Origin of the sequence: Gordonia sp. QH-12, assembly GCF_001578675.1 — a bacterium.
In the GTDB taxonomy this organism is placed as follows: domain Bacteria; phylum Actinomycetota; class Actinomycetes; order Mycobacteriales; family Mycobacteriaceae; genus Gordonia; species Gordonia sihwensis.
The window spans coordinates 363,822-420,099 of the sequence record NZ_KQ969282.1 but is presented as its reverse complement, the minus strand read 5'-3'; the positions used below and the strand labels follow the sequence as shown (position 1 = coordinate 420,099).

Annotated in this window: 57 protein-coding genes and 1 riboswitch (1 of these 58 running past the window's edge); of the genes, 42 read left to right on the top strand and 15 right to left on the bottom strand. The window is 68.2% G+C overall.

All coding sequences use genetic code 11. The features are described 5' to 3' along the window. Together Y710_RS01925 and Y710_RS01920 are read left to right on the top strand one after the other, a co-directional pair. On the top strand, positions 1 to 46 hold the final stretch of the coding sequence (locus Y710_RS01925; protein WP_006896154.1) for a rhodanese-like domain-containing protein. 368 nt of this gene lie to the left of the window's left edge; 46 of the gene's 414 nt are visible here — the last part of the coding sequence; its start codon lies off the left edge, out of view; it ends in the stop codon at positions 44 to 46. A 13-nt stretch (positions 47 to 59) separates the two neighbouring features. After that, positions 60 to 1,259 (top strand): O-succinylhomoserine sulfhydrylase, encoded by a 1,200-nt coding sequence (locus tag Y710_RS01920; RefSeq protein ID WP_062366091.1) that lies wholly within the window; start codon positions 60 to 62, stop codon positions 1,257 to 1,259. 2 nt (positions 1,260 to 1,261) lie between these two features. On the opposite strand, the gene Y710_RS01915 is transcribed toward Y710_RS01920, so the two are convergent. Both Y710_RS01915 and Y710_RS01910 read right to left on the bottom strand, forming a co-directional pair. Continuing rightward, a complete protein-coding gene (locus Y710_RS01915) occupies positions 1,262 to 2,368 on the bottom strand; it encodes an isochorismate synthase (RefSeq protein ID WP_062366088.1) in 1,107 nt (368 codons plus the stop codon). 22 nt (positions 2,369 to 2,390) lie between these two features. Further along, positions 2,391 to 2,966, bottom strand: a complete 576-nt coding sequence (locus tag Y710_RS01910) for a hypothetical protein (RefSeq protein ID WP_231650172.1) — start codon at positions 2,964 to 2,966, stop codon at positions 2,391 to 2,393. A gap of 298 nt (positions 2,967 to 3,264) precedes the next feature. Beyond that, positions 3,265 to 3,378, top strand: a riboswitch (SAM riboswitch). A 17-nt stretch (positions 3,379 to 3,395) separates the two neighbouring features. Between Y710_RS01910 and Y710_RS01905 the strand changes: the two genes are divergently transcribed. The 3 genes from Y710_RS01905 (at position 3,396) to Y710_RS01895 (ending at position 6,954) form a co-directional block, all read left to right on the top strand. Beyond that, positions 3,396 to 4,631 carry an aminotransferase class V-fold PLP-dependent enzyme gene (locus Y710_RS01905; protein ID WP_062366138.1) on the top strand — a complete coding sequence of 412 codons (1,236 nt, stop codon included), beginning with the start codon at positions 3,396 to 3,398 and terminating at the stop codon, positions 4,629 to 4,631. A gap of 152 nt (positions 4,632 to 4,783) precedes the next feature. Further along, positions 4,784 to 5,260, top strand: coding sequence for a MarR family winged helix-turn-helix transcriptional regulator (locus Y710_RS01900; RefSeq protein WP_062366082.1), 477 nt, complete (start codon positions 4,784 to 4,786; stop codon positions 5,258 to 5,260). Continuing rightward, entirely contained in the window at positions 5,260 to 6,954 is a 1,695-nt protein-coding gene (locus Y710_RS01895) for an MDR family MFS transporter (protein ID WP_006896161.1), read from the top strand. The genes Y710_RS01900 and Y710_RS01895 overlap by 1 nt, the downstream gene beginning before the upstream one ends. A gap of 716 nt (positions 6,955 to 7,670) precedes the next feature. Here Y710_RS01895 and Y710_RS01885 read toward each other — a convergent pair. After that, a complete protein-coding gene (locus Y710_RS01885) occupies positions 7,671 to 8,150 on the bottom strand; it encodes an inorganic diphosphatase (RefSeq protein ID WP_006896164.1) in 480 nt (159 codons plus the stop codon). A 176-nt stretch (positions 8,151 to 8,326) separates the two neighbouring features. Between Y710_RS01885 and dacB the strand changes: the two genes are divergently transcribed. From dacB to tilS, 3 genes are read left to right on the top strand one after another with little or no spacing between them, the layout of a single operon-like run. Continuing rightward, positions 8,327 to 9,640 (top strand): D-alanyl-D-alanine carboxypeptidase/D-alanyl-D-alanine endopeptidase, encoded by a 1,314-nt coding sequence (gene dacB / locus Y710_RS01880; RefSeq protein ID WP_231875655.1) that lies wholly within the window; start codon positions 8,327 to 8,329, stop codon positions 9,638 to 9,640. A gap of 19 nt (positions 9,641 to 9,659) precedes the next feature. Continuing rightward, positions 9,660 to 10,754, top strand: coding sequence for a zinc-dependent metalloprotease (locus Y710_RS01875; protein ID WP_062366076.1), 1,095 nt, complete (start codon positions 9,660 to 9,662; stop codon positions 10,752 to 10,754). Positions 10,755 to 10,759: 5 nt separating this feature from the next. Next, the gene (gene tilS, locus Y710_RS01870) at positions 10,760 to 11,713 is read left to right on the top strand and encodes a tRNA lysidine(34) synthetase TilS (protein ID WP_062366074.1); all 954 of its coding nucleotides are present in this window, start codon (positions 10,760 to 10,762) and stop codon (positions 11,711 to 11,713) included. 1 nt (position 11,714) lies between these two features. Here the strand turns inward: tilS and Y710_RS01865 are convergent, their stop codons facing one another. Then, on the bottom strand, positions 11,715 to 12,377 hold the full coding sequence (locus Y710_RS01865) for a DUF8020 domain-containing protein (protein WP_062366073.1): 663 nt from the start codon (positions 12,375 to 12,377) through the stop codon (positions 11,715 to 11,717). 263 nt (positions 12,378 to 12,640) lie between these two features. After that, positions 12,641 to 13,384 (bottom strand): DUF8020 domain-containing protein, encoded by a 744-nt coding sequence (locus tag Y710_RS01860; RefSeq protein ID WP_062366070.1) that lies wholly within the window; start codon positions 13,382 to 13,384, stop codon positions 12,641 to 12,643. 250 nt (positions 13,385 to 13,634) lie between these two features. On the opposite strand from Y710_RS01860, the gene hpt reads away from it, so the two are divergent. The 13 genes from hpt (at position 13,635) to Y710_RS01795 (ending at position 24,469) form a co-directional block, all read left to right on the top strand. After that, positions 13,635 to 14,198, top strand: a complete 564-nt coding sequence (hpt, locus tag Y710_RS01855) for a hypoxanthine phosphoribosyltransferase (protein WP_006896170.1) — start codon at positions 13,635 to 13,637, stop codon at positions 14,196 to 14,198. A 217-nt stretch (positions 14,199 to 14,415) separates the two neighbouring features. Beyond that, positions 14,416 to 16,743: an ATP-dependent zinc metalloprotease FtsH gene (gene ftsH, locus Y710_RS01850; RefSeq protein ID WP_062366068.1), complete on the top strand. Its 2,328-nt coding sequence runs from the start codon at positions 14,416 to 14,418 to the stop codon at positions 16,741 to 16,743. A gap of 50 nt (positions 16,744 to 16,793) precedes the next feature. After that, on the top strand, positions 16,794 to 17,444 hold the full coding sequence (folE, locus tag Y710_RS01845; protein WP_231650312.1) for a GTP cyclohydrolase I FolE: 651 nt from the start codon (positions 16,794 to 16,796) through the stop codon (positions 17,442 to 17,444). Between the two features lie 53 nt (positions 17,445 to 17,497). Beyond that, positions 17,498 to 18,343: a dihydropteroate synthase gene (gene folP / locus Y710_RS01840; RefSeq protein WP_045539927.1), complete on the top strand. Its 846-nt coding sequence runs from the start codon at positions 17,498 to 17,500 to the stop codon at positions 18,341 to 18,343. Continuing rightward, entirely contained in the window at positions 18,336 to 18,734 is a 399-nt protein-coding gene (gene folB / locus Y710_RS01835) for a dihydroneopterin aldolase (protein WP_006896174.1), read from the top strand. The genes folP and folB overlap by 8 nt, the downstream gene beginning before the upstream one ends. Continuing rightward, positions 18,731 to 19,240 (top strand): 2-amino-4-hydroxy-6-hydroxymethyldihydropteridine diphosphokinase, encoded by a 510-nt coding sequence (gene folK / locus Y710_RS01830; protein WP_062366066.1) that lies wholly within the window; start codon positions 18,731 to 18,733, stop codon positions 19,238 to 19,240. The genes folB and folK overlap by 4 nt, the downstream gene beginning before the upstream one ends. Further along, positions 19,237 to 19,797: a DUF3180 domain-containing protein gene (locus tag Y710_RS01825; RefSeq protein ID WP_062366064.1), complete on the top strand. Its 561-nt coding sequence runs from the start codon at positions 19,237 to 19,239 to the stop codon at positions 19,795 to 19,797. Before folK ends, Y710_RS01825 begins: the two co-directional genes overlap by 4 nt. 62 nt (positions 19,798 to 19,859) lie before the next feature. Then, positions 19,860 to 20,795: a DUF6779 domain-containing protein gene (locus tag Y710_RS01820; RefSeq protein WP_062366062.1), complete on the top strand. Its 936-nt coding sequence runs from the start codon at positions 19,860 to 19,862 to the stop codon at positions 20,793 to 20,795. A 142-nt stretch (positions 20,796 to 20,937) separates the two neighbouring features. After that, positions 20,938 to 21,855, top strand: coding sequence for a Rossmann-like and DUF2520 domain-containing protein (locus Y710_RS01815; protein WP_231875652.1), 918 nt, complete (start codon positions 20,938 to 20,940; stop codon positions 21,853 to 21,855). Further along, on the top strand, positions 21,852 to 22,745 hold the full coding sequence (gene panC / locus Y710_RS01810; protein WP_045537706.1) for a pantoate--beta-alanine ligase: 894 nt from the start codon (positions 21,852 to 21,854) through the stop codon (positions 22,743 to 22,745). The genes Y710_RS01815 and panC overlap by 4 nt, the downstream gene beginning before the upstream one ends. Before the next feature lie 7 nt (positions 22,746 to 22,752). Then, on the top strand, positions 22,753 to 23,178 hold the full coding sequence (panD, locus tag Y710_RS01805; protein WP_006896180.1) for an aspartate 1-decarboxylase: 426 nt from the start codon (positions 22,753 to 22,755) through the stop codon (positions 23,176 to 23,178). A 14-nt stretch (positions 23,179 to 23,192) separates the two neighbouring features. Beyond that, positions 23,193 to 23,999: a type III pantothenate kinase gene (locus Y710_RS01800; protein WP_006896181.1), complete on the top strand. Its 807-nt coding sequence runs from the start codon at positions 23,193 to 23,195 to the stop codon at positions 23,997 to 23,999. Next, positions 23,996 to 24,469 carry a MaoC/PaaZ C-terminal domain-containing protein gene (locus tag Y710_RS01795; RefSeq protein ID WP_006896182.1) on the top strand — a complete coding sequence of 158 codons (474 nt, stop codon included), beginning with the start codon at positions 23,996 to 23,998 and terminating at the stop codon, positions 24,467 to 24,469. Before Y710_RS01800 ends, Y710_RS01795 begins: the two co-directional genes overlap by 4 nt. A gap of 26 nt (positions 24,470 to 24,495) precedes the next feature. Here Y710_RS01795 and Y710_RS01790 read toward each other — a convergent pair whose 3' ends face one another. The 4 genes from Y710_RS01790 to Y710_RS01775 form a co-directional block, all read right to left on the bottom strand. After that, complete coding sequence (locus Y710_RS01790) at positions 24,496 to 25,083, bottom strand: TetR/AcrR family transcriptional regulator (RefSeq protein ID WP_006896183.1); 588 nt, start codon at positions 25,081 to 25,083, stop codon at positions 24,496 to 24,498. 112 nt (positions 25,084 to 25,195) lie between these two features. Then, entirely contained in the window at positions 25,196 to 25,651 is a 456-nt protein-coding gene (locus tag Y710_RS01785; RefSeq protein ID WP_062366056.1) for a CocE/NonD family hydrolase, read from the bottom strand. After that, complete coding sequence (locus Y710_RS01780; protein WP_231875651.1) at positions 25,626 to 26,624, bottom strand: cytochrome c oxidase assembly protein; 999 nt, start codon at positions 26,622 to 26,624, stop codon at positions 25,626 to 25,628. The genes Y710_RS01785 and Y710_RS01780 overlap by 26 nt, the downstream gene beginning before the upstream one ends. Further along, entirely contained in the window at positions 26,621 to 28,405 is a 1,785-nt protein-coding gene (locus Y710_RS01775) for a chloride channel protein (RefSeq protein WP_231875650.1), read from the bottom strand. Before Y710_RS01775 ends, Y710_RS01780 begins: the two co-directional genes overlap by 4 nt. 56 nt (positions 28,406 to 28,461) lie before the next feature. Between Y710_RS01775 and Y710_RS01770 the strand changes: the two genes are divergently transcribed. From Y710_RS01770 to Y710_RS01750, 5 genes are all read left to right on the top strand, one after another. Then, positions 28,462 to 28,959, top strand: a complete 498-nt coding sequence (locus tag Y710_RS01770) for a MarR family transcriptional regulator (protein ID WP_006896191.1) — start codon at positions 28,462 to 28,464, stop codon at positions 28,957 to 28,959. A 337-nt stretch (positions 28,960 to 29,296) separates the two neighbouring features. After that, positions 29,297 to 30,475, top strand: coding sequence for a thiolase family protein (locus tag Y710_RS01765; protein WP_045537714.1), 1,179 nt, complete (start codon positions 29,297 to 29,299; stop codon positions 30,473 to 30,475). Position 30,476: 1 nt separating this feature from the next. Beyond that, positions 30,477 to 32,141 (top strand): long-chain-fatty-acid--CoA ligase, encoded by a 1,665-nt coding sequence (locus Y710_RS01760; protein WP_062366050.1) that lies wholly within the window; start codon positions 30,477 to 30,479, stop codon positions 32,139 to 32,141. Beyond that, positions 32,138 to 32,920, top strand: a complete 783-nt coding sequence (locus Y710_RS01755) for an enoyl-CoA hydratase/isomerase family protein (RefSeq protein WP_045537718.1) — start codon at positions 32,138 to 32,140, stop codon at positions 32,918 to 32,920. Before Y710_RS01760 ends, Y710_RS01755 begins: the two co-directional genes overlap by 4 nt. Positions 32,921 to 32,925: 5 nt before the next feature. Beyond that, positions 32,926 to 34,086 carry an acyl-CoA dehydrogenase family protein gene (locus Y710_RS01750; protein WP_045537737.1) on the top strand — a complete coding sequence of 387 codons (1,161 nt, stop codon included), beginning with the start codon at positions 32,926 to 32,928 and terminating at the stop codon, positions 34,084 to 34,086. A 29-nt stretch (positions 34,087 to 34,115) separates the two neighbouring features. Here the strand turns inward: Y710_RS01750 and Y710_RS01745 are convergent, their stop codons facing one another. Then, entirely contained in the window at positions 34,116 to 35,786 is a 1,671-nt protein-coding gene (locus Y710_RS01745) for a TIGR03767 family metallophosphoesterase (RefSeq protein WP_062366048.1), read from the bottom strand. 713 nt (positions 35,787 to 36,499) lie between these two features. Between Y710_RS01745 and Y710_RS19020 the strand changes: the two genes are divergently transcribed. The 3 genes from Y710_RS19020 to lysS all read left to right on the top strand — a co-directional run bounded on the left by Y710_RS19020 (position 36,500) and on the right by lysS (position 39,029). Then, positions 36,500 to 36,808: a hypothetical protein gene (locus Y710_RS19020; RefSeq protein WP_231875649.1), complete on the top strand. Its 309-nt coding sequence runs from the start codon at positions 36,500 to 36,502 to the stop codon at positions 36,806 to 36,808. 225 nt (positions 36,809 to 37,033) lie between these two features. After that, positions 37,034 to 37,447: a hypothetical protein gene (locus Y710_RS01735; RefSeq protein WP_062366046.1), complete on the top strand. Its 414-nt coding sequence runs from the start codon at positions 37,034 to 37,036 to the stop codon at positions 37,445 to 37,447. A 49-nt stretch (positions 37,448 to 37,496) separates the two neighbouring features. Then, a complete protein-coding gene (gene lysS / locus Y710_RS01730; protein WP_006896196.1) occupies positions 37,497 to 39,029 on the top strand; it encodes a lysine--tRNA ligase in 1,533 nt (510 codons plus the stop codon). Between the two features lie 57 nt (positions 39,030 to 39,086). Here the strand turns inward: lysS and Y710_RS01725 are convergent, their stop codons facing one another. Then, positions 39,087 to 39,485, bottom strand: a complete 399-nt coding sequence (locus tag Y710_RS01725) for a hypothetical protein (RefSeq protein ID WP_101841655.1) — start codon at positions 39,483 to 39,485, stop codon at positions 39,087 to 39,089. 183 nt (positions 39,486 to 39,668) lie between these two features. Continuing rightward, complete coding sequence (locus Y710_RS01720; RefSeq protein WP_006896198.1) at positions 39,669 to 40,541, bottom strand: LuxR C-terminal-related transcriptional regulator; 873 nt, start codon at positions 40,539 to 40,541, stop codon at positions 39,669 to 39,671. A 47-nt stretch (positions 40,542 to 40,588) separates the two neighbouring features. Here Y710_RS01720 and Y710_RS01715 point away from each other — a divergent pair, with 47 nt between their 5' ends. Both Y710_RS01715 and Y710_RS01710 read left to right on the top strand, forming a co-directional pair. Beyond that, positions 40,589 to 42,124 carry an AMP-binding protein gene (locus Y710_RS01715; RefSeq protein WP_006896199.1) on the top strand — a complete coding sequence of 512 codons (1,536 nt, stop codon included), beginning with the start codon at positions 40,589 to 40,591 and terminating at the stop codon, positions 42,122 to 42,124. Between the two features lie 60 nt (positions 42,125 to 42,184). Then, a complete protein-coding gene (locus Y710_RS01710; protein ID WP_231650100.1) occupies positions 42,185 to 42,538 on the top strand; it encodes a hypothetical protein in 354 nt (117 codons plus the stop codon). A gap of 19 nt (positions 42,539 to 42,557) precedes the next feature. Here Y710_RS01710 and Y710_RS01705 read toward each other — a convergent pair whose 3' ends face one another. Then, on the bottom strand, positions 42,558 to 44,102 hold the full coding sequence (locus tag Y710_RS01705; protein ID WP_006896201.1) for a FadD3 family acyl-CoA ligase: 1,545 nt from the start codon (positions 44,100 to 44,102) through the stop codon (positions 42,558 to 42,560). A 42-nt stretch (positions 44,103 to 44,144) separates the two neighbouring features. Between Y710_RS01705 and Y710_RS01700 the strand changes: the two genes are divergently transcribed. The 5 genes from Y710_RS01700 to Y710_RS01680 all read left to right on the top strand — a co-directional run bounded on the left by Y710_RS01700 (position 44,145) and on the right by Y710_RS01680 (position 49,812). Further along, positions 44,145 to 45,413 (top strand): acyl-CoA dehydrogenase family protein, encoded by a 1,269-nt coding sequence (locus Y710_RS01700; RefSeq protein WP_006896202.1) that lies wholly within the window; start codon positions 44,145 to 44,147, stop codon positions 45,411 to 45,413. Next, positions 45,410 to 46,252, top strand: coding sequence for an SDR family oxidoreductase (locus tag Y710_RS01695; protein ID WP_006896203.1), 843 nt, complete (start codon positions 45,410 to 45,412; stop codon positions 46,250 to 46,252). Before Y710_RS01700 ends, Y710_RS01695 begins: the two co-directional genes overlap by 4 nt. 31 nt (positions 46,253 to 46,283) lie before the next feature. Further along, a complete protein-coding gene (locus Y710_RS01690; protein ID WP_006896204.1) occupies positions 46,284 to 47,438 on the top strand; it encodes an acetyl-CoA C-acetyltransferase in 1,155 nt (384 codons plus the stop codon). Between the two features lie 156 nt (positions 47,439 to 47,594). Further along, positions 47,595 to 49,106 carry an aldehyde dehydrogenase family protein gene (locus tag Y710_RS01685; protein WP_006896205.1) on the top strand — a complete coding sequence of 504 codons (1,512 nt, stop codon included), beginning with the start codon at positions 47,595 to 47,597 and terminating at the stop codon, positions 49,104 to 49,106. A gap of 106 nt (positions 49,107 to 49,212) precedes the next feature. Further along, positions 49,213 to 49,812, top strand: coding sequence for a TetR/AcrR family transcriptional regulator (locus Y710_RS01680; protein ID WP_006896206.1), 600 nt, complete (start codon positions 49,213 to 49,215; stop codon positions 49,810 to 49,812). 10 nt (positions 49,813 to 49,822) lie between these two features. Here the strand turns inward: Y710_RS01680 and Y710_RS01675 are convergent, their stop codons facing one another. Then, positions 49,823 to 50,947, bottom strand: coding sequence for a class I SAM-dependent methyltransferase (locus Y710_RS01675; protein WP_006896207.1), 1,125 nt, complete (start codon positions 50,945 to 50,947; stop codon positions 49,823 to 49,825). 141 nt (positions 50,948 to 51,088) lie between these two features. Here Y710_RS01675 and Y710_RS01670 point away from each other — a divergent pair, with 141 nt between their 5' ends. Further along, positions 51,089 to 52,240 carry a multidrug effflux MFS transporter gene (locus Y710_RS01670; protein ID WP_062366135.1) on the top strand — a complete coding sequence of 384 codons (1,152 nt, stop codon included), beginning with the start codon at positions 51,089 to 51,091 and terminating at the stop codon, positions 52,238 to 52,240. A gap of 15 nt (positions 52,241 to 52,255) precedes the next feature. Here Y710_RS01670 and Y710_RS01665 read toward each other — a convergent pair whose 3' ends face one another. Further along, positions 52,256 to 53,134: a LysR family transcriptional regulator gene (locus Y710_RS01665; RefSeq protein WP_062366044.1), complete on the bottom strand. Its 879-nt coding sequence runs from the start codon at positions 53,132 to 53,134 to the stop codon at positions 52,256 to 52,258. A 71-nt stretch (positions 53,135 to 53,205) separates the two neighbouring features. On the opposite strand from Y710_RS01665, the gene Y710_RS01660 reads away from it, so the two are divergent. The 5 genes from Y710_RS01660 to Y710_RS01640 all read left to right on the top strand — a co-directional run. After that, positions 53,206 to 53,580: a nuclear transport factor 2 family protein gene (locus Y710_RS01660; protein ID WP_062366133.1), complete on the top strand. Its 375-nt coding sequence runs from the start codon at positions 53,206 to 53,208 to the stop codon at positions 53,578 to 53,580. A 4-nt stretch (positions 53,581 to 53,584) separates the two neighbouring features. After that, the gene (locus Y710_RS01655) at positions 53,585 to 54,115 is read left to right on the top strand and encodes an MOSC domain-containing protein (protein WP_006896211.1); all 531 of its coding nucleotides are present in this window, start codon (positions 53,585 to 53,587) and stop codon (positions 54,113 to 54,115) included. A gap of 109 nt (positions 54,116 to 54,224) precedes the next feature. Then, on the top strand, positions 54,225 to 54,665 hold the full coding sequence (locus tag Y710_RS01650; protein WP_006896212.1) for a VOC family protein: 441 nt from the start codon (positions 54,225 to 54,227) through the stop codon (positions 54,663 to 54,665). A gap of 51 nt (positions 54,666 to 54,716) precedes the next feature. Next, positions 54,717 to 55,688: a sigma-70 family RNA polymerase sigma factor gene (locus Y710_RS01645; protein ID WP_062366042.1), complete on the top strand. Its 972-nt coding sequence runs from the start codon at positions 54,717 to 54,719 to the stop codon at positions 55,686 to 55,688. A 136-nt stretch (positions 55,689 to 55,824) separates the two neighbouring features. Beyond that, positions 55,825 to 56,278 (top strand): DUF222 domain-containing protein (locus Y710_RS01640; RefSeq protein WP_156479390.1); only part of this gene is annotated, 454 nt, incomplete at its 3' end.

Genomic DNA, 56,278 nt, shown 5'->3' with positions numbered 1-56,278 from the left:
CGGGGCCGGTTGGCGCGCCGCGTCGCTGCCCTGGCGACAGTCATGAAGGAGTCTGTGAAATGAGCCGAGAGCTGCCCGACTGGGTTTCTCCAGAGACCGTCGCCGTGCGCGGTGGGATCCTTCGCTCCGGCTTCTTCGAGACCTCCGAAGCGCTCTACCTCAACAGCGGATACGTCTACGAGTCGGCCGAGGCGGCCGAACGCGCCTTCACCGGCGAAGAACAGCGTTTCGTCTACACCCGCTACGGGAATCCGACCGTCGCGATGTTCCAGGAGCGGCTCCGCCAGATCGAGGGGACGCAGGCCTGCTTCGCCACGGCGAGCGGCATGGCCGCGGTCTTCGTGGCACTGGGTGCGCTGCTGAAGAAGGGCAGCCGCCTCGTCGCGGCGCGCAGCCTCTTCGGTTCCTGCTTCGTGATCTGCAACGAGATCCTCCCGTCCTGGGGCGTCGAGACGGTCTTCGTCGACGGAGAAGACCTCGACCCGTGGGAGCGGGCCCTCGCCGAGCCGACGGACGCGGTGTTCTTCGAGACGCCGTCGAATCCGATGCAGACGCTGGTCGATGTCCGCAAGGTGTCGGAGATGGCGCACGCGGCCGGCGCGACGGTGGTGCTCGACAACGTATTCGCGACCCCGCTGCTGCAACGCGGTCTGGACATGGGCGCCGACGTCATCGTGTATTCGGGGACCAAGCACATCGACGGCCAGGGCCGGGTGATGGGCGGTGCGGTGCTCGGCACGCAGGAGTTCATCGACGGCCCGGTGCGGGAACTGATGCGTCACACCGGTCCGGCTCTCAGTCCGTTCAACGCGTGGGTGATGCTCAAGGGCCTCGAGACGATGAAGCTGCGGCTCGACCAGTCGGTCGCCACCGCGCTGCGAGTCGCCGAATTCCTCGACGCCGATCCCCGGGTGGCCAAGGCGATCTATCCCTTCCTGTCGTCGCACCCGCAGTACGAGCTGGCGCGCTCGCAGATGTCCGGCGGGGGAACGGTCATCACGTTCGAACTCGCCGACCGGCCGGGTCTTTCCGGCAAGGAGCGGGCCTTCGAAGTGCTCAACGGACTGCAGATCATCGACATCTCCAACAACCTCGGTGACGCCAAGAGCCTCATCACGCATCCGGCCACCACCACCCACCGGGCGATGGGGCCCGACGGCCGTGCGGCGATCGGTCTCACCGACTCGATGGTCCGGCTGTCGGTGGGTCTGGAGAGCGCGGACGATCTGCTGCGCGATCTGGACGCGGCGCTGGGCTGAGCTCAGGCGTCGGCACGCACCGGGCGGTCCGCGTCGGCCAGTGCACTGAGCACCGTCTGGAACTTCGCCGTGGTCTCGGCCACCTCGGCGTCGGGGTCGGAGCCGGCGACGATGCCGCCTCCGGCCCAGGCGCTGACCTTCGTGCGTGACGAGTCGAGCTCGAGACACCGGATCGAGACCACCCATTCCCCGTCGCCGGCGGCGTCGCACCAGCCGACGGTTCCGGCGTAGAACTCCCGCGGTCCTTCGACCTCCTCGATGATCCGCGCCGCGGCTTCGGTCGGTGTCCCGCAGACGGCGGGTGTGGGGGAGAGCAGCGCCGCCAGTTCCAGCGCCGTGATCGTCGGATCGGCCAGCTCTCCGGTGATCGGCGTCGCCAGATGCCAGACGTGGTTGGTGGAGATGGTCTGCGGCCGGTCGGGGATGGCGATACGGCTGCACAGCGGTTGGAGCAGGTCGCGCAGATAGTCGACGACGTACGCGTGCTCGCGCAAGTCCTTCGCCGAACGGCTGAGTTCCTCGGCGGCGTTCGGAACGGGACGGCCTGCGGCGTCGAACTTCGGGGCCGACCCCGCGTAGGGAACGCATTGGAGGATGGAACCGCGTTTGCGGAGCAGGAGTTCCGGACTCGCGCCGATCAGCCAGTTGCCGTCGTGTCCCGGCGCAGCGCTCAGATCGGCGGCGAACACCGTCGACCCGCCGGCAGTGGCCGTGAATCGGCCGATCAGTTCGGCCGGCTCGACGGCCCGGGTGAGCGACGCGTCCAGGCTGCGAGCCACGACCACCTTCTCGGCGGCGCCCGACGCGATGGCGTCGAGTGCGCGGACGACTCGCTCGCGGTGCACCGAGTCCGGGGTCACCGAGACCTCCGCGACCACCGAGCCGTCGACCGTCGCGGGAGTGGCTGCGGGGGAGAAGTCGACCCGTTCGGGGGTGATCAATGATGCGGGACCGCCGGTGTCGAAGCCGAGGGCGCCGCCGACGAAGTCGACGGTGCCGGCGGCGAGGGCCTCTCGCGCCTGCGCCACGGAGCCGAACGCGGCGCGCACTCCGAATCCGCGGGCGTTGAGATCGGTGTTCGACAGCAGAAACGACAGACCGGCAGGCACCTGGCCAGGTTACCCGCGAGAGCTAGACGGACTTCGTCGCTGTGATGCGCTTCTCCCTGATCAACCGCTTGAGGAGGTCGCGGCCCGCGGATCCGGCGGAGACGGGGTCGGCGCCCGCGTCGGCACCCGACATGTTGACGCAGGTGCGACCGTCGACGCTCGAGGTCGCGTACAGCCACTGCTCGGTGTGGCCGTTCGCGGAGTCGTCACGGCTCTTGGTCTTCCACTCGCCGACCGAGGCGGTTCCGGAGCAACTGTCGGCGAACACCACCACCGTGTGCACCGGGGTGCCCGAGCCGGATTCGCCGAGCGAGGTGAGGTCGTCGGACATCTGCGACAGCACCCGGTCGTCGTCGGCGGCCCGCAGCACCACGACGGGCGCGCCGTCGTTGGTGTCGGTGACGGCGGTCCAGCCGGCGGGCACCCGGACCTCCACGGACGTCCCGCCCTTGAGCGCGAACGTCCGCGTGGTCTCCGGCGCCGCACCGGTGTCGCGGTCGGAGTCCCAGGGGGCGAGGATCAGCAGCGTCGTCAGTCCGGCGACCACCAGTGCGGTCACCGCCACGATGCCGAAGAACATCGGCTTCGGACCCTTCACCGGCGGCTGCTGCGGCCACGGGCCGGGCGGGAAGGGGTTCGGTGCGTACGGCGGCTGCGCGGGTCCGTACCGGTGGGGCGGCCCGTACGACGACGGCTGTGGCGGTTGTGGCAGGGGCGGTTGTGGCAGGGGCCGGCCGGGAGCGCCGCTCGGATACTGCGGGTCGGACGGATGAACCACGGGAGGCCTTTCTGAACAGGGATGTTGAAACCACGCTAACTGCGGATCCGCCGGTGATTACACCCGCCGTGGTTTTAATGCTTTCCGCGAATGACGCGTACCGGCATCCTTGACGGCGGGTCACGAGAACCGGTGCGAAGCCCTGGCTGGCCGGTCGGCAACCCTCCACCGCGGTGGGGTGCTCCAGGTGACGACCCGGCCGGCGTCGACCGACGTCCGGCAAGTGCGGAGATCTACTGGAGTCGTGTCATGACCGCAATCCTCGACCGGGCCGTGTGCCCGGCACCCATTCGTCCCCTCGCGCCGGTGGTCGGTGCCGACACCACGGTGCCGACCACCGCAGGGGGCGAGACCGTCTACGCGAACCTCGACTACGCGGCATCGGCCCCGGCTCTCGTGTCTGTCGCGGAACGGCTCTCCGGCGCGTTGACCGAGTATGCGAGCGTGCATCGGGGCGCGGGCCATCTCTCTCAGGTCACGACAGCGCGATACGAGCAGGCTCGGGAGACTGTCCGGCGGTTCGTCGGCGGTCGAAGCGACGACACGGTGGTGTTCACGCGCAACACCACCGACGCCGTCAATCTCGCCGCGCACGTCACCCCCGGCGACGTGGTGGTGCTCGACATCGAGCACCACGCCAACCTGCTGCCCTGGACCCGGACCGGCCGTGCTCGCGTGGTGCCGGCGGCCCGCACCGTCGAAGAGACGGTGGGGCGGCTCGAAGCAGAACTCGCTGCCGCGCCCGCCGCGTTGCTCGCGATCACCGGTGCGTCGAACGTGACCGGCGAGGTGCTGCCGATCGGACGGCTGGCCGCGGCGGCGCATCGGCACGGCGCGCGCATTCTGGTGGACGCCGCGCAACTGGTCCCGCACCGCGCCGTCTCGATCGCGTCCTGGGGCATCGACTACCTCGTCTTCTCCGGCCACAAGCTGTACGCGCCGTTCGGTGCGGGCGCGCTGGTGGGCCGCGGCGACTGGCTCGATGCGGCGGAACCGTACCTGGCCGGCGGCGGCGCCACCGCCGACGTCGACCTCGACGGCCGGGTCGCGTGGCACACCGGTGCCGCTCGTCACGAAGCCGGATCTCCCAACACGCTGGGGGTGGTGGCGCTCGCAGCGGCGGCGCAGGCCCTGCAGGACATCGGTTTCGAGGAGATCGCCTATCACGAGCACCGGTTGCAGCAGCGTCTCGACGAGGGGTTGGCGCTGCTGCCCGGCGTGCATCCGCTGCGGGTCTTCGACGATGCGGCCGACCGCGTCGGCATCGCCGGCTTCACCGTGGAGAACCATTCCCCGCGCAGTGTCGCCGAATATCTGTCGGTGACGCGGGGGATCGGCGTGCGCGACGGCAAGTTCTGCGCGCATCCGCTGCTGCGGAAGCTGGGTTACCCCGACGGTGCGGTCCGGGCCAGCTTCGGTCTCGGGACGTCGTCGGACTATGTCGATCGTCTGCTGGCAGCGCTGTCGGATCTGGTGCGGCGGTAGATTTCTCGTCGCTTTCACAGCGGGTGCGGTGGGGTTCGCCGGGCGCGGGACGTACGTCCATTTATGCCGAAATTTCTCAGTTGCGGCCGGGAGTCGGCACCTCTCATACTTGCAGAGCGCAATTAGTTGATTGCAGACTGCAACGAAGAGGGATGAGAGTGAAAGCGACGCCCGAACAGCTCGACGAGATGTTCGTCGCCCTCAGCCGATACACGCGGCTCAGGGATCGGGCGCTGCACACCGGAATCTGGAACGGACGCAATGGCTCACTCGAGACCGCCGCGTACCGAGCGCTCTTCGTCCTGCGGAACGGCCCGATGCGCTCGCGCGACCTCGCCGATCGGCTGGTGACAGACCCCTCGACCACCAGTCGGCACGTCGCGCAGTTGGTGAAGGAAGGATTCGTCCGGCGCGAGGCGCACCCCGAAGACGGGCGTGCGTCGCAGCTGGTCCTCACCGACGACGGCCGGGAGAAGGTCTGCGAGATCGCCGAGTCGAGACGACGACTCGTCGGCGAAACCGTGGAGGACTGGTCCGCGGAGGAGTTCGAGATATTCGTCCGCCTCCTCGGCCGGTTCGTCGACGCGGTCGAAACCCGAATCTTCCCCTGCACCACGAAAGCTGATTGATGAGTTCACCAACTGCCGCCGCCGACTTCCCCGGCCGGAACCTGACGCATCGTCAGGTCCTCACGATCATGAGCGGACTTATGATCGGCATGTTCCTCGCCGCGCTCGACCAGACGATCGTGTCGACGGCGATCCGCACCATCGCCGACGACCTGCACGGATACGACCTGCAGGCGTGGGTCACCACCGCTTACCTGGTGACCTCGACGATCGTGACGCCGCTCTACGGCAAGCTGTCGGACATCTACGGACGCAAGCAGTTCTTCCTGCTCGCGATCACGATCTTCATCATCGGGTCGCTCCTGTGCAGCATGTCGACGTCGATGTACGAGCTGGCCGGCTTCCGTGCGCTCCAGGGTCTCGGCGCGGGCGGTCTGTTCACACTGGCGATCACCACGATCGCCGATATCGTCGCACCGCTGGAACGCGCCAAGTACCAGGGTTACTTCCTGGCGGTCTTCGGCACGTCCAGCGTGCTCGGCCCGGTGCTCGGCGGTTTCCTCGCCGGCGCGAACTCGATCCTGGGCGTCTCCGGTTGGCGCTGGGTGTTCCTGGTGAACGTGCCGATCGGCCTCATCGCGCTGGTGGTGGTCTACAAGGTGCTGAACTACCCGCAGCAGAAGCTGACCGGACACCGCACCGACTACTGGGGCGCTACCGCTGTCGCGGTGGCCGTCGCGCCGCTGCTGATCGTCGCCGAACAGGGCCGTGACTGGGGCTGGACGTCGCTGAACAGCGTCATCTGTTACCTGATCGGCGCCGCGGGTATCGCCGCGTTCATTGTGATCGAGAACAAGATGGGCGACGAGGCGATCATCCCGCTCCGCGTCTTCAAGAACCGGGTCTTCGCACAGGGCATCCTCGTCTCCCTCATCGTCGGTGCGGTCATGTTCGGCGGTATCTCGATGCTGCCCCAGTACTTCCAGGTGCTCCGTGGCTCGAGCCCGATGGTCGCCGGTCTGCAGATGCTGCCGATGGTGGCCGGCATGATGATCGGTTCCATCATGGCCGGCCAGCTGATCTCGCGTACCGGGCGATACAAGGTGTTTCCGATCATCGGCTCCATCCTGATCACGACGATGTCGTTCCTGCTGCACTTCGTCGACACGCAGACCCAGCTGTACCTCGTGATGCTGGCGGCAGCCGGACTCGGTTTCGGCCTCGGCAACCTGATGCAGCCGCTCATGCTGGCGATGCAGAGCATCCTGCCGGTCCGCGACACCGGTATGGCGACCGGCACCGCGACCTTCTTCCGGCAGATCGGCGGCACGCTCGGCGTCGCGGTCTTCTTCTCGCTGCTGTTCTCGACGATGGGCCCCAACATCGCCGATCAGCTCAAAGACGCGTCGGGCACTCCTGAGTTCACCGCGGCCGTCCAGCAGGCGGCTACCAGCCATGATCCGCAGGTGGCGGCCTTCGGTCACTCGTTGATCACCGCGGCGGAGGACCCCGGTGCCGGCGGCGGCGCCGGGGCGACGATGAAGGACACCTCCGTCATCGAGAAGCTCCCGAAGGAGTTGTCGGAGCCGATCAAGCGCGGCTTCGCGGACTCGATGGACAAGGTGTTCCTGTCGGTCTCGATCCTGTCGATCCTGTCGATCATCGGCACGGTGACGTGGTCGGAGGTCTCGCTCCGCCGTCCGCCGTCGCCCGAGAGCAAGAGCGACGACCCGAAGCCGGTCGCGGCCGACTGACCGGAGCGAGTCGCTGCGTGTTGCTGGGTCTCGATGCGCGTGCTCGCTGCGCTCGCTCGCTTACTCGATGAGCCTGGGGCTGGGTGGCTGTTCGCGGGCTTGTTGAGCGAGTGTTCTCACCAGGCTTGTTGAGCGAGCGCAGCGAGTCGAAACGGTGCTTTGTCTCGATGCGCGTGCTCGCTGCGCTCGCTCGCTTACTCGATGAGCCTGGGGGCTGGGTGGCTTTTCTCAGGCTTGTTGAGCGAGTGTTCTCACCAGGTTTGTTGAGCGAGCGGAGCGAGTCGAAACTGTGTGAGGTCTCGATGCGCGTGCTCGCTGCGCTCGCTCGCTTACTCGATGAGCCTGGGGCTGGGTGGCTGTTCGCGGGCTTGTTGAGCGAGTGTTCTCACCAGGCTTGTTGAGCGAGCGCAGCGAGTCGAAACGGTGCTTTGTCTCGATGCGCGTGCTCGCTGCGCTCGCTCGCTTACTCGATGAGCCTGGGGGCTGGGTGGCTTTTCTCAGGCTTGTTGAGCGAGCGGAGCGAGTCGAAACGGTGTGGGGTCTCGATGCGCGTGCTCGCTGCGCTCGCTGGCTTACTCGATGAGCCCGGGGGGCTGGGTGGCTTTTCCCAGGCTTGTTGAGCGAGCGCAGCGAGTCGAAACGGGGGACGAGCCGCAGACGGAAGAGGAGCAGGGCGCGGGTGCGCTCTGCTCCTCTTCGGTCTGTGCGGGGAGGGATCAGCCCTGGTAGCGGTCGACAGCCGCCTGGGCCACCTTGGCCGCCTCGGCCTTGCCGACCCAGCCGCCGGGGGTCACTTCCTTGCCCGGCTCGAGATCCTTGTAGTGCTCGAAGAAGTGCGAGATGGCGTTGAGTTCGAACTCACTGACATCGTCGATGTCCTGGATGTGGTCCCAGCGCGGGTCGCCGGCCGGAACGGCGAGCAGCTTGTCGTCGCCGCCGGCCTCGTCGGTCATCGTGTACATGCCGACGATCCGCGCCTTCACGATGACACCCGGGAACACCGACTCCGTGAGCAGCACCATCGCGTCCAGCGGATCGCCGTCCTCGCCCAGGGTGTGGTCGATGTAGCCGTAGTCGGCCGGGTAGCCCATCGGCGTGTACAGGTAGCGGTCGAGGTAGACCTTGCCCGTCTCGTGATCGACCTCGTACTTGTTGCGGCCACCCTTGGGGATCTCGACGGTGACTTCGAACTCCATGCTGCCTCCTGGCGTTGCTGACGGACTGTCCGGAAATTGCTTCAACGGCTGTCAAGGATACTGTTAACACCGTCGAACGCAGACCGCAGACCGGAGGATACGTGGCCCAGCCGACAAGTCCCGCCGCCCGGCGGCCGCGCAGAGTGCTGCGCTGGATCCTGATCGTCGTGCTGGTGATGGTGCCGGTGGCGGGCGCGGGCGTCGGTTGGTGGCTCTACCAGAACCGGGCCGATCCGGTTCCTCCCGGAACCCCGGCTCGTCCGGCTGCGGCATCGCTGGACCCGGCCATCGTCCCGGTGTCGCCGAACGCGCCGGTCCCGACGGCCGCGGGAGTCGCGAAGCAACTGGCGAAGCCTTTGAAGGATCCGGCACTGGGCAAACTGACCGGGCAGGTGTCCGACCCGCTGACCGGCAAAGTGCTGTGGTCGCAGGGAGCCGACGAACCACGTGTGCCCGCCTCCAACGCCAAGATCCTCACCGCATCGGCCGTGCTGCTGGCCCTGCCGCACGATTCGCGCGTCACCACCGAAGTGGTCTTCGGCGCGAACGGTGAAGCGATCCTGGTGGGAGCGGGCGATCCGACTCTGACGTCGACGCCCGCGGGCGAGCCGTCGTTCTACTCCTCGCCCGGCCGGATCTCCGATCTGGCCGAGCAGATCAAGCGGAGCGGCAGGCACGTCACGTCCATCGCCGTCGACACCTCGCTGTTCACCGGCCCGACGATGCAGAAGACCTGGGACCGTCGGGACATCGAGGGCGGCGACATCACGCCGATCGAGTCGCTGATGGTCGACGGCGGCCGACTCAAGCCGAACGACGAGTACTCGCCGCGCACCGACCAGCCGGCGCTCGCCGCCGGCCGCGCACTCGCCGAGGCGCTCGGACTCAACAGCCCGGTCGCCGAGACCACGGCCCCGTCGGGTGCGCCGGTGATCGCCTCGGTGAAGTCGGCACCGTTGACGGTCCGGGTCGGCGACATGATGCGGTACAGCGACAACGTTCTCGCCGAGTCGCTCGGCATCGAGCTGGCGGAGGCGACCGGCGGTGAGCCGAGCATCTCGGGCGGAGCGCAGGCGGTCTTGAAGACCCTCCGCACCAACGGTTTCGATGTGGGGGATGCGACGCTGGTGGATTCCTCGGGCCTCTCGTACTCCGATCGCGTGCCCGCGTCGCTGCTCGACGAACTGATGTCGGCGGCCGCCGGGGACGGGCGGCCGAAGCTGCGCTCGCTGCTCGACTCGCTGCCCGTCGCTCACGGCACCGGAACCCTGGCCGACCGGTTCTTCCCGGCGTCGACCGACGGGGCGGGATGGGTTCGCGGCAAGACCGGAACACTGACCGGCGTCAGTTCGTTGACCGGAACAGTGCAGACGGTCGACGGCAGAGTCCTGGCGTTCGCGATGATCTCCGGCGGGACCTCACCGGCCGACGCGCGTCCGGCCGTGGACGCGGTGGTCGGGGCGCTCCGCGACTGCGGCTGCCGCGGCTGACCGACCGGAAGGAAGATCAATGAACGTTCCCGAGCACTCGGCTTCCGACGAGTCCTCCGCCACGCCGGTTGAGAACATCGACTGGGGCCTGGCCGCCACGGTGGGTAAGCGAGTCGCCCGGCCCGGCCCGCGGATCACGCGCTACACCTCCGACCAGGCGTACGCCGAACTGTCGGACGCGGCGGTGCGTGCGGAGGGCCCGGTACGGGAGGTCACGGGGCTGGCCGACGGACTCGCCGTCCCCGCCGCGCAGATCCTGGACCGATCGGGGTGGATCGACGCCGCCGCGCGCTCGATGCCGGCGATGCTCGGTCCGGACGATGCGGCCACGCGGCAACCGGAGGTCCGCCCGCACCGGCCCGGTTTCACCGGACGGATCGCGGGAGTGCAGGCCGGAGGTCTGCTGGCCTTCCTCTCGAGCGCGATTCTGGGTCAGTACGACCCATTCAGCCTCGATCCGCAGACCGGGGAACCGGGCGTGCTGATGCTGGTGGCTCCGAACATCATCGCGGTGGAACGTCAGCTCCGCGTGGACCCGTCCGACTTCCGGTTGTGGGTCTGCCTGCATGAGGTGACCCACCGGGTGCAGTTCTCGGCGAACCCGTGGCTCGCCGACTACATGAGGACCAACGTCGGAGCGCTCACCGGCGAGGGGGACGAGTCGGTGGCCGAGCTCGTCACCCGCATCACCGAGTCGGTCCGCAGCGGCAAGCCGCGCGAGAAGGGCGTGATCGGCCTCATGCAACTGCTGCAATCGCCCGAACAGTACGCGGCGTTCGAGCGGGTGCTGGTCCTCGGGACGCTGCTCGAAGGGCACGCCGATCACGTCATGGACGCTGTCGGCCCGGCGCAGGTGCCGACGGTGGCGACCATCCGCGCGGCCTTCGACCAGCGTCGCAAGGCGCCCCGGAATCCGCTGCAGCGGCTCATCCGCGCGCTGATCGGGATGGACGCGAAGATGGCGCAGTACGTGCGGGGCAAGGCTTTCGTGGACCATGTGGTCGACCGCGTCGGAATGGACCGGTTCAACACCGTCTGGTCGTCGCCCGAGACGATGCCGCTGATGTCGGAGATCGACGCGCCGGACGATTGGATCGAGCGGGTGCTCGGCTAGCGGCGATGACCAGGCGAGCGCAGCAGACGCTGATCGGCGCGGTCCGCGGCTTCGCCGATCGGCACCTGGACGACGACGCGGTGTGCGTCGCGCTGTCCGGCGGTGCGGACTCACTCGCTCTGACGGCCGCCGCGATCCGGGCCGGCCTCACCGTGCACGCGGTGGTGATCGACCACCGGCTGCAGACCGACTCGGCCGCCGTGGCCGCGCGAGCCGCCGAGACGGCCCGCGAACTGGGGGCCTCGGCCGAGGTCCGCGAGGTGACCGTGGAGGGTGCGGGTGGACTCGAGGCGGCCGCGCGCCGCGCACGGTACGCGGCGCTCGGCGAGGCCCGCGGCGCCCGGCCCGTACTGCTGGGCCACACGCTCGACGATCAGGCCGAGACCGTCCTGCTCGGGCTGGCCCGAGGTTCCGGGGCCCGGTCGATCGCCGGAATGCGGGAGTGGTCCGCGCCCTGGGGACGGCCGCTGCTCGGAGTGCGGCGTGCGGACACCCGCGAGGCCTGCGCCGGGTGGCGACTCCCGGTCTGGGACGATCCGCACAACGATGATCCCCGGTTCACCAGGGTGCGGATCCGCAAGGAGGTGCTGCCTCTGCTCGACGAGGTCATCGGAGGCGGTGCCGCCGAGTCACTCGCGCGCACCGCGTCGCAGCTGCAGGACGATGCCGACGCACTGGACCCACCGGCCACCGAACTGCTCGAAGAGTGTGCCTACGGCCGGGTGCTGGACGTGGAACCGCTGCGCTCGGCCCCGGCCGCGCTGCGGACCCGAGTGCTCCGCGGGTGGCTCCGATCGGTGGGGGCGAACGACCCCGTCTACCGGGTGGTCCGTGCCGTGGACGCGCTCATCACGGACTGGCGCGGACAGGGGCCGGTCGCGGTGGGCGGCGACGAGCGAGCCCGCCTCGTCGTAACGAGGCGGGCTCAAGAGCTCACGGTGAAGCGAGTACCGAGGTGAGTCAGATGTTGCACACCTTGGGCTTGAACGGGCTGTTGATGGTCTTGAAGTAGCGGGCGAACGTGCCGTTGATGGCGGCACCCGCGACTGCGCCGCCTGCACCGAGCAGTGCGCCGATCGGCGAGGCGATGAGCGCCAGAGGGCCGCCGCTGCCCAGGATTCCGATGATCGCACCGATGATCGCGCCCGCGATGCCGCCGATGGTGGCCGCGGTGGCGAGCTCGGAATTCATCTGGTCCAGCGCTTCCTTATCGCGCTGCTTGCGGGTCTGCGGTCCGCAGATGACCCGCTGAGCCGGCTTCTTACCCGCTTCCAGGACGCTCGCCGGTGTGGTCGTCGACCGCGCCGCGTCCTTCGACGGCACCAGCGTGGCGACGTCGCCCTTGACCGTCGCGTCGATCGGGTACGTGCGGGCGTCCTTGCCGACATAAGTCAGCGGAACCACGTCGAGCGCTTTGCCGGACGCGTTACGGAACACCAGGTTGCCGCCCTCCACGGCGACCGTTGCCCCGAAGACTTTGACGGTGACGTCGTCAGCGTTGCGCTGGACCTGTGCGCGTGGCTGCTGCGGTGCGGCATGCGCGGGCGACGCCAGGAACGGCAAGGCCGTGGCGAGCGCGAGTAAGGCGATGAAGACGCTGCGTAGTGATGTGCGAAGAGACATGACTCCCTCTCATGTGACTGGCTGTGAGCCCGGAACCCCCGATCGTGACCCCGGCACCGGAAGTGACGGTCTCGACGCCGGATCGCAATGAGCTGAGAGAAAACTAAGACTTCCCCGACAAATATGTGCCAGAACGGCACACACTGTGACTTATGTGACGGGGGATACGCCAAAAGGGTTCCTTCGGACGACGCGGAGCGGCCCGCCCGGATAGCCGGGCGGGCCGCGGTCGGCTCGGCGGTCGCCGAGTCAGTGCTGACGGATCAGTGTTTGGAGGGAGTGGCCGACGACGCGCGTGCCGTTGTGGAGGGCGACGTGGACGTCGGCGGCGTGAGGTCCTTGAAGGGCCGGTTGACGGTGTCGAAGTAGTGGAGCACGGCCGCCCCGGCGACGCCGCCCGAGATGATCACACCGAGACCGGCGCCGGCGGTCGCGCCGAGCGGCACTCCGGCGAAGAAGCACCCGAGCGGTCCCGCCGCGAGACCGAACAGGCAGCCGGCCGCACCTCCGAGGACTGCGCCCAAGGCGGCGCCGATCACGGTCGAGACGGTGGCGCCGGTGGTCACTTCGCGGCTCAGGCGCGACAAAGCGGCGTCGTCGCGTTCGTCCTTGCTCTTGTAGCCGTTGGCGTCGGCGACGCGGACCTTCTCCAGAAGCGCCGCGTCGGTCCGCGACGACCGCGCGAGGTCCCTGGACGGGGTCAGTCGCACGGTGCGTCCGGAGACATCGGCGTCGATGGGGTACGTGCGGTCATCGGGCGCGATGAACGTGAGGGGGAACCGTTCGAGCACCCGTCCGGAACGGTCTCGAAGCACAAGGGTGTGGTCCTCGCGGCTGACCGAGGCGTTGGCGACTGTGACGATGACGTGGTCGCGGCTCGACTGCACTCGGGCGTGCGGCCGAGGCTCGTTCGGCGCCGCGTCCGCGGGCGCGGCGAGGAAGGGGAGTACCGCGGCGACGGCAGCGATGACCGCGATGATCGCCCGCGGTGCGTTTCGGACAGACATGCTCGTACTTCTTTCCAGGTGGTTCGATGACGTCGCCGCCACGAGGCTCAGTCGCGACAACGTTCCACTACTAAGGGCGCGAACAGGGCGATCCGGACCAGGTATGCGCAGAATGCGTGAGAAACGCGTCACTTGTGTCACAGAATCGCCGCTGCGGACGCGCTCCGGACCTCCTCCCACCCTCACTTCCACAGTTCGCTCATCGAGAACCCGGACTCACCGGCGCCGCGGGCCGTGCGAAGCTATAGGGGTGGAGCGCGACGACAGCTATGGCGACGACATCGAAGAAGTCCTGATCACCCAGGAACAGATCCGTGCTCGAACGGTGGAGATGGCCCGTGCGGTGGGCGACCGGTATCGGAACGCTCCGGACGATCTGGTCTTGATCGGAGTCCTCAAGGGCGCCGTGATGTTCATGACCGACTTCGCCCGCGCCCTGCCGATCCCGTCGCAGCTCGAGTTCATGGCCGTCTCGAGTTACGGTTCGTCGACCTCCTCGTCCGGGGTGGTGCGCATCCTCAAGGACCTGGACCGCGACATCACCGACCGGGATGTGCTGATCGTCGAAGACATCATCGACTCGGGCCTCACGCTCTCGTGGCTCATCAAGAACCTCGCGACGCGTTCGCCGCGTTCGCTAGAGGTGGTGACGCTGCTCCGCAAGCCCGACGCGGTGCGGGCCACGCTCGACGTGGCCGACGTCGGCTTCGACATCCCCAACGAGTTCGTCGTCGGATACGGACTCGACTACGCCGAGCGCTACCGCGACCTGCCGTACGTCGGCAGGCTCCATCCGTCGGTCTACTCGTCCTGATCGGGTGGCCGCGGCACGGTCGGCGGAACAACCGGACCACCTGCGACGTTGAGTCTTCAGCCGGCAACCCGGGCCGGGGCTCGACGGAGCAGGCCGTACGGCGGCGACGATCCGGCCCTCTACAGGTAGCCTCGTATTTCGAGCCGACGGGAAGGACAAATGGGCACGGCGGCGTGGTGAACACCGAACACAACGACCCGCGCCCACGCGTACACGCATGAATCGCAAGACACTGTTCCGGAATCTGGCCATCGTGGCCGTCATTCTGTTCGCCATCTGGGGCTTCAGCATGATGCGGAATTCCGATCGCGAGTACACCGATGTCGACACGTCGGTCGCAATGGCCCAGCTGGACAAGAAGAACACCAAGTCGATCCAGATCGATGACCGGGAGCAGCGGCTCCGCATCGAACTGAAGGATCCGATCAAGGTCGGGGACTCCGAGGCCAGCAAGATCTCGACCCAGTACCCGGCCGGCGTCACCAGCCGGATCTTCAACGCCGTGGTCGACACCGGGTCCGAGTACCAGACGAACGTCACCAAGGACTCCGGGATCTGGCAGTCGATCCTGATCTTCGTCCTGCCGATGGTGATCCTCTTCGGGCTCTTCTTCTTCGTGATGAGCCGGATGCAGGGTGGACGCGGCGGGGTGATGGGCTTCGGGAAGTCGAAGGCCAAACAGCTCAGCAAGGACATGCCGAAGACCACCTTCGCCGATGTGGCGGGTGCGGACGAGGCCGTCGAGGAACTCGACGAGATCCGCGACTTCCTGCAGAACCCGGCTCGATACCAGGCACTCGGCGCCAAGATCCCGAAGGGTGTGCTGCTGTACGGTCCGCCCGGCACCGGTAAGACGCTGCTCGCGCGCGCCGTGGCCGGCGAGGCCGGCGTGCCCTTCTTCACGATCTCCGGCTCGGACTTCGTGGAGATGTTCGTCGGTGTCGGCGCCTCGCGTGTGCGTGACCTGTTCGAACAGGCCAAGCAGAACAGCCCGTGCATCATCTTCGTAGACGAGATCGACGCGGTGGGCCGACAGCGCGGCGCCGGGCTCGGCGGCGGGCACGACGAGCGCGAGCAGACGCTGAACCAGCTGCTCGTCGAGATGGACGGTTTCGGTGACCGTTCCGGCGTCATCGTCATGGCCGCGACCAACCGGCCCGACATCCTCGACCCGGCGCTGCTGCGTCCCGGCCGCTTCGACCGCCAGATCCCGGTCGGCAACCCCGACATCGCCGGGCGCAAGGCGATCCTCGCCGTGCACGCGAAGGGCAAGCCGATCGCGCCGGACGCCGACCTCGACGGGCTCGCCAAGCGCACCCCGGGCATGTCCGGTGCCGATCTCGCGAACGTCATCAACGAGTCGGCGCTGTTGACGGCGCGCGAGAACAAGACGGTCATCACCGGCGAGGCGCTGGAGGAGGCCGTCGACCGCGTGATCGGCGGCCCGCGCCGCAAGAGCCGGATCATCAGCGAGCACGAGAAGAAGGTCGTCGCCTACCACGAGAGCGGTCACACGCTCGCCGCGTGGGCGATGCCCGACCTCGATCCGATCTACAAGGTCACCATCCTGGCCCGCGGACGCACCGGCGGACACGCCCTGGCCGTTCCGGAGCAGGACAAGGACCTGATGACCCGATCGGAGATGATCGCCCGGCTGGTGATGGCCATGGGCGGTCGTGCCGCCGAGGAGCTCGTCTTCCACGAGCCCACCACTGGAGCCAGCTCCGACATCGACCAGGCCACCAAGATCGCGCGGGCGATGGTCACCGAGTACGGCATGAGCGCCAAGCTCGGCGCCGTCCGCTACGGCCAGGAGCAGGGCGATCCGTTCCTCGGCCGCGGCATGGGGTCGACACCGGACTACTCGGTGGGCGTCGCCGCGGAGATCGACGACGAGGTACGGAATCTGATCGAGGCCGCGCACACCGAGGCGTGGTCGATCCTGAACCAGTACCGCGACGTGCTGGACGTGCTGGCCGGCGCTCTGCTGGAGAAGGAGACCCTGGTCCGCAAGGATCTCGAGGCGATCCTCGGGGAGGTGGGCAAGCGCCCGCGCATCACCAAATTCGACATCTTCGGTGAGCGGATCCCGAGCACCAAGCCGCCGATCAAGACTCCCGGCGAGTTGGCGGCCGAGCGCGGCGAGCCGTGGCCGCCGGTGGAGGAGCCGGTACCGGTTCCCGCCCGCCAGGCCGATCCGGCGGCGCCCGCTTTCGGTCAGCCGGTGCAGTACGGTGCTCCGCCTCACGCGCAGGCACCGCAGTACGGCACGCCCTACGGTCAGCAGCCGTCCGGGCCGCCGGAACCGAACGCGCCGCACCAGAACGGGACACCCCAGAACGGCGGAACCCAGAACGGCGGACCCCACTACGGGGCGCCGCAGTACGGGGCACCGCACGACGGACCGCGCCAGTACGGGACGCCCGGCGCCGATCAGCAGCCCGGGCAGGGGCACGGCCACGGTACTCGGCCGGATTACGGCGCTCCCCGCGACTGGTCGGCACCCGGTTGGCCGCCGGCAGATGATTCGCGCGACGGTCAGTGAAGGAGACGCGAGTTGAACGCCGGAGTCCAGTGAACGGAGAGCAGGGGGAGATGACCACCAGCAGCATCGATCACGACGGTGATCTGAACGAGCACGCCGTCGACGCGCTGGGCGTACCGGCGGCGGCCGGCGAGCGGGTCTTCGATCAGGCCCGCGCCGAGGCCGCGGTTCGGGAACTGCTGCTCGCCGTCGGCGAGGACCCGGACCGCGAGGGGCTCAAGCGGACGCCGACGCGTGTGGCGAACGCCTACCGCGAGATGTTCGCGGGCCTCTACACCGATCCCGACGAGGTGCTCGCGACGGTCTTCGACGAAGACCACGAGGAGCTGGTTCTGGTCAAGGACATCCCGATGTACTCGACGTGCGAGCATCACCTGGTCTCCTTCCACGGTGTGGCGCACGTCGGCTACATCCCGGGCGAGACCGGTCAGGTGACGGGGTTGTCGAAGCTGGCACGCGTCGTCGACCTGTACGCCAAGCGCCCTCAGGTGCAGGAACGGCTCACCAGTCAGATCGCCGACGCCCTGGTCCGCAAGCTGAACCCGCGCGGCGTCATCGTGGTGATCGAAGCGGAACATCTGTGCATGGCGATGCGCGGCATCCGCAAGCCGGGCGCCCGGACCACCACGTCGGCCGTGCGCGGCCTGTTCAAGACCAGTGCGGTCTCCCGCGGCGAAGCACTCGACCTCATAACGCGGTGAGCCCGCAGCGTCCGGTGAGTTCGGAGACCGACGAGCTCGATCGCACCCTCGTCATGGGGGTGCTGAACGTGACCGCCGATTCGTTCTCCGACGGCGGCCGCTATCTGCAGCGAGACCGGGCCGTGGCGCACGGTGTGGCTCTGCTCGAGGCGGGCGCGGACATCATCGACGTCGGTGGCGAATCGACCAGGCCGGGAGCGGTTCGCGTCGATCCGGCCACCGAGTCGGCCCGCGTCGTACCCGTGATCCGCGAGCTGGTCGCGGCCGGTGCGCGGGTGTCGGTCGACACGATGCGCGCGGCAGTCGCCGCCGATGCGCTCGAAGCCGGTGCGGCGATCATCAATGACGTCTCCGGCGGTCGCGCCGACCCGGACATGGGCGCGGTGCTGGCCGAGGCGGGCGTGCCCTGGATTCTCATGCACTGGCGCCCGGCCGACGACGCACCCGGCGACGATCGCCACTTCACGCATCGGGTGGACGAGGCCGGCGGATACCGCGATGTGGTCGCGGAGGTCTCCGGCGAATTGTTGGGCCAGGTGGACGCGGCGGTCGCGGCGGGCGTCGATCCCGATCAGATCGTCCTCGACCCCGGACTCGGTTTCGCCAAGACCGCCGATCACAACTGGGCGCTGCTGCACGCGCTGCCGACGCTGGTGGGACTCGGCTTCCCCGTCCTGATCGGCGCCTCCCGCAAACGTTTCCTCGGTTCCCTTCTCCGGCGCGACGGCGTCGACCGTCCGCCGAGCGGCCGCGAGGTGGCCACCGCGGCGATCTCGGCGCTGTCCGCCGCGGGCGGGGCGTGGGGAGTCCGGGTGCACGACGTCGCCTCCAGCCGCGACGCCATCGAAGTGGCCCTCGCCTGGCGGGGCGGCGGCCGGAGAGGCAGGGACCATGGCTGATCGCATCGAATTGCGCGGACTGCGTGTGCGCGGCAACCACGGGGTCTTCGACCATGAGCGCCGCGACGGTCAGGAGTTCGTCATCGACGTGACGCTCTGGCTCGATCTGCAGGCGGCCGCGGCCAGCGACGACCTCGCCGACACCGTCGACTACGGTGCGCTGGCGCAGTTGGCGCACGACATCGTCGCCGGCCCGCCTCGGGATCTCATCGAGACCGTCGGCGCGGAGATCGCCGACGCCGTCATGAAGGATGGGCGCATATCGGCGTGCGAGGTGACGGTGCACAAGCCGTGCGCGCCGATTCCCCTGGCCTTCGACGATGTCGCCGTCGTGACGCGCCGGTCGGTGAAGACTCGATCGGTGGCCGCCGCGAGACAGGGGACGTCGTGACCTCGCGCGCGGTTCTGTCGGCCGGATCCAACATCGGTGATCGCCACGCGCACCTGCGGAGTGTGATCGAGGTGCTCGGTGCCGATCTGCGCGGCGTGTCGGGGGTGTACCTGACTCCGCCGTGGGGCGGCGTGGAGCAGGACGATTTCGCGAACATCACCGTGGTGGCGGAGGGCGCCCGCACCCCGCGGGAGTGGCTGGAGCTGTGCCGACGGCTCGAAGAGTCCGCGCAGCGGGTGCGCGAGGTGCGCTGGGGGCCGCGCACGCTCGACGTGGACGTCGTCTCGGTGGACGTGGACGGAGAAACGGTCGTCTCCGACGACCCGGAGTTGACGCTGCCGCATCCGCGGGCGGCCGACCGCGCGTTCGTGCTCGTGCCGTGGCTGGAGGTGGAGCCGCAGGCGCGGCTGTGGACCTCCGACGGTGTGCGGGCGGTGGCCGATCTGGTCTCCGCGCTCGATCCTGCCGAGGTCGCGGGGGTTCGGCGAGCGGGAGATCTCGGATGACGCTGCCGACCCCCCTCGGACCCGATCCGTCCCACAGCGACGACGACGGCGAGCGTCACAAGCTCGGCTTCACTCGGATCCGCGATCTGGTGCTGGTCGCCGTGGTCGCCGGAGTGGCCCTCTGGATCCTCATCCACTACAACTACGGAGCCTTCCCGAGCCTGCCGTGGCCGTCGGGCATCTCGTTGTACGTGCTGGCGGCGCTCGAAGGTGTGATCGGTTTCGTCGTCCGCAAACGGGTGGCGGAGAAGGAGGTCGGCCCGGCCAAGGGGCAGTTGCATCCGATCAACGCCGCGCGTCTCGTAGCGCTGGCGAAGGCGTCGGCGATCCTCGGCGCCGTCGCCACCGGCGGTTGGACCGGAATCCTGGTATTCCTCCTGCAGAACGGGATCCTGGAAGCGGCGCGCGCCGATCGGGTCGGAGCCATCGTCGGGCTGGTCGGGGGCGTGGTTCTGGTAGCCGCGGCACTGTGGCTGGAACACTGCTGCCGAGCGCCGGACGACCCGTCCGCCGACAATGCCGAGACCACACCCGACAGTCCGCCCGCACCGGCCTGATTCTCCGACACGGGCCACCCGGTGACGGCTGTCGGCGTGTCAAGGGCGGTAAGTTTGCCTTCATGACCACTAAGGAACGATCCGAAGAGGCCGCCAAGAGACGACCGTCGTCGGCCGGACAATGGCTCATCGGTTTGTTCGTCGTGCTGGCGCTGGTCGCCAGCCTGCTGATGGTGATCGGCGACAATTTCTCCGTTCCCGCCACGTTGGCCGTGATCGCGGCGCTGTGGGCCGCGGTGATCGGCGCCGTGCTGGTGACGAAGTACCGGCGGCAGGCCGACGTCGCCGAGTCGCGCAGCCGGGACCTGCGCCTGGTCTACGAGCTTCAGTTGGAGCGCGAGATCGCGGCGCGCCGCCAGTACGAGTCGGATGTGGAGACCGCGATCCGCCAGGAGATCGCGGCCGAGTCGAACGTCGAACTGGAAGAACTCAAGGCGCAGGTGCTCGCACTGCGCGCGAGCCTCGAACAACTGCTCGGCACCCCGCTGCCCGACATGCGTGCGGCGATCGGCCTGGAGCGCCCGCGTGAACTGGGATCGGGACTCGCCGGAGCGGGCTACGCGGCGGCTTCGGCCGACGATCGCGTGGCCGCTGAGCGCGACTTCGCGACCACCGCGCCGCCGTCGGACCCGGGCAGGCATGTGCCGGAGGAGCCGCAGGACGTCGAAGAGGTCGATCCCGGCGAGCTCACCGAGATCATCCCGGTGGTCACCGACGATCCGGGCGACGCGGCCTCACCCGAGCCGCAGACCGAGACCGGACCCATCGAGCGGGTCGCCTACGGCGCCCAGGCCTACGAGCCGCCGGCAGTCCCGCCGACGGCGCCGCAGCAGCCCGCCGCACCCGAGCCGGAACCGCAGCCGCAGGGCCGCCGTGCGGCACCGTCGAGCGACGACGGTGCGCACTCGGCGGGACGTCCGGCCAGTGAACTGCTGAGCCAGCTCCGCGCGAGTTCGGCGGAGAACCGCGGTCGCGGGGGCCGACGCCGCCGCGACTGAACTTCACAGCCGGCGCCGATCCGGTGAAAGTTGTCACACCGCGTAGCCTCGACCGTCGTGGCGCGCCTATCGTTGTGGCGAACGTCTGGTACCCGAGGCTCCGAGATCACGAGCCGGGACTGGAACGAATGGAGGAACGGCGGTGAGTTCACCGATGGCCCCGGCGCGCCTGCGCGTCGGAATCATTTCGGCCGGTCGTGTCGGCACCGCACTCGGCGAAGCCCTCGCCTCCGCGGGCCACGATGTCGCCTCGCTGACCGCACGGTCTCCCCAGTCGCGCGATCGCGCTGCGCTCCGCCTGCCGCGAGCCCGCGTGCTCGATCTCCCCGGCGTCGTCGCCGGTTCACAGCTTCTGATTCTGGCGGTTCCGGACACGGAACTGCCCGGCGTCGTCGACGCCGTCGCCGCCGCCGGTCCGCGGCCGGGCACCATCGTCGCGCACACCGCGGGGGCGCACGGAGTGGCGATCCTCGAACCGCTCGCCCGCCTCGGTCTGGTCACCGTCGCGCTGCACCCCGCCATGACCTTCGTCGGCACGTCCGACGACACCGCCCGGCTGGCGTCGGCGTGTTTCGGAATCACCTCTGCCGACGAGATCGGCGACGCCATCGCCGCATCGCTGGTGCTCGAGATGGGTGGCACTCCCGTCCGCATCGCCGAGGCCGACCGAACCCTGTACCACGCCGCTCTCGCGCACGGAGCGAACAATCTGATCGCGTTGGTCACCGATGCGTTGACCGCACTCACCGCGGCCATCACCGGGCCGGCGGGGGAGCGGAGCGCCACCGCCACCGTCGACGGGCCCGACTCCGGGATCGCGCAGCGAGTGCTCGGGCCGCTGGTCCGCGCCTCGCTCGAGAACGTGCTCGAGATGGGCGGCGACGCGCTCACCGGTCCCGTGGCGCGTGACGACACCGAGGCGGTCCGTCGCCATCTCGCCGCGTTGGCGGCACTGCCCGACCGTCATCTGGTGGACGGCTACCGTGCGCTCTCGGCGCGGGCCGCCGCTCAGAGCGGCGCGAGCCGCGAACTGCACGAGCTCCTGGAGGAATACGCGTGACCGCATCCGATCTCTACGCTCCCGGCCGGACGACGGTGCATCGCGACCCGGCCGAGTTGCACCGCGTCACGAAGGCGCTGCGCGCCGCGGGCAAGCGTGTCGCGCTGGTGCCGACGATGGGGGCGCTGCACGAGGGGCACCTCCAGCTGGTGAAGACCGCGAAGCTGCGGTGCGACGTCGTCGTCGTCTCGATCTTCGTCAATCCGCTGCAGTTCGGTGCCGGCGAGGACCTCGACGCGTATCCGCGCACCTTCGACGCCGACTGCGCCCTGCTGGAACCGCTCGGAGTGGAACTCGTCTTCGCGCCCACGGCGTCGTCGATGTACCCGACCGGCCCGCGCACCACGGTGCAGCCCGGCGAGACGGGGGCGATCCTCGAGGGTGCGTCGCGACCCACGCATTTCGCCGGCATGCTCACCGTCGTCAACAAACTGCTCAACATCGTCGCACCGCACGCCGCGTACTTCGGAGAGAAGGACTACCAGCAGTTGGTGCTGATCAACCAGATGGTCAACGACCTGAACATGGACGTGGAGATCATCGGGGTGCCCACCGTGCGCGAGGCCGACGGCCTCGCTCTCTCGTCGCGCAATCGCTACCTGTCGGCAGAGGAGCGCGAACTCGCGACCGTGCTGTCGGCGGCACTGCTGGCGGGAACGCACGCGGCCGAGGGCGGCCGCGAAGCGATCCTCGCCGCGGCACACGCAGTCTTGGCCACCGCCCCGCAGATCGAGGTCGACTACCTCGAACTGCGTGGGCGGGGTCTGGAAGAACCGCCGGAGGAGGGTGACGGCCGACTTCTGGTCGCCGCCCGCGTCGGACCGGCACGACTCATCGACAACGTCGGCGTCGCCATCGGCACCGGCTTCACGCAGCGAGAAGAAGGGTAAGGACACTATGTTCCGCACCATGATGAAGTCGAAGATCCATCGCGCGACCGTCACCCAGGCCGACCTGCACTACGTCGGCTCGGTGACCATCGACGCCGATCTGCTCGACGCCGCGGACCTGATGGAGGGCGAGCAGGTGTGCATCGTCGACATCGACAACGGCAACCGGCTCGAGACCTATGTGATCGCCGGCGAGCGCGGCAGCGGTGTCATCGGGATCAACGGTGCCGCGGCGCACCTGGTCCACCCCGGTGACCTGGTGATCATCATCGCCTACGGCATCATGAACGAAGCCGAGCTCGCCGAGTACGCGCCGCACGTGGTCTTCGTCGACGCCGACAACCGCCCGGTCACCTTGGGCGACGATCCCGCCGACGTTCCGGAGGGCTCCGGGCTGAAGGACCCGCGCCGGCTCGCGACTGCCGCGGTCTGAGGTCGGCGGACCCCGTGCTCCTCACCGTCACCGTCGGGAACACGAACATCCATCTCGGGGTGTTCGCGGGTTCCGGCGACCACGCGGAACTGATCCGCGACTGGCGGATCCACACGCAGCCGCACATGACTGCCGACGAGTTCGCCTTGCAGCTGCGCGGGCTCCTCGGGCCCGACATCGAGCAGGTGACGGGCGTGGCCGGTCTGTCGACCGTGCCGTCGCTGCTGCGTGAGATGCGGGAGATGCTGCCGCGATACTTCGGGCGCGGTCCGCATGTGCTGCTCGAACCGGGGGTCCGCACCGGTGTGCCGCTGCTGGTCGACAACCCGAAGGAGGTCGGGACCGACCGCGTGGCCCACAGTCTGGCCGCGCACGAGAACTATCCGGGCGGACCGTGCATCGTGGTCGCCTTCGGCACCGCGACCGTGGTGGACGCGGTCTCGGCCAAGGGCGAGTTCCTCGGCGGGGTCATCGCCCCGGGCGTCGACCTCTCCGTCGAAGCGCTCAGCGAGCACACCGTCACCGTCCGCAAAGTAGAGCTGATGCCGCCGCGCAGCGTCATCGGGAAGAACACCGTCGAGGCGTTGCAGTCGGGCATCATCTACGGCTTCGCGGGTCAGGTCGACGGTCTGGTGGAACGCATCCGGCGCGACGTGCCGGGTTTCGACGGCCCCGACGTGACCGTTGTGGCGACCGGATTCATGGCGCCGCTGATGGTGGGCGAGTGTCGCACCATCGCCGAACATCACCCGTACCTCGCGCTCGACGGACTGCGGCGCGTCCACGAGCGCAGCCGCCGCATCGGAAGGGGGCGGGCATGACCGCTGAGACCGGCAGCCGGACCGTCGCGTACGGTCGCGACATCGAGGTCGGGCGGGTCTATCGGCTCGGGGAGTACACCCTCACCGCCGACGACCTGGTCGACTTCGCGCAGCGCTGGGATCCCCAGGGATTTCATGTGGACGAGGACATCGCCGCCTCGAGCCCCTACGGCGGCCTGATCGCCAGCGGTGTGCAGAGTTTCGCGATCATGCAGCGCCTGAGTGTCCTGGCCGTCTACGACCACTGGGCGGTGATCGCGGGCAAGGAGATCCGCGACGTCGCCTTTCTCCGGCCCGTGCGTCCCGGCGACGTGCTGACCGGGACACTCACCGTCACCGGCGTCACCTTCGACGACCGCGACCGGGCATTGGTCGAGGTCGACACCGAGCTGACGGTGGAGGGGAAGCCGGTCCTGCGCACGCACTCGGCGTCCTATCTGCACGCGCGTCCGCCGGCACCCGCCGACTGAACCCTCCGCCGCCCGGCGTACGCGCCTCAGTTTCGGGCGTCGACCGTGAGCGCGGGCTTCGCGTCGTCGGCCGGACCGTCGACCAGCTGGCCCCACATCGCGTCGACCATCGGCTGCAGGAACAGTTGTCCGACGTTGCGGACCATCATGGCCACGGTCTGTTCCGCGACGCTGCGCCGCGTCGAGGCCAGTCCGGCGTCGCGCATCTTACTCACCTCGTCGCGTGCGAGTTCGGTCAGTTGGCGCAGCAGCGTCGTAGGGCTGTTCGGGTCGAGGAGAACGCGGCGCATGTAGCCGACGACGACCGGATTGTCGTTGAGCATCGCGCGTACGGCGGCGTCTCGTGCCGCAGCCACTTCCGCCGGCGTGCCGTCGTTCGGCACGCTTGCGATCGCCGCGCGGTGGTATTCGACGATCAGTTCTTCGACGGCCCGCCGCAGACCGTCTTTGGTCTTGAAATGGTGTTGGACCAGTCCGACGGTGACTCCGGCGGCAGCGGCCACGGCTCGCATCGACACCCGCTCCTCGCCGTGCTCGGCGTACAGATCGAGTGCCGCGTTGCGGATCTTGGCCTTCGCAGTCAGGTCCGCTTCGCCCGCCCTGGGATCGCTCATCGTCTCCTCCTCGTCCGCCGCAGATTCTACGATGCCGACGCGTCGTCGTTACATCTGCAATGCGTACGGTACGAACGTATAGCAGAGGGCGGGGGAGGCAGCGCTGATCGGCCTACTCGACGGCCATGGTGGTCAGGTGCTCGTACTGAGCGCGGGCGTCGGCCGGCGTGGCGGACGGCAGAGTGACGACGATGTTCTCCACGAGGAACGTGTCGGGGTGGGTCTGGTGATAGGTGGTGGCCTCGCGCGTGGTGCTGAACTGCATCACCGTGACCTGGTCCGTTGCGGCGGCAGCCTGACAATGGGCCTCGCCGCAGGCGGTCGCGGTCGTGTCGTGGTCGTTCGAGACCTGCAGACCTCCGCGACGGTAGGTGTCGATGATGGATTGGGGCGACGCGTCGTTCAGGATCGCGGCCTCGTTGGGCGGTGGCGGCGGGGCGGCGTCGTGTTGCTCGGTGCCGCCGCTGGAGCAGCCCGCGAGCAGCGGCAATGCGCACAGCGTGAGGCATGCGTACCGCAGCCGGTTTCCGCGGGCCGGGCGGTCAGCGGCGATGTGGTTGATCGTCATGGACGGACTCCTCTGATTGGTGGTGTGGCCGTGGCATGTGGTGCAGTGCGGCGAGCCTGGCGTTGTAGGCGTCCAGAGCGGCGGCGTCGTCGTCGAGCGCGGCGGTGTTCGCGCCGATGGTCGCGCGGGCGCGGACTCCGTCGAGCCAGCCGCCGAAGCTCGACTCCCTCGTCGCCACCCATTCGCGGGCGATGACCAGGATGAGGATCATCATCAGTCCGTCTCCCGCGACCCACATGATCGCTCCGGCAGCGGTCTGGTCGGCCAGCGCGGTGGGTCCCCAGTCGGGGCGCGATCGGCTGTACGCGGGGGCGATGATGTGCGGCGACATCATCAATGTCACTCCGACGATCGCGTCGGGGACCATGCACGCGATGATCGTGGCGGCGCGCAGCGGGAAGACCAGGTGGCGGCCGACGTACTCGTTGCCGAGCAGAGGAAGCAGAAGCAGATAGCCGGTGACGAGGTAGAGGACTGTCTCGGCGTGATGGATCCACATGTGCTGGGCCATGGCCTGCTGAAATCCGGTCAGGTGGGTGGTCACGAGCACGGCCGCGTACAGCGGGACGGTCACAGCCGGCCTAGTGAGCAACTGGAACGGCGTACTGGACACCGCTGACGTGACGGCCGTCCGTGTTCTCGCCGAACTCGAGCGGATCAGCCGGATCGGTGCCGCGGCGACCAGCAGCGCCGGAATGACGGTGATCAACAGCAGATGCACGATCATGTGCGCCCAGAACAGGTTGCCCGAGTACGTGGCCAGCGGGCTGTTCAGCGCGACGATCGTTGTGGCGACCGCGGCGAACCACCACAGCAGGCAGGATCGCGGCCATGGCCGTCCGTCGCGCAGTCGGACCAGGACGCACAGAACATATGCCGCGGTCAGCACCGCGATCAGCGCTGTGGCCACGGGGGTCGCGGTCCAGACCGTCAGCACCTGGGGCCAGGCCGGGGGAGGCGCCGCCGTTCTCATGTCTGCGCCGGGGGTGGTTGTGCCGGGGGTGATGAGGCATGGAGCACGTCCTTATGCGTGAGCCACCCGGCCAGCCGGGCTCCGTCGGCCGAGATCACCGGTACGCCGATGGCGGGGGCGGCGTCCAGTACGGGCATGGCCTGGCCGAGGGGCGCGTCGGCCGTCACGGTCGGGCACGTCGTCACCATCTCGCGGACGGTGGTCGGACCGTATCCGCGAGTGAGTGCGTCCGCTATGGCCTGCGCGCTGAGGATGCCGCGGTAGACGCCGGAGTCGTCCACGACCGGTACCGCGCCGACCTCTGTCCGTTGGAGGGCCTCGGCTGCCGTTGCCAACGTGGCCGTCTCATGCAGCGTCGCCGGTGGCGAGCTCACGACGTCCGCGACCCGTACGGTCGGAGGGCGGTGACGCTGCCCTGAGACGATGTCGACCCCGCGACGGGTCAGTTTGCGCGTGTAGATCGTGTCTTTCGAGAGGAGCTTGCCGACACCTGTGGACACGGCGACGGCGGCCATGAGCGGGAGGATGATCGAGTACTCGCCGGTGAGCTCGAAGATGATGACGACCGCCGTGATCGGAGCCCGGGTGGCTCCGGCCAATGCGCCGGCCATGCCTATCAAGCCGTAGGCCCCCGGCGAGCCGGTCATCGATGGCAGCAGTCCGTGAACGGCCGCGCCCACGGCGGTGCCGCCGACGGCCCCGATGAACAGGGTGGGGGCGAACACTCCACCGGACCCGCCGATACCGATGGTCAGGCTGGTCGCCAGCATCTTCCCCACCATCAGCGCAATCAGCAATGCCACCGTGTATCGGCCGGCGATGGCGTTCTCCAGCACGGGGTATCCGACGCCGTAGAGCTGCGGAAGCACCCACAGCACGCCGCCGAGCAGGAGCCCGCCGACGGCGGGGCGGAGCCATTGGGGGCCTCTCCACGCCCAGTCGCAGACGTCTTCGATGAGGTAGAGGACTTTCGAGAAGGCGACACCGACGAGCCCGAGAACCGCGCCCGCAACGATGAACAGAAGATATTCCACGCCGCCGTGCGGAGTGAACGAAGGCAGTGTCAGAAACGGACTGTCGCCCAGAAGCGACCGGCCGACGACACTCGCGGTCACACTGGCCAGGACCACCGCGGCGAATGATTCTGCGGCGAAGTCGCGGAGGATCAGTTCCATCGCGAAGAACGGCCCGGCCAGCGGGGCGTTGAACGTCGCCGAGATCCCCGCCGATGCGCCGCATGCGACCAGCAACCGCATGCGAGGAGTGTTCAGTTTCAGCAGTTGCGCCGCCGTCGAGCCCAGTGCGGCGCCGATCTGGACGATCGGTCCCTCACGGCCCACCGACCCTCCGCCGCCGATGCACAGGGCCGACGCCAGTGACTTCACCATCGGGATCCGTGCCGGTATGTGGCCGCCGCGCTCGGCTACCGCGAACATCACTTCCGGCACCCCGTGGCCGCGCGCCTCCGGCGCCAGCCACGACACCAACGGCCCGTAGACGAGCCCGGCGATCACCGGAGTCAACACGACGAACCAGAAGCCCAACGCCGGTACACCGTTGTGCCCGACCCGGCCCTGCGCCGAGAAGTCGGTGTAACCGGTGAACAACATCGTGGCGCCGACGATGAGCCACCGGAATCCGACGGCGGCCACACCGACGGCCACTCCCACCGAGACCGCCACCGGGACGATGCCGGTGGACGACTCGCGCAGCCATGTCGGGAACGGCGTCCGGCGCGGCATGATCGCGCCGTTCGGACTTCCAGAAGTGAACGCAAGCACGATTGCAGTATGCAACAGTTGCATCGGCTAATCGATGGGTAGGGTAGTTTTCTCTTGTGACGGCAGCAGCAGGACGCCCCGCGGACGGACATTCGATCAGCGTCGACGACGTGGCCGACGCCGTATTGACCGCCTCGCGTCTTCTGGTCTCGCTATCGGCGAAATCTATTGCTCAAGTGGATGATTCGATCACCATCGCCCAGTTCCGCGTCTTGGTGCTGCTGTCGAACAGTGGCCCGATGAACCTCTCATCGCTGGCGCACAGACTTGCGGTCCAGCCGTCGACCGCCTCGCGGATGATCGACCGGCTCTCTCACGCCGGGCTGGTCGAACGGACCCCGAGCGAACAGACCCGGCGCGAACTCATCGTCACGCTGACCTCTCACGGGGCGGCGACGGTGCGGGAGGTCACCGATCGCCGACGTGCCGAGATCGAGCAGGTCATCAGCCGCCTCACCGCGGAGCAGCGGCATGAACTGGTCCGCGCACTCACGGCATTCTCCGAGGTCGGCGGCGAGCCCGCGGTGTCGCGGGCTCAAGACCTCTGGGCTTAGCGATCTCGGGGAAGGTGTTCGGGGCGCGGCCGTCTGCACCCACGACTGTCCGAACCGCTTGTCACTCGGCACACGGCCGGCGGCACTGAAGTCTCCGCCGTGTTCGGGTGATGCGGGCCCGATGGCCGGGCGTTGCTTCGTTGATTCGGGGGCGTCTTGCAGTGCCTTCTTTCCGTTCGCTGACGGCTACGCGCACACCATTGACCAATACAAATGTGATGGTTACGATACGACTGTATAGCGGCTGAAGTGAACGGTGTCTCAACTCCTGGTTCCGTTGCCGCGACGTCTTTCAGTCTCCGCAGACGCGGAGCGATCCCAGCGACAGGAGTCAGCAGTGAGTACGAATCCCGAAGCCGTCATCGTGGGTGCAGTCCGAACACCAGTCGGCCGACGCGGCGGTGCCCTGAGCGCATGGCATCCGGTCGACCTGCTCGGCGCGGCCATCGCCGAGTTGATCGACCGGACCGGTGTGGTCCCCGAGCTCATCGACGACGTGATCGCTGGTTGTGTCCTGCAGTTCGACCAGCAGACCGGCAACATCGGCAGGCATGCGGTGCTGGCGGCCGGACTGCCCGAAACGGTTCCGGCCGTGACAGTCGACCGCCAATGCGGATCCGGCCAGCAAGCGGTGAGCTTCGCCGCGCAAGCCGTGGCAGCCGGTGTTCAGGATTTGGTCATCGCTTGCGGTGTGGAGTCGATGTCGCAGGTCACGCTGCCGCCGTCGATGATTCCGGGTGCACCCCTCGGACCGCAGTACAGCCCGAGGGAGCTGGACCGATACGACGGTCGGCTGATGGCGCAGGGCCCCTCGTCTGAGCTGCTGAACACCAGGTGGGGTCTGTCTCGTTCCGACCTGGACCGGTTCTCCGCACGTAGCCACCGGCGTGCCGCCGCGGCAGCGGCCGACGGGCGCTTCCGGGCGCAGCTGGTCGCATTGAAGGCCGACCCCGCCGATCCGGCATCCACCGTCATCGATCACGACGAAGGGATCCGAGAGCAACCCGATGAGGCGAAGATGGCGTCGTTGCGCGCGGTGTTCGCCGACGAAGGCATGACTACGGCGGCGAATTCATCGCAGATCAGTGACGGTGCCGCAGCGCTGATGATCGCGAGCCGGGAGTTCGCCGAACAGCACGGACTCACGCCGCGCGCGCGGTTTCGAGCGCTCAGCGTGGCGGCCGACGATCCGGTCGTGCAGTTCACAGCGATTCTCCGGTCCTCACGCAAGGCACTGGAGCGCTCAGGGCTGGCAGTCGACGACATCGATCTCTTCGAGGTCAACGAAGCGTTCGCCGGCGTACCGCTGATGTTCCAGCGTGAGTTCGGTGTGCCCGACGACAAGCTGAACGTGAACGGTGGATCCATCGCGATCGGTCATCCGCTCGGGTCCACCGGTGCACGGATGCTGACGGATCTGCTCTGTGAGCTCGAGAGAACCGGCAAACGGATAGGACTCCAGACCGTTTGCGAAGCCACCGGCACCGCCAACACCACCATCATCGAACGGATCTGACATGACCGACATCATTCGCGGGCTGCCGTCTACGCACGGCGACAGCTACCAGCTCAACACGACCACCCTGCTGCGTCACGCGGTACGGACCTTCCCGGAGCAGGAGATCGTCTACCGTGCGCCCGACGGCGGGTGGGATCGCTACACCTATGCCGATGCCTACACCCGGATCCAGCAGGCGGCGCATGTCCTGACCGGACTCGGAGTCGGTCCTGCCGACGTGGTCGGGATTCTCGACTGGAACAGTAAGCGGCACTTCGAGCTGTACTGGGCGATTCCCGGTATCGCCGCCGTGATGCTGCAGATGAATCTCCGCCTCGCTCCCGAGGATCTCGGGTACGTCACCACTCACAGCGGGGCATCGGTGGTATTGGTGGCAGAGTCGCTGCTGCCTGTGGCACGCGAACTGGCGCCCCACGCTTCCGGGGTTCTGAAGTGGGTGGTGATGTCCGACGAACCGTCGTCAGACATCGATCCCGGACTGCCGAACGCGGTGTTCTTCGAGGACTTGATGGCACAGGCGGAGGTGAGTTTCGACTGGCCCGTCATCGACGAGACCTCCGCTTACAGTGCCTGCTACACCACGGGAACGACGGGTAGGCCGAAAGGCGTCTACTATTCGCACCGCGGCATCTACCTGCACACCATGGCGCAGGCGGCAGCACTCCGCATGGGGTCGGACGACACCGTCATGCTCATCACCCCGATGTTCCACGGACAGAGTTGGGGTCTGCCGCAGTCCGCCGTCTACGCCCAGGCCAAGGTGGTCCTGCCGGGCCGGTACGTTGCCGAAGACACCTCTGATCTGGTGGACGCCATGATCGCCGAGCAGGTGACGGTAGCCAACGGTGCTCCGGCGATCTTCGGACCGATGCTCGACTACATCAAGATGCTCGACGAGGCACCCGACCTGCATCGGGCGCGTCTGCTGTGCGGCGCCACCGAGCCTCCGCTGACGATGATGCGCGAGTTCTACGACCTGACAGGCGCGGATATCATCCACGCCTACGGCGCCACCGAGACCACACCCTTCGTCGCGGTGAACGCGGGGATGAAGCCGACTCTGACCGGGCTCACCCATGAAGAGCGATGGGATCTCAAGCGGTGCCAGGGCCTGCCGGTCAACGGCATCGATCTGCGGATCGTCGACCCCGACGGTGCGGAGCTGCCCCACGACGGAGTCGCGGAGGGCGAACTGCTGATTCGGGGTCCGTGGATCACCGAGCGTTACCACGATCTCGACGATGCGCCCGGCGAGCGATTCGTCGACGGCTTCTGGCGCAGCGGCGACGTCGCGACCATTCACCCGAACGGGTACTTGAAGGTCGTCGATCGTCTTAAAGACGTCGTGAAGAGCGGCGGCGAATGGATTTCGTCGATCGATATGGAGAACGCCCTAGTCGCGCATCCTCGCGTGGCGGAGGCAGCTGTCATCGGCGTGGCACACCCGAAGTGGCAGGAGCGCCCGGTGGTTGTTCTGGTCTCGGCGGACGGGGAGGATATCTCGCCGGCGGAGGTGCATGAGCAGCTCGCGGGAAAGTTTGCGAAGTGGCAACTGCCCGACACAGTGATCCGAGTCGACGCGCTGCCCCGCACCAGCGTCGGCAAGCTCGACAAGAAGGTGATGCGATCCCAGTACGCCGACGTCTACCGGGACGTGCAATGACCGGCGAGCGGGTGGTCCGCGAGGACAGAGACGGGATCGTGGTCCTGAGCATCAACCGTCCGGAGGCCCACAACGCACTCAACCGAGAGGTGATGGAGCAACTCGCCGCGCACATCGAAGCGTGCCGGTTCGACGAATCGGTCCGCTCGGTGATTCTGACCGGCTCCGACCGTGTGTTCTGCGCAGGTGCGGACATCGGGGCGTTCGACGCGCTTCGCGAGGAGACCCTCTTCGGGCCGCGACGAGCTTCGGGCGATGCGTTGTGGGCCGGGCTGGGTTCGTTTCAGAAGCCGTTGATCGCCGCCGTCGAGGGGGTGGCATTCGGCGGGGGATGCGAACTCGCGTTGGCGTGCGACACCGTGGTGGCGGGCGAGTCGGCCCGCTTCGCGGTCCCGGAAGTGCAGCTGGGCGTCATTCCCGGTGGCGGTGGTACCCAGCGGCTCGTCGCGGCGATCGGTAAGGCGAAAGCGATGGCAATGCTGCTGACCGGCGATTCGATGAATGCGCGAGACGCCGAGTCGGCCGGTCTCGTCGCGTCGGTCGCGCCCGCAGGGGAAGCGCTCGACGCCGCACTCCGGATGGCTCGACGGATAGCGCGGAACTCGCCGCTCGCCGTTGCGCTCGCCAAGGACTCGGCGTCGGCGGCATTGCGACCGTCCCTCTCACTGGGTCTCGAATACGAGCGGCGGAACTTCCACGTCGCGCTGAGATCCGATGACAGCCACGAGGGACAGCACGCGTTCCTCGACAAGCGCACCCCTCTCTTCAACGGAAGGTGACATACATGTCCAAGCTGTTTCCCGGCTATCGAGCCGCATGGGAGAGCGATGACCACGCTGCGCTCCGCGCGCACGCGCGCGCCTTCATCGCGAAGGAGGTGACTCCGCACGAGGAACGGTTCGCCGAACAGCATCAGGTGGACCGGGACCTGTGGACCAAGGCCGGTGCCGCAGGCCTGCTGTGCCTCGACGTCCCCGAAAGTTTCGGCGGTGCCGGCGGTGACTTCGGCCACGAGGCGGTGGTTCAGCAGGAGTTGTGCGCGGCCGGTGACTCCGCACTCGCCTTCGCGGTCCATTCGACGATCGTCGCCCACTACATCGACTCGTACGCCACCGAAGAACAGCGCAAGCGTTGGCTGCCGAAGTGCGCCGACGGCGAATCGGTCCTCGCCATCGCGATGACCGAGCCCGGCACCGGCTCTGATCTGCAGGCCGTGCGCACCATTGCGGTCCGGGACGGCGATCACTACGTCGTCAATGGGTCGAAGACGTTCATCTCCAACGCCACCCACTGCGACCTGCTGGTGATCGTGGCCAAAACCGATCCATCGCAGGGCGCGAAGGGGATCTCGCTCCTGGTGGCCGAGACCGCGAATCTCCCAGGATTCGAGCGTGGCCGGGTGTTGAAGAAGATCGGCCAGCACGGCCAGGACACTCGGGAGCTGTCGTTCACCGACATGCGGGTGCCGGCGGCCAATCTGCTCGGAGGTGTCGAAGGGCAGGGGTTCTACCAACTGATGAGCCAACTGCAGCGGGAGAGGTTGATCATCGGTGTCGGTGCCGTCGCGGCCGCAGAGGCCGCTGTGGCGGAGACCGTCGCCTACGCCAAGCAGCGCACGGCGTTCGGCAAGCCGATCCTCGACTTCCAGAACACGACCTTCGTGCTATCCGAATGCAAGGCCGACGTGCTGGCGGGCAAGACACTCGTGGACCACTGCATCGGCGAACAGATCGCCGGTCGCCTCGATCCGGCGACCGCGTCCATCGCCAAGCTGTGGGGTACCGAGAAACAGAAGGAGATCGTCGATCGCTGCCTTCAGCTCTTCGGCGGCTACGGCTACATGACGGAGTATCCGATCGCCCGCATGTATACCGACGCCCGTGTCCAGACCATCTACGGCGGAACCAGCGAGATCATGAAGGAGTTGATCGGCCGGTCGCTGTGAACTGCGGAACGTTGATCGGGTTCTCCGGCTCAGTGCAGCGGGTTCGGCAGCAAGAGCTCGCAGTTGCGGTCGTTCGGGGCGCCGAGCAGCGCGTCGTCGCGGTGGATGTCGTTGTACGACAGTTCGCGGTAGAGGCTGGCCAGCCCCGCAGGTGACAGGTCGGACGGGTCGGCGGTGTAGCGGCTGTCGGCTTCGATCAGCGGTGTGAAGATGCTGAGTGTGCCGTCGCGATTGTCGGCGACCTCGATGATCCGGGCCAGCTGCGGGTAGTCGATGTGGCTGGCGGTGTTGATCTCCCAGAAGCTGTTCTTCGGCGTGGCGCCGCGGTGGGCGATCATCTCGTTCCGGTGCGTATGGCCGTTCACCCACGCGATCACGTTGGTGTGCCGGTGGAGCTGCGCGACGAGGTGGTCGCCGCCGTACTGCTGCTCGCCGGGAGTCTCCGGGTTGGGCAGCTTCGCGGTCATCGTCTTGGATGTGTGATGGCTGAACACCATCACGAGCTTGTCGCGGTTGGCGGCGATGGTGCGGTTCATCCAGTCGAGCTGCTTCTGGCTGATCGACCCGTCGGCGATGCCGAGACTGTTCGTCGTGTTGAGTGCGAGTCCGAGGACGTTCTCGGAGATGTCGAATCGGTACCAGGACGGCCCGTCGGGATCGGCGAAACCGTGCCCGAGCGGACCCGCGCCCTTGATCGCGGGGTCGAAGTGCCTGCGGATGAATTCCCGCGGCGAGAACGGCCGTCGGCCGGCGTCGGCCGTCACCGGGATCACGGGGCCGGTGGTGCGCAGTTTCGCGAGCAGCGGACCGAGCGCCGCCGGGTCGATGCTCAGCGCCCTGCCGATGGCGGCCGCCGTGGGATCGGTGTCGGGGAGGTCGTACTTGACGTTCGAGTGGTACAGCCAGTCGACGATGTTGTTCGGCACGGTGCCGAGCAGCTGATCGTCGTGGTTGCCGAACACCGCGTACCACGGCATGTCGAGGCCTGGGCTGGAGTGCGTCTTGATCGCGGCGTGAAGCAGGCCGGGGATCTGGATGAAGCCGCGGTCCTTGTAGATGTCCCACGAGTCGAGTTCGGGACGGTAGTAGAGCGACGACCCCAGCGCCTGCAGTCCTTCGAATCGGTTCTTCGCCCCCGTGTTCGGGGTGATGGAACCGCCCGACAGGATGTGCTGGAACCAACCGAGCTCCACGATCTCGTGGTTGTCGGTGTTGTCGCCGGTGGAGACGACGCAGTCGAACGACCTTCCGGTGAACGGCCCGCGCGCCAGAGCGTTGATGCGCTTCACCAGCGCGACGGCGCCCTGTGTGCCGAGCGCCTCGTGCGGGCGGAAGGCCGGGGCCTGCACGGGATGGACGTACTCGAACCGCGCGGGGCTCTGCACGTCGGCGATGTGGATGTCGGTGAGCTGGACGAACGAGGCGAGGGCGCTCCGGGCCGTCTCGCGTCCGGGCTTGGCAGCCGCCAGCTCCTGCCGGATGAACAGCGGCCAGCCTTTGCCCGCGACCAGCTGCCGGTAGCCGCCCTTGCGAGCCCGCCCCGGAGCCGCGACCTGCGCGAGGGTGGTACCCGCGGTGTTCGCGGCGGAGGCGGGGTCGGCGTGGACGTGTCCGGCCAGGACACTGCCCGCGGCGACGGCTCCGGCGGTCGCTGCGCTCGCACGCAGGAACTGGCGGCGGGACAAGCGGTTCGACGGCATGGCAGACACTGTAATGCGGAGCACACTCGGATTATGCGTCTGCGACGAATTCGTGTCAGAAGTAGTTGACCGGGCGTTCGCCTTACGCCGTACTTCCTGACCCGAATCGGGTAACGGCGTACGGCACATGGCTTTCGGGTCGCCCGTTGTCCACAGGCGACCCGAACGTCGTCCGTGGCGACCGGGCCCGGCTCACACTCGACGGATGGGGGAATCGGGGGATCGACCACGGGTGGCGCTCACACATCTGCTGGCGAATCAGGAGGGTGTGGTCGCGCGACGGCAGGTCCTCGAGTGCGGACTGACGTCCGCGTTCGTCAGGCAACGCTTGCGGAGCCGGGACTGGGTCGCCGCATGCCCCGGTGTCTACGTGACGCACACCGGACCGCCGACTGAGCGGCAACGCCAATGGATCGCGGTGCTGTGGGCGATGCCTGCGGCACTGAGTCGCGAGTCGGCGATTCTCGCCGCCTCGTCGTCGACCGCCTCGGGTCCGATCCATGTCGTCGTGGATGCCCGACAACGGCTGTCGAGTCGGCCGGGCGTGGTGGTCCACTACAGCCGTCACCTGGCGGAGCGGGCGCTGATGCACACGCACCCGCCGCGTGTGCGGCCCGAGCACGCGGTACTCGATGTGGCCGGCCGGGCGCGAACCGACTCCTCGCGGCGCTGGCGAGCAGGCAGCGGACGAGCGGCGGGATTTCCTCGAGCGTGTGCTCTTCGACGTCCGCGACGGCACGTGCTCGGTGCTCGAACACTGCTATCTACGCGATGTGGAACGGGCCCACGGACTGCCGGCGTCGGTGCGGCAGACGCCGACCGGCGTCGGACGACGCGGGTTCCGCGACCTCGAGCGCGACCTGGACGCGATCGCCTATGGCCGCAAGCGGACCATCCGGCTCGGATGGGGGCAGACGGTCGACCGCCCCTGCCGCACCGCGGCCGGCATCGGCGCGATTCTCGCCGCGCGCGGCTGGCCGGGAACCGTGGTCCGCTGTTCCGCCGACTGTCGGCTCGAGTGAGCCTGTGCCGTATTGCGTTACCCGATTCAGGTAACGCAATACGGCATAAGCGCAGGCAGCGAATTTAACTCACGACTGCGCCGAGTCTGGTCAACGGCGCGAAGCTGTGGCAAACTCGTCGTCGTGATCAAGAGCTGTCAGGAGTGTTGTCGAGGCTGACACCGCGCTTACGCGGTCGGCCGATTTCGCCAACCCCCGCTCGTTCGATCACAGGATCACCTCTCCATGACTCTCGCATTCTCTGCACCCGTCACCACCTCGTACACCGACGCTCCGCTGTCCCTGCAGGCCGAGGAGTACCTCGCGACGCTCGCCGACGGCGCCGTGGCCGTCGACCTTCGCAGCGCCGTCGCACGATCGGCCGCCGGCGCACTCGTGGGCGCGATGGCGCTCGACGTGGACGACGCCCTCGATCTGCTCTCCCCGGGCTCGCCCGATCGCCTGCGCACGGCCACCGTCGACGCGCGGTGGGTGCTGGTGAGCGACGACGGATACGACGCCGAGATGCTGGCATGGCATCTGCAGGCGCGCGGCGTCCTCGGCGCACGGTTCGTGGTCGGCGGGCACGCCGCGCTGCGCGAGCGCGGGATCAACGGTTCCGTCGGCGCTGACGTGCTCGGACTGTTCGATACGCCGTAATGACCCGCTGATTGGTCTTGCCCCTGGTGGGCCGCTTAACCTTGGGTGCGTGAGTGACCAGGTTTCCAGCGCGCCGACCACCAAGACCGCAGCCGCCGACCAGACCCCCGAGCAGGTGCGGGTCCGTCAGGAGAAGCGTGAGCGCATCCTCGACGAGGGGCGGCAGGCGTATCCGGTCGCCGTCGCGCGCACGCACAGCCTCGCCGAGATCCGTGCGGAGTACCCGGATTTGGAAGCCGGCACCGAGACAGGGGTCGAGGTGGGCGTCGCCGGCCGCATCATCTTCCTCCGCAACAAGGGCAAGCTCTGTTTCGCGACCCTGCAGGAGGGCGACGGCACGCAGTTGCAGGCGATGGTGAGCTTCAACGGCGTCGGCGAGGAGTCGCTCGCGCGGTGGAAAGCCGACACCGACCTCGGCGACATCGTCTTCGTCCACGGCGAGGTGATCAGTTCCCGCACCGGCGAGCTGTCGATCATGGCCGACTCGTGGGAGATGGCGTCGAAGGCGCTCCGACCGCTGCCGGTGGCGCACAAGGAGATGAACGAGGAGTCGCGCGTCCGCCAGCGGTACGTCGACCTCATCGTCCGTCCCGAGGCGCGGGCCATCGCGCGCACCCGGATCGAGGTGATGGCGCAGCTCCGCAAGTTCCTGACCGACCGCGGCTTCCTCGAGGTCGAGACGCCGATGCTGCAGACGCTGCACGGCGGAGCGGCGGCACGCCCCTTCGTGACCCACTCCAACGCCTTCGACATGGATCTGTACCTGCGTATCGCGCCGGAACTGTTCCTCAAGCGCTGCGTGGTCGGCGGCATCGAACGCGTCTTCGAGGTGAACCGCAACTTCCGCAACGAGGGCGCCGATTCCACGCACTCGCCGGAGTTCGCGATGCTGGAGACCTACCAGGCCTACGGCACCTACGACGACGCCGCCGTGATGACCCGCGAACTCGTCCAGTCGGTGGCGATGGGCGCGCTCGGCACCCTGACGCCGACCATGCCCGACGGCAGCACGTACGACCTCTCCGGCGAGTGGACCTCGCTGTCGATGTACCCGTCGCTGTCGGAGGCCCTCGGCGAGGAGATCGTCCCCGCCCAGACCTCCGTCGAGGAACTGCTGGCTATCGCCGACCGGGTCGGGCTCGAGGTGCCGAAGGACAAGGGCTACGGACACGGCAAGCTGGTGGAGGAGCTCTGGGAGCACCTGGTGGGCTCTCAGCTCGACGAGCCGGTCTTCGTCCGCGACTTCCCGGTGGAGACCTCGCCGCTGGTGCGCTCGCACCGCACGGTCCCCGGCGTGGTCGAGAAGTGGGACCTGTACGTGCGCGGCTTCGAGCTGGCGACCGGCTACTCCGAACTCGTCGACCCGGTGATTCAGCGTGAACGCTTCGTCGACCAGGCGCGGCTGGCCGCGGCCGGCGACGATGAGGCCATGGTCCTCGACGAGGAGTTCCTGGCCGCGATGGAGCACGGCATGCCGCCCACTGCGGGCACCGGCATGGGCATCGACCGGCTGCTGATGGCGCTGACCGGCCTCGGAATCCGCGAGACGGTGCTGTTCCCGCTCGTCAAGCCGATTCAGTAGCGGCAGTCACCGGCCGCCGGGATCGCGTCCCGACCGGCCGGCGACCGACGCACGCGGTCAGCGCTCCATGTAGCTGATCCACGGTTCGTTGGAGACCACACCTCCGTTCGGGCCGGTGATCAGCAACCGGTCGCGGTGCACGTGGTAGGTGTAGCCGTTGTTGTAGGCGTGGAAGCCGTAGCCGTTCTGGGTGGCTCCCCACAGGTCGATGGTGTTCCCGGTGACCTTGCCCTTCCCGCTGTACTCCCAGCCGGTGGGTCCCTGAACCGGGCAGATCGCGACCTGCGACCATGCCGATTCCGCGAGCACCTTCGCCGGGCCGTTGCAGTACGGTCCGTTCGGGAAGCCGTCGGCCGCGGCCTCACCGGCGCTGACCGCTCCGGCTCCGACCGCTACGGATGCGGCGATGGCGACCGCCGCGGCGATCCGTGTCGTGCTGCGAATGGGATTTCGCATCATGACCACTCCTCTCGCAGGTGCAGCGGCAGCGGCCGGGCCGCGGTGTCGTCCTGCGTGTGTCGGTGTATGTCGACCGCTACCCGGAATGTCACGAGGGATCGGCGAACCGTTAGCCCGTCGGTCGGTCGAACGAATGACGCTTCAGTCGCGGTGAACTGCGATTTCACTCACACGGCGCAGTCAGGGGAGGAGACGGATTCGACGGGCGTTGACGACCGCTTCGAAGCGGGAGTTCGCGTCGAGCTTCACCAGCAGCGACTTCACGTGGCCCTTGACCGTGTGCAGTCCGATGCCGAGCCGCGCGGCGATCGCCGGATTGGTGAGCCCCGCGCCGAGGAGACTGAGCACGTCCTGTTCGCGGGCGGTGAGACGGACGGGCAGTTCCTCTGCGGGCGCCTCGCCCGCCAACTGCGCGGCGATCTCCAGCATCCGTGCGCGCACCGAGGCGTCGCCGATGTCGGCCGCGAGGGTCCGCAGTTCGGTGTACGAGGCCTGCACGCGGCTCCGCCACGCGGTCAGCTCACGCTCCTCGTCGTCCGTGCGGATCGCCCCGAGCACCTCGGCCACGGTGAGTTGTTGCTCGACGGCGCGGGCCTCGTCGGTGACGACGTCGAGTGTGGCGTCGAGCTGATCGTGCCGGCTCCGACGCGCCGCATACAGGACTCCGATGTGCTTGCGGCCCACGATGATCGGTGCGGCGACCATCGAATACAGCTGTTCGGCGCGGATGATCGCGTCATAGGTGTGCGTGATCAGCGGCGACTGGACGTAGTCGTGCACAGCGGTGGCCCGGCGCCTCGTCAGGACCCGTCCGCCGAGACCGTGACCGTAGTCGAGCTGGACTCCCCGGAGCGGACCGACCACGTCGCCGTCGAAGTAGCTGAGCTCGACGGCGTGCCCGTCGCCCGAGGCGGCGTCGGGCACCACGCGGCCGGCGAAGGCGAGACTGGCGCCGGTGTGCCGGCGGAGCCGCTCGAGCGGGCGCCGGAGCTGCCGAGCCAGCTCGTCGTGGGGCGCACCCCTCTTCGGAGGGTTGTCGGTGTCACGGGTCACAAGAATGATTGTCCCAAATCATGCCGTCGACACGAGTGGAGAGTCGTATGAATGCAGAGCAGCAGACCCGGGCCTGGCTCGAGGAGTACCGGGCGCCGGACGCGAGTGCGGCCCACTTGCTCTGCGACAGGCACGATCCGGAGGGTGTCGCGTTCACGCTCGTCGAGCCGGACCTGACCTTCGAGTCGATGACCTGGGCCCAGCTCGCCCACGAGTCTCGCGCGATGGCGACCGTGCTGGCCGGGCGGGGCGTGCGGCGCGGAGATCGGGTGCCGGTGCTACTCGGCAAACGTCGTGCGCTGGTGGTGACGCTGCTCGGGCTGTGGCGGCTCGGCGCAGTGCACGTGCCGCTGTTCACCGCCTTCGCGACCGGGGCCATCGAACTGCGGACCGAGGGCTCGGGCGCCCAGTTCGTGATCACGGACGCCTCGCAGCGCGACAAGGTGGATCCGATCGATGCGGTGACGGTCCTCGACGTCGACGAGCTGGTCGCCGAATCGGTCTCGGCCGAGCCGTTGGCCGAGTCGGTCGCCATCGGCGGCGACGCCACGCTGGCGCAGTTGTACACCTCCGGCACCACGGGCAAGCCCAAGGGTGTCCCGGTTCCGCTCTTCAGCCTCGCGGCGTTCCAGACGTATCTGCACTACTCGCTCGACGTGAACGCCGACGATGTGTTCTGGAACGCCGCCGATCCGGGGTGGGCGTACGGCCTCTACTACGCGCTGCTGGCGCCCATGGTGGCGGGCCGGACGAGCCTGCTGCTGAACCAGGGCTTCACCCCTGAGTCGACCGTCGCCGTCATCCGCGAGTTCGGCGTCACCAACTTCGCGGCGGCGCCGACCATCTATCGCGCGATGCGTGCGAGTGCCGACCTCGACGGGATCGTCCTGCGACGGGCGTCGTCGGCGGGGGAGCCGCTGACGCCCGACATCGTGTCGTGGGGAGTCGAGAACCTCGGCTGCGAGGTGCGCGACCACTACGGGCAGACCGAGCTCGGCATGGTGATCGGCAACCACTGGCATCCGGAACTGGCCGAGCCGCTCAAGCCGGGCTCGATGGGGCAGGCGATGCCGGGCTTCACCGGCGGCATCGCCGAAGGGCAGATCGCGCTCGACGTGCAGGCCAGCCCGCTGCTGTGGTTCTCCGGCTACGACGCGGCTCCCGAGAAGACCGCCGAACGATTCACCGCCGACGGCAAGTGGTACCTGACCGCCGACACCGGCAAGGTCGACGACGAGGGCTACTTCTCTTTCACGTCGCGCGACGACGACGTGATCCTGGCCGCCGGCTACCGGATCGGCCCCTTCGACGTCGAGAGCGTCCTCGCGGGCCATCCCGCGGTGAACGAGGTCGCGGTGGTGGGCCGGCCGGATCCGGAGGGGATCCGCGGTGAAGTGGTCGAGGCCTTCGTCGTGCTCTCGGAGGGCTACGCCGCGGGCGACGCTCTCGCGACCGAGCTCAAGAACCTGGTCCGCGACGAGTACTCCAAGCATGCGTATCCGCGGACGGTGCACTTCGTCGACGCGCTCCCCAAGACGCCGAGCGGAAAGATCCAGCGCTTCGTCCTGCGCCGTGAGGGGTGATCACTCGCCGAAGATGGAAACGTACCGGTTGACCGGTTTTGGATGTGGCACAGTTGTCATGTGCAGAATGTCTGGATTCGGACCGGTATCGCCGCGTTGTTCGGATCAGTGGTCGGAGCCATCGCGTCGGTGGGCGGCCTGATCCTGATGGACGACGGGGTCGATCGCTGTCTGCCGGCTCTGCAGGATTCGCATACCGATGCCGCGGCGCGCGGGGCATGGATCGCGTGGACGGCCTATCTCGCCGTCGTCGTGGTGGGGTCCCTGGCTGCGGTCTCGCTGTCGCAGCGCACGCGGACGTGGGTGATCGTCGGTGTGGTGACACTGATCGCGATGGGCGTCGCCGTCCTCGGGATGCACGACTTCGGCGTCTCGATGTGCGAGACGGAGTTCTCGCGCTCGCAGCGCGGCTGACCGGCCGCGCTGCGAGCGGTCAGTGCATCTCGCGCTTGAGGATCTTGCCCGCGGCGTTGCGGGGGAATGCGTCGACGATCTCGATGACGCGCGGGACCTTGAAGTTCGCGAGGTGCTCGCGAGCGAAGGCGATCACCGCCTCGGGCTCGACCGACGCTCCGGGGCGGACGGTCAGGAAGGCCTTGCCGACCTCGCCGAGGCGCTCGTCGGGGACACCGATGACGGCGGCCTCGGTGACGTCGGGGAACCGTGAGAGCAGTTGTTCAACCTCCGCGGGGTACACGTTGAAACCGCCGCAGATGTACATGTCCTTGAGGCGGTCGGTGATGGTGAGATTGCCGCGGTCGTCGAGGGTGCCGATGTCGCCGGTGTGCAGCCAGCCGTCGGCGTCGATGGTCTCCGCCGTGGCCTCGGGGTTGTCGAGGTAGCCGCGCATCACCATGAGTCCGCGGGTGAGCACCTCGCCCTGCTCCGACAGTGTCACCTCCATGCCCGAGAAGGCGCGGCCGCAGGTCTCGGCGACGGTCTGCGCGTCGTCGTCCGGGCGGCAGGTGGTGATGAATCCGCTCGTCTCGGTCTGGCCGTACGCGGTGATGACGGTGTCGACGCCGAGTTCGGACTGCAGTCGCTCCACCAGGACCACGGGAACGATGGTCGCACCGGTCACGATGAGCCGCAGGCTCGAGAGGTCGAAGTCCGCACGGGCCGGGTCGTCGAGAATCGTCTGGAAGATGGTCGGGGCGCCGGGGAACACCGTGATCCGCTCGCGTGCGACTGACTCCATGGAGGCGCTCGGCGAGTAGACGGCCAGGGGGAACATCGTGGCGCCGAACAGGATCGACGGCAGAATCCCCGCCTTGTAGCCGAAGGTGTGGAAGTACGGGTTCACCATCAGGTAGCGGTCGGTGTCGCGGAGGCCGCCGTTGTCGCCCCAGGCATGTGATCCGTGCAGCGTCTGGCGGTGCTCGGCCATCACGCCCTTCGGGGCCCCGGTGGTTCCGGAGGTGAACAGGATGTCGGAGAGGTCGTCCTCCCGCACCGCCTCGGCCCTTGCCCGGGCCTGCCGGACGAGGTCGTCGGTCGCGGACTCCAGCAGCGACTCCCACGGCACCGCGCCCGGACTCTCGGCAGCGTCGCCGAGCGGGATCGAGATAACGGTGCGACCTTCGGGGATCGACGACGACAGCACTTCGCCGAGGCGGTCGATGCCGGCGAACTCACCGGAGACGACGACGACGCTCGCGCCGGAACGGTCGATGATGTCACCGGCCTCGCTTGTGGTGTAGCGAGTGTTCAGCGGGACCAGAACGGCGCCGGCGTACTGAATTCCGAGCGCGGCGATCGGCCAGTGGTGACTGTTGGGCGCCCATACCGCGACCCGGTCGCCGTGTTCGACGCCGAGTCCGATGAGGCCCGCCGCGAACCGCCGGACGCGGTCGGCGAACTGCGGCCAGGTCAGCGAGACGCGCTCGCCCCACTGGTCGTCGACGATCGCGACGCCGTCGGGCCACTGCCTCTCGGCGCGATGCAGGGCGGCGGGAGTGGTGAGCGGATTCGGGAGCATATCCAAAACCTAGCAAATGCTTGGTAGGTTAAGCTAGCGGTCATGACGACGATCAATCTCGCCGATCGCAGCGTCGATCTGGGCGAATGGGCAGCGGCGACGCCGAACGCCGCGGAAGTCTTCGCGGCAGCGGTCCGGGACTGGCTCGAAGCCAATCTCGTCGGCGACTTCGCCGAGCTCCGCGGTCGCGGCGGACCCGGCAGCGAGCACGAGTTCTTCGCCGAGCGGCTGGAGTGGGATCGCCATCTCGCAGCGGCGGGCTGGACCTGCCTCGGCTGGCCGGTACGGCACGGCGGCCGCGGCGCGACCATCGAGCAGCGCATCATCTTCCACCAGGAGTATGCGCGAGCCAACGCTCCGGCGCGGGTGAACCACCTCGGCGAGGAACTCCTCGGCCCGACGCTCATCGAGTACGGCACACCGGACCAGCAGGCGCGCTTCCTGCCCGGCATCGTGGAGGTGACCGAACTGTGGGCGCAGGGCTACTCGGAACCGGGCGCGGGCAGCGACCTCGCCGGGGTCGCGACCACCGCGGTTCTCGACGACGCGTCCGGCGAGTGGGTGGTCAACGGCCAGAAGATCTGGACCTCGCTGGCGCATCTGTCGCAGTGGGCGTTCGTGATCGCCCGCACGGAGAAGGGCTCGACGAGGCACCGGGGACTGAGCTTTCTGCTCGTCCCGCTCGACCAGCCCGGCGTCACCATCCGGCCGATCCAGCAGATCACCGGAACCTCGGAGTTCAACGAGGTGTTCTTCGACGACGCGCGCACCAGCGCCGATCTGATCGTCGGCGAACCCGGCGACGGCTGGAAGGTCGCGATGGGGCTGCTGCAGTTCGAGCGGGGCGTCTCCACACTGGGCCAGCAGGTCGGCTTCCGGAGGGAACTCGACGACATCGTCGCCATCGCGCGGGCCAACGGGTCGATCGACGATCCCGCCGTCGCCGAACGGCTGCGCCGGGCCAAGGTCGGTCTCACCGTGATGGAGGCCAATGCGCGGCGCACGCTCGCCGGCGACATCGTGTCGGAGGCCGGCGCGGCGTCGGTGACCAAGCTGCTCTGGGGCAACTGGCATCGCGACCTCGGCGAGCTCGCGGTCGCGGTGGTCGGTGCGCCCTCGTTGATCGGTCCGCCCGCCACCACCGAGGGTCGCGCGAACGACATCACCGACCCCGAGAACGTCGAACTCGACGAGTGGCAACGACTTCTGCTCTTCACCCGCGCCGACACCATCTACGGCGGCTCGAACGAAGTGCAGCGCAACATCATCGCCGAGCGAGTGCTCGGCCTTCCCCGAGAGGCACGCGCATGAGTGACACCCGACCCGTCTCGCCGCTGGCGACCGCGCCCGAGGAGGTCGGCGGCCACGGCCTGCTGACGGGCAGAAAGGTGATCGTCACCGCGGCCGCCGGCACCGGTATCGGGTTCTCGACCGCACGTCGGGTCCTGCTCGAAGGCGCCGACGTCCTCGTCTCCGACTTCCATGAGCGCCGCCTCGGCGAGACGGTGGAGAAGCTGTCGGCCGAGTTCCCCGAGCAGCAGGTGGCCTCCTTCGTCTGCGACGTCTCAAGCACCGAACAGGTGGATGCGCTGGTCGCGGATGCCGCCGAGCAACTCGGCCGCATCGACGTCCTGGTCAACAACGCCGGCCTCGGCGGCGAGACACCCGTCGCCGACATGACCGACGAGCAGTGGGACCGCGTCCTCGACATCACGCTGAACAGCACGTTCCGCGCCACGCGCGCCGCACTGCGCTATTTCCGCGACGCGGCGCAGAACGACGCGGCGCAGTCCCGGTCGCCTCGGGGCGGGGTGATCGTGAACAACGCCTCAGTCCTCGGCTGGCGGGCGCAGCGCGGCCAGGCCCACTACGCCGCGGCCAAGGCCGGCGTGATGGCGCTGACCCGCTGTTCGGCCGTCGAGGCCGCCGACTACGGAGTCCGCGTCAATGCGGTCTCGCCCTCGATCGCCAAGCATCCCTTCCTGGCGAAGGTCACCAGCGACGATCTCCTCGATGAACTCGCCGCGCGGGAGGCCTACGGCCGCGCCGCCGAGGTCTGGGAGATCGCGTCGGTGATCGCGATGCTCGCGAGCGACTACACCACGTACATGACCGGTGAGATCGTGTCCGTCTCCAGCCAGCGTGCCTGACCCGACCCCGTGATTCTCTAGGAGCTCTCCCATGACCACTTCCGCTTACATCGTCGACGCGGTCCGCACTCCCGTCGGCAAGCGCAACGGCTCACTCGCCGCCGTCCACCCCGCCGACATGGGCGCACATGTCATCAAGGCGATCGTCGACCGCACCGGCATCGACCCCGAGGTGGTCGACGACGTGGTCTTCGGCTGTGTCGACACCATCGGTCCGCAGGCCGGCAACATCGCACGTACCGCATGGCTCGCGGCCGGACTGCCGCTGGGAGTCCCCGGCACCACCGTCGACCGCCAGTGCGGCTCGAGCCAGCAGGCCATCCACTTCGCCGCACAGGGCGTGATGAGCGGGACGCAGGACGTCGTCATCGCCGGCGGTGTGCAGAACATGAGCGCGATCCCGATCAGCCAGGCGATGATCGCCGGTCAGCCGTTCGGCTTCACCACTCCCACGGCCGAGTCGAAGGGCTGGACGCAGCGCTTCGGCGATCAGGAGATCAGTCAGTTCGTCGGAGCCGACATGATCGCCAAGAAGTGGGACATCAGCAGGCGGGAGATGGAGGAGTTCGCGCTCGCGAGCCATCAGCGCGCCAAGACGGCCATCGCCGAGGGTCGCTTCGACAACGAGTACGTGCCGCTGGGCGACTGCGTGGTCGACGAGTGCCCGCGCGAGACCTCCCTGGAGAAGATGGCCTCGCTCGACGTCCTGGCCGAGGGGTCGCAGCTCACCGCGGCCGTCGCGTCGCAGATCTGCGACGGAGCGTCGGCCACTCTCGTGGTGTCCGAGCAGGCGTTGAAGCAGTACGGTCTCACGGCCCGCGCGCGCATCCACCACATGTCGGTGCGCGGCGACGATCCGGTGATGATGCTCTCGGCGCCGATTCCGGCCACCGAGTACGCGCTGAAGAAGACCGGAATGAGCATCGACGACATCGACGTCGTCGAGATCAACGAGGCCTTCGCGCCCGTCGTGCTCTCGTGGCTCAAGGAGACCGGAGCCGATCCGGCTCGGGTGAATCCGAACGGCGGCGGGATCGCGCTGGGGCATCCGCTCGGCGCGACCGGAGCCAAACTGTTCGCCACCATGCTGAACGAGTTGGAGCGCACCGGCGGCCGATTCGGACTGCAGACCATGTGCGAGGGCGGCGGTACCGCCAATGTCACCATCATCGAGCGCCTCGGCTGAGCTGAGACGGCGCACGGTGACCACTCACCCGGCGCGACAGTCGCTGACCGGCGCCGTACCGCCCGCCCTGTGATTCGCGCCACCCGGTGGCTACACTTGGGATGACTACGAGAATTTGTCTCACAGAACGTCAGTGACTCACGAGTGGAGAGTGGAATGACCAAGCCGGCGGATGTGGCAGTGCGTGCGGGAGACAAGGTGTCGTCCGAGGCGCACACCATGGAAGAACTGGTCGACATCCAGAAGGCCGCATTCCTGCGCGACGGCATTCCGGATGCGAAGACGCGCATCGACCGGATCAATCGCCTGGGGCAGTTGCTGCTCGACCACGCCGACGAGATCACCGCCGCCCTGACCGAGGACTTCGGGTCCCGGCCCGCAGATCTCTCGATCGCGGCCGACGTGGCCGGCTGCATGATCGACCTCGCGCACCAGCGCCGCAGTGCCGAGAAGTGGATGCGCGAGACCAACGTGGCGAAGGTGGCCGGGATGGTCGGATTCACCCAGCGGCTGCGCCGCGACCCGCTGGGTGTCGTCGCGATCATGGGGCCGTGGAACTTCCCGCTGCAGCTGACGATCGTGCCCGCCGCGTCCGCGTTCGCCGCGGGCAACCGTGTCCTCATGAGGCCGTCGTCGATCACCGCGAAGACCACCGACGTCATCGCCCGGGTGGCCCCCGACTACTTCTCGATCGAGGAGCTCGCGGTCATCACCAGCAAGCACGGCGGCGGTTCGGACTTCGCGAAGCTGAAGGTCGACCACATGTTCTTCACCGGTTCGCCGGAGGTCGGTTCGTCGGTGGCGCAGGAGGCCGCGAAGAACCTCGTGCCGGTGACTCTGGAACTCGGCGGCAAGAATCCGGCGATCGTCGACCGCGGCACCGACATCACCAAGGCGGCGCACTTCCTGGCCGACGCCCGCATGATCAACGGCGGCCAGGTGTGCCTGTGTCCCGATTACGTCTTCGTACCCGAGGACAAGGTGGGCGAGTTCACCGACAAGGTGATCGCGCGGTGGACGGCGAACTTCCCGACGATCGTCGGGAACGGCGACTACACCTCCACCATCAACGAGAAGAACTACCAGCGGATCGTCGGCCTCATCGACGACGCGGTCAGCCTCGGCGCCACCAAGCGGCAGGTGGTGCCCGCCGGCGAGGAACTGCCGAACGCGCAGGAGCGCAAGATTCCGCCGACTCTGCTGACCGGAGTGAAGCCCGGAATGAAGATCGAGGACGACGAGGTCTTCGGCCCGGTCTTGACTGTCTACCCGTACCGCGAACTGTCGGAGGCGATCGACAAGATCAACTCGGCGGGTCACCCGCTGACCCTTTACTGGGCCGGGGACGACAACGCGAATCTGCGGACGGTCGCCGACAACACCCGCAGCGGTTCCATCTCCGGCAACGACTTCGGACTGCACATGCTCTCGCAGGGCCTGCCCTTCGGCGGCGTCGGACGGTCGGGCATGGGCAACTACCACGGTGAGTTCGGGTTCAACACGTTCAGTCATGCCCGCGCCGTCACCGTGTCGTCGCTGCCGATCTCCTTCGCCGAGGTCATGACTCCGCCGTTCACCAAGCGGGACGCGCGGATGACCGCGATGCAGATGAAGGTGTGGCGGTTCCTCAACCGTCGCGCGATCAAGAAGTCGAACAAGAAGCGCTGAGCCGGCGGCCGCGCGCGCAACGTGTTCGCGCGCGGCCGTATCCCGGCGACGTTCCCCAGCCAAACAAGCACTTGCTAGGGTGGGGGAAGTCGTACGAGGAGGCACGTTGGCGTCGAAGACATCCACGACCGGACCCACCCGCCGCGACGAACTGCTCGGGATCGCCGGTCAGCTCTTCGCCGAACGCGGGCTCCGCTCGACGACGGTCCGTGACATCGCCGACGCCGCAGGCATCCTGTCCGGCAGCCTGTACCACCATTTCGACTCCAAGGAGTCGATCGTCGACGAGTTGCTCCGGAGCTTCCTCGACGCGTTGTTCGCACGCTATCGGGAGATCACCGAAGCCGGGCTGTCCGCGACAGATACTATCCGTCGGCTCGTGATCGTGTCCTTCGAGGCCATCGACTCCCAGCACACCGCCGTGGCGATCTACCAGAACGAATCCCGGCAACTGATCGGGCAGGAGCGGTTCGACTACATCGCCGAACGGAATGTGGAGTTCCGCGCCCTGTGGGCGGCGGTCCTGCGGCGCGGCGTCGAGGAAGGTGACTTCCGCGAAGACCTCGACGTCGAACTCGTCTATCGGTTCATCCGCGACACGGTCTGGGTGGCGGTGCGCTGGTACCGGCCGGGGGGTGCCAAGACCGTCGAGCAGATCGCCGACCAGTACCTGTCGATCGTGCTCGACGGAATCCTTCCGCGCTGAATCGGGCGGGTCAGCGCGCTACCGACGCGGTGACGGTGAACTTCGGATTCCGCGCGATCTGCCTGGTGGGGCCGACGATCCGTTCGAGTGACCGGCGGTAGCGCAGGTGCGAGTTCCACACGCACCACAGTTCGCCACCGGACCGCAGGGCGCGGGCGGCCTCCGCGAAGAGGTGGTGGGCGATACCCGTCGAGAGAGCGGCGTCGCTGTGGAACGGCGGATTCAGCACCACGAATTCCTCGGTCCCGTCCGGGGTCGTCTCCAGACCGTCGGCCTGAACCGCGAGGACGCGGTCGGCGAGGCCGTTCGCTTCGGCCGTCGCTCGTGCGCTCGCCACCGCGGCGGCCGACCGATCGGTCGCGAGAACGGTGAGTCCGGGCCGCGACCGCGCGAGCGCGGCGCCGACCACGCCGTTGCCGCAGGCGAGGTCCACCGCGGTGGCCGCATCGGGTCGTGCGCCGTCGAGTACCGAGAGCAGGAATCGAGTGCCGACGTCCACGCGGGCTCCGGCGAACACGCCGCCGTGGGCCGCGACGGTGAGACCGAGGTCGCCGTCCCGCCGGGTCTGCGGCCACGAACGGGCTCGTTCGTCGGCGAGCCGGGCGCGCGGTCGGCGGGCGAACAGAACTCGCGACTTCTGCCGGGCGTGGCTGACGTCGACGCGATCGAAGAACTCGCCGAGCACGTCGTTCATCGCGACCGACATGTGCTTGATCCGGCCGCCGGCCACCAAGGTCACGTCCGCGTCGGCGTGGGCGGCGATCAGCGCAGCCACCTCGGCGAGCCGGTCGAGGCCGCGGGGCAGTCGTACCAGCACCACCCGGGCGTCGGCGACGGCGTCGGCGACAGAGGGCAGACTGCGGATGTCCGCACCCGCACCCATCGCCTCGGCGTTGCGCTGCAGAGCGCGTTCGCCGGTGATCAGGTCCTGATGACTGCGGACGTCGGTCGCCCCCGCGTCGACCGCGCCGAGTGCGAGGGCGCCGTAGGCGTCGTCGATCACCGCCACCGTGCCGTCCGGTGCGGCCGCGAGCAGATCGGCCGCCTCGTCCAGGATCAACCGGTCGGCGGCATCGGCTGCGACGAGACCGGGGCCTTCGACGTCGGGGGCACGTCGCAGCAGGGAGAAGTCCACGCCCGCAGGTTACCGGCCCGCGGCGGCGGATCCGGCATCGCCGGCCGTGGCCGGTAACTTCGACTCATGGCATCGGATACGTCTGACCGGACGTCCCGCCTCGACGGTGCGAGCGCTCCCGGCAGCGGCATCGGTCTGGCGATGCTGCTCAGCCTCGCCCTGCTGTCGGCCATCGCTCCGCTCGCGACGGACATGTATCTGCCCGGACTCCCGCGGGTGGCGGACGATCTTCAGGCGTCGCCGTCGTCGGTTCAGCTCACGCTCACCGCCTTCATGCTCGGGCTGGCGGCGGGGCAATTGCTGGTGGGACCGCTCTCGGACGGACTCGGACGCCGCAGGCCGCTGATCGTCGGTACCGTTCTGCTGGCCGTCGCGGGGCTCGGGTGCGCACTCGCACCGTCGATCATCGTCCTCATCGCCTGCCGCTTCCTGCAAGGAGTCACCGGCGGGATCGGTGTCGTGGTCGCTCGTGCAGTGATCGCGGACCGGACCTCGGGGGACCGCTCGGCGAAACTGTTCAGCGTGATGATGATCATCACCAGCGCGGCGCCGGTGGTCGCGCCGCTGCTCGGCGGAGCGCTGGTGGGGCCGATCGGGTGGCGCGGTGTGTTCTTCGTCCTCGCCGGCCTGGCGGCGGTGATGCTCATGGCCGTCGTCGCCTTCGTCCCCGAGACGCTGCCCGCGCCGCGCAGGCATCCGATCGAGCCGCGGGCGATCGGATGCGGCATCGGGGCGGTTCTCGGCAACCGCCGTTACCTCGGCTACACGTTGACCTTCGGCATCGGGTTCGGTGCGATGTTCGCGTACATCTCGGCCTCGCCGTTCGTGATCCAAGAGGTGATGGGATTCTCGCCCGGGATGTACTCGGTGCTGTTCGCCGTGAACGCGGTGGGCATCGGTATCGCGGGGTGGACCAACAACCGGCTTCTCGGGCGGTTCCGCCCGCACGCCCTGCTCGCCGCGGGAGTGGCCGTGCTCTCGGCTGTGGGCGTCGCGATGCTGGTCGTCGCACTGGCCGTGCCCGGCGTCCACTGGCTGCTGCTCGTGCTGATGTTCTGCCTCACCTCGAGTTTCGGTTTCACTGCGGGCAACGCGACCGCGTTGGCACTCGGCGAGGTCCGGGAGCGCGCGGGCACCGGCTCCGCGGTCCTCGGGTCCCTTCAGTTCACGGTCGGTGCGATCGTCTCGCCTCTGGTCGGTATCGGTGGGGAGGCCAGCGCGACGCCGATGGCGATCGTCGTGTTCGGCTGCACCGTTCTGGCCGCAGGGTCGTTCGCGACTACGATCCGCTGACCGCCGGGTCGCAGATCACTGCGCGGGGGTGAGCCGGCGGGCGAGCGCTGCGGTCATGGCCCGGGCTGCCGCGGAGGGGTCCGGTCGGCGGGCCAGCGAGAGCGACGTCCGCCGCGAGCGCGCCACCGGGATCGCTACCACCCCCGGATGGCCGGCGGCCATCGACGCGGTGAGCAGTCCGACGCCGCTGCCGAGTTCGGCGAGCGCCAGCACCGCGGAGGGCGAATGCGCTGCCACGGCCGGAACGATGGGCACCTGCTCGGCTGCGGCGGTCTCGGCGAGGGCCGCCCGGACACCGGTGCACTCGGGGAGCGAGAGCACGGTGACGTCGGCGAGTTCCGACAGCGGGACACGGTCGTAGTCGGCCCACGGATGACGGTTCGGAACCACGGCCGCCAACGGCTCGCGAATCAGGGTGCGAGGTCCGAGGGCGGCCGGCAGCGGTGCGGCGTGCGCCACCACCGCGACGTCGAGCCGGCCGAGTTCCAGATCGGCGATCAGCCGGTCGGAGCTGTCCTCGGTGACGGTGACCGAGACGTCGGGGTGGGCACTCCGGAAGTCGGCGAACCCACGCAGGTAGCCGGGGATGGTGCAGCCGATCACGGTGCCCAGCCGAACGTGCCCGCGGACGAGACCGGTGAGCTCGTCAGCGGTGGTCCGGACCGCCTGGACCGCCCGCGCGACTGCGCGCGCGTGGACCAGGATCTCATCGCCTTCCGCGGTCGGGACGACGGTCCGGCCGGAGCGGTCGAGAAGGCGATGCCCGAGTTCCTTCTCCAGCTTGGCGACCTGGGCGCTGACTCCCGATTGGCTGACCAGCAACTCCTCGGCGGCGGCGGTGAACGAGCCGTGGTCGGCGACCGCGACGAGATATCGCAGCTGGTGCAACTCCATAATCAGTGATTCTAGTTCGCAGAAGTACCAGCTGTTGGACGTATACCCGTATGCGGGCGGACAGTGAAGACATGACTGATACATCATCTGCCGTCCCCGCACGCACTCCGCTCCAGATCGCGGAACTCTACGTCGACTGCTGGCGGCGCAAGGACTTCTCCGACCTGCGGCCTCATCTGGCGGATGACTGCGAGTTCGTCGGAGTTCTCGGCACGGCATCCGGACCCGATGAGTTCCTGCAGGGGCTGAACGGCATGGCGGCCGGGACCGACAGCCTCGAGATCCGCAAACGGCTCGCCGACGACACCGACGTCATCACCTGGTTCGATCTCGGCATGGCCGGGGCGCCTCCGACCGCGGTCGCGAACTGGACGCATGTCGAGGCCGGCCTCATCACTCGTGTGAACGTCACCTTCGATCCCCGGGAGATCCTCGCCGTAGGCTGACCGCATGGCCGAAGTCACCGCGATCTGCGTCGTAGCAGCCCTGCATCCGGATCCAGGCAGTGTGGGGACCACGGCCATCGACAAGCGGCCGGTCAGCGGGCCGGTCCGGATCGGCGAATACGGGGCGTTCGCCGATGTGCAGGCCGATCGCAAGCATCACGGCGGCCCGGACAAGGCGCTGTACGTCTATGCGCAGGAGGACGCCGACTACTGGGCGGCCGAGCTCGGCCGGGAGATTCCGCCCGGCTTCTTCGGGGAGAACCTGCGGACGGTCGGAATCGATGTGAACGGTGCGCGGATCGGTGAGCGATGGCGTATCGGCGAGAAGGTGATCGTCGAGGTCACGTCGCCGCGGATCCCCTGTCAGACGTTCGCACGATGGATGGGCGAAGACGGCCGCGGGTGGGTGAAACGATTCGCTCAGGCCCGCCGCGTGGGGCCCTACCTGCGCGTCGTCGAGCGAGGAACGATCACCGCGGGCGATCCGATCGAGGTGCTGACCGTCCCGGACGCCCCCGCGATCCGGGATCTGTGAGCTCTTCGCGGAAATAGATCTCGCGTCGACCGATCAGTTCTGCCGGGCCGGGCTGTCTATCTCTATGACGGCCTCCGAGAGGGACGCCGCAGACTGCAAGGAGACCCCGATGCACAAGATGATCTTCGTGAACCTGCCCGTCGCCGACCTGGACGCGTCCCGGGAGTTCTTCGGGAAGATGGGATACACGTTCGACGACCGCTTCACCGATGAGAACGCCGCCGCGATGGTGCTGGGCGAGACCATCGTCGCGATGCTGCTGCGCCGCGACTTCTACCAGAGTTTCGTGCCCACCAAGCAGATCATCGACGCCACGACCACCAGCGGAGCGATCCTGTGCCTGAGCGCGGAGAGCCGTGAGGAGGTGGACGGCATCGTGAGCAAGGCCCTGGAAGCCGGTGCGACGGCCGGGGACGTGGAAGACCACGGGTTCATGTACGGAAGCTCGTTCTACGATCTCGACGGCCACGGCTGGGAGATCATGTGGATGGATCCGGCCGCGGTGGAGACCGGACCTGAGGCGTACGCCGCGCAGCAGCAGGCGCAGTGACGACCGGGACACCAGTGACCGCTCAGGAGCGGCGGAGGAGTTGACGAGGCGATGACCGACGACCGTGACTTCGAAGCGGCCACCAGTGCCCTGCGCGCCGAGCTTCTCGTGCACTGCTATCACATGCTGGGATCGGCCACCGACGCCGAAGATGTGCTGCAGGACGTGTATCTGCGTGCGTGGCAGGCCTTTCACAGCTTCGAAGGACGGTCGTCGGTCCGCACGTGGATGTATCGGATCGCGACCAACACCTGTCTCAACGCCCTGGAGAGCCGGGCGCGGAGGCCTCTGCCGAGCGGGTTGGGCACCGAGGCCTCCGATCCCCGTGAACCGGTGATCCCGAACCATGAGATCCCGTGGCTGCAGCCGCTGCCGGACGGCGCGCTGGGCGATCCCGCGTCGACGGTGACGGCGCGGGAGTCGGTGGGGCTGGCGATGGTCGCCGCCATGCAGGAGCTTCCGGCGCGTCAGCGCGCGGCGTTGATTCTGCGCGACGTGCTCGCGTTCAGTGCGGCCGAGACCGCCGAAGCACTCGACATGACAGTCGCGGCGGCCAACAGCGCGTTGTCGCGCGCACGCAGGGCGGTCGGCGAGGGCACCCGGCTAGAGGGCCGGCGCGTCGCGGAACTGTCCGACCACGAGCGGCAGGTGTGGGACGAGTTCTGCGCTGCTTTCGAGCGGCACGACATCCCCGGCGTGGTGGACGTGCTCGCCGCCGATGCGGTGTGGGAGATGCCGCCGTTCCCGGGCTGGTATCTCGGCGCCGAGAACATCGGAGTGCTCACCCTCAGCCAGTGCCCGGCCAAGGAAGCCGGCGACATCAGGATGATCAAGACGTCCTGCAACGGGTTGCCGGCGGCCGGGATGTTCATGCGCGACGGCGACGTCTGGCGTCGTTTCCAACTCGATGTCCTGACGATCGTCGACGGTCGGGTGGCGCACGTCGGTGCCTTCTTCGAGCCCGAACTGTTCTCGCTGGCGGGCCTGCCGGAGACGCTGTCGGGCGCCGCTGAGGACCGGTGAGGGTGGGGACTGGCTGAGGCAGATTGGCACATATGATCGATTCCCTAATGTGTTCTGTCATACCCCGTTGGTAGAGTTCTGGTAGGTCAAGAAAACATGGTTTGACCAGCTGAAACACTCGGGGGAGGTGGCAGTGATGAGCGGTCCGATCACCGATTCGATCGCGACTGTCGTTGCCACCGGTGCGCTGCCGGGGCGGCCCGCCGAACTACTCGCCCTGATCGATGCCGCGGCGGTCAAACTCGCCGAGACCTCCCTGTCGCCGGAGACCGAACCGGAACTGCTGGCCCACACACAGACTGCCGAACGGATTCGGCGACGCTGGGACGGCATCTCCGCGGCGCTGCTGGTGGAGGTCTCCGACCGCAACGCGCACCGCACCGCCGGCTATCTGAATCCGTACCAATACCTCTCACAGGGCTTGCGGCTGGGGACCCGGGAGGCGGGTCGGCGGTTGCGGATGGCTGAGGCGATCGGTGAGTTCTCGAACTTCCAGGGGCAGACCCTGCCTCCGCGCAAGCCGGCGACCGCTGCCGCGGTGGCGGGCGGGACTGTCGGCGCCGAACACGCGTTGGTGATCTCGGGCGTTT

Excerpts from the sequence above, each read along its gene's own strand:
- folE (WP_231650312.1), top strand. The coding sequence starts at position 16,794 with ATGACCACCAGCAGCATCGATCACGACGGTGATCTGAACGAGCACGCC.
- Y710_RS01660 (WP_062366133.1), top strand. The coding sequence starts at position 53,206 with ATGACTGATACATCATCTGCCGTCCCCGCACGCACTCCGCTCCAGATC.
- ftsH (WP_062366068.1), top strand. The coding sequence starts at position 14,416 with ATGAATCGCAAGACACTGTTCCGGAATCTGGCCATCGTGGCCGTCATT.
- folP (WP_045539927.1), top strand. The coding sequence starts at position 17,498 with ATGGGGGTGCTGAACGTGACCGCCGATTCGTTCTCCGACGGCGGCCGC.
- Y710_RS01695 (WP_006896203.1), top strand. The coding sequence starts at position 45,410 with ATGAGTGACACCCGACCCGTCTCGCCGCTGGCGACCGCGCCCGAGGAG.
- Y710_RS01820 (WP_062366062.1), top strand. The coding sequence starts at position 19,860 with ATGACCACTAAGGAACGATCCGAAGAGGCCGCCAAGAGACGACCGTCG.
- Y710_RS01745 (WP_062366048.1), bottom strand. The coding sequence starts at position 35,786 with ATGCCGTCGAACCGCTTGTCCCGCCGCCAGTTCCTGCGTGCGAGCGCA.
- folB (WP_006896174.1), top strand. The coding sequence starts at position 18,336 with ATGGCTGATCGCATCGAATTGCGCGGACTGCGTGTGCGCGGCAACCAC.
- Y710_RS01865 (WP_062366073.1), bottom strand. The coding sequence starts at position 12,377 with ATGTCTCTTCGCACATCACTACGCAGCGTCTTCATCGCCTTACTCGCG.
- Y710_RS01900 (WP_062366082.1), top strand. The coding sequence starts at position 4,784 with ATGAGAGTGAAAGCGACGCCCGAACAGCTCGACGAGATGTTCGTCGCC.
- Y710_RS01875 (WP_062366076.1), top strand. The coding sequence starts at position 9,660 with ATGAACGTTCCCGAGCACTCGGCTTCCGACGAGTCCTCCGCCACGCCG.
- Y710_RS01905 (WP_062366138.1), top strand. The coding sequence starts at position 3,396 with ATGACCGCAATCCTCGACCGGGCCGTGTGCCCGGCACCCATTCGTCCC.
- Y710_RS01755 (WP_045537718.1), top strand. The coding sequence starts at position 32,138 with ATGACCGGCGAGCGGGTGGTCCGCGAGGACAGAGACGGGATCGTGGTC.
- Y710_RS01690 (WP_006896204.1), top strand. The coding sequence starts at position 46,284 with ATGACCACTTCCGCTTACATCGTCGACGCGGTCCGCACTCCCGTCGGC.
- Y710_RS01715 (WP_006896199.1), top strand. The coding sequence starts at position 40,589 with ATGAATGCAGAGCAGCAGACCCGGGCCTGGCTCGAGGAGTACCGGGCG.
- Y710_RS01705 (WP_006896201.1), bottom strand. The coding sequence starts at position 44,102 with ATGCTCCCGAATCCGCTCACCACTCCCGCCGCCCTGCATCGCGCCGAG.
- Y710_RS01790 (WP_006896183.1), bottom strand. The coding sequence starts at position 25,083 with ATGAGCGATCCCAGGGCGGGCGAAGCGGACCTGACTGCGAAGGCCAAG.
- Y710_RS01780 (WP_231875651.1), bottom strand. The coding sequence starts at position 26,624 with ATGAGAACGGCGGCGCCTCCCCCGGCCTGGCCCCAGGTGCTGACGGTC.
- Y710_RS01760 (WP_062366050.1), top strand. The coding sequence starts at position 30,477 with ATGACCGACATCATTCGCGGGCTGCCGTCTACGCACGGCGACAGCTAC.
- Y710_RS01655 (WP_006896211.1), top strand. The coding sequence starts at position 53,585 with ATGGCCGAAGTCACCGCGATCTGCGTCGTAGCAGCCCTGCATCCGGAT.
- Y710_RS01920 (WP_062366091.1), top strand. The coding sequence starts at position 60 with ATGAGCCGAGAGCTGCCCGACTGGGTTTCTCCAGAGACCGTCGCCGTG.
- Y710_RS01785 (WP_062366056.1), bottom strand. The coding sequence starts at position 25,651 with ATGACGATCAACCACATCGCCGCTGACCGCCCGGCCCGCGGAAACCGG.
- Y710_RS01700 (WP_006896202.1), top strand. The coding sequence starts at position 44,145 with ATGACGACGATCAATCTCGCCGATCGCAGCGTCGATCTGGGCGAATGG.
- panD (WP_006896180.1), top strand. The coding sequence starts at position 22,753 with ATGTTCCGCACCATGATGAAGTCGAAGATCCATCGCGCGACCGTCACC.
- Y710_RS01895 (WP_006896161.1), top strand. The coding sequence starts at position 5,260 with ATGAGTTCACCAACTGCCGCCGCCGACTTCCCCGGCCGGAACCTGACG.
- Y710_RS01685 (WP_006896205.1), top strand. The coding sequence starts at position 47,595 with ATGACCAAGCCGGCGGATGTGGCAGTGCGTGCGGGAGACAAGGTGTCG.
- Y710_RS01665 (WP_062366044.1), bottom strand. The coding sequence starts at position 53,134 with ATGGAGTTGCACCAGCTGCGATATCTCGTCGCGGTCGCCGACCACGGC.
- dacB (WP_231875655.1), top strand. The coding sequence starts at position 8,327 with ATGGTGCCGGTGGCGGGCGCGGGCGTCGGTTGGTGGCTCTACCAGAAC.
- Y710_RS01825 (WP_062366064.1), top strand. The coding sequence starts at position 19,237 with ATGACGCTGCCGACCCCCCTCGGACCCGATCCGTCCCACAGCGACGAC.
- Y710_RS01725 (WP_101841655.1), bottom strand. The coding sequence starts at position 39,485 with ATGCGAAATCCCATTCGCAGCACGACACGGATCGCCGCGGCGGTCGCC.
- Y710_RS01750 (WP_045537737.1), top strand. The coding sequence starts at position 32,926 with ATGTCCAAGCTGTTTCCCGGCTATCGAGCCGCATGGGAGAGCGATGAC.
- Y710_RS01650 (WP_006896212.1), top strand. The coding sequence starts at position 54,225 with ATGCACAAGATGATCTTCGTGAACCTGCCCGTCGCCGACCTGGACGCG.
- Y710_RS01645 (WP_062366042.1), top strand. The coding sequence starts at position 54,717 with ATGACCGACGACCGTGACTTCGAAGCGGCCACCAGTGCCCTGCGCGCC.
- Y710_RS01795 (WP_006896182.1), top strand. The coding sequence starts at position 23,996 with ATGACCGCTGAGACCGGCAGCCGGACCGTCGCGTACGGTCGCGACATC.
- tilS (WP_062366074.1), top strand. The coding sequence starts at position 10,760 with ATGACCAGGCGAGCGCAGCAGACGCTGATCGGCGCGGTCCGCGGCTTC.
- Y710_RS01735 (WP_062366046.1), top strand. The coding sequence starts at position 37,034 with ATGACTCTCGCATTCTCTGCACCCGTCACCACCTCGTACACCGACGCT.
- Y710_RS01885 (WP_006896164.1), bottom strand. The coding sequence starts at position 8,150 with ATGGAGTTCGAAGTCACCGTCGAGATCCCCAAGGGTGGCCGCAACAAG.
- Y710_RS01860 (WP_062366070.1), bottom strand. The coding sequence starts at position 13,384 with ATGTCTGTCCGAAACGCACCGCGGGCGATCATCGCGGTCATCGCTGCC.
- Y710_RS01670 (WP_062366135.1), top strand. The coding sequence starts at position 51,089 with ATGCTGCTCAGCCTCGCCCTGCTGTCGGCCATCGCTCCGCTCGCGACG.